General features: G+C 56.9%; 58 protein-coding genes (1 of these 58 cut by a window edge). 14 read left to right on the top strand and 44 right to left on the bottom strand.

Features of this window, described 5'->3' with window-relative positions; genetic code table 11:
• The 4 genes from H598_RS0119035 to H598_RS0119020 all read right to left on the bottom strand — a co-directional run.
• A protein-coding gene (locus tag H598_RS0119035; RefSeq protein WP_028114419.1) for a 1-acylglycerol-3-phosphate O-acyltransferase crosses the window boundary here: on the bottom strand, positions 1–124 show its 5' end (the start). It extends 614 nt beyond the left edge of the window; 124 of the gene's 738 nt are visible here — the first part of the coding sequence; it begins with the start codon at positions 122–124; the stop codon falls past the left edge of the window.
• A 91-nt stretch (positions 125–215) separates the two neighbouring features.
• Positions 216–857 carry a CatA-like O-acetyltransferase gene (locus H598_RS0119030; RefSeq protein WP_084144538.1) on the bottom strand — a complete coding sequence of 214 codons (642 nt, stop codon included), beginning with the start codon at positions 855–857 and terminating at the stop codon, positions 216–218.
• A gap of 127 nt (positions 858–984) precedes the next feature.
• The gene (gene parC, locus H598_RS0119025) at positions 985–3,240 is read right to left on the bottom strand and encodes a DNA topoisomerase IV subunit A (RefSeq protein ID WP_028114417.1); all 2,256 of its coding nucleotides are present in this window, start codon (positions 3,238–3,240) and stop codon (positions 985–987) included.
• Positions 3,241–3,245: 5 nt separating this feature from the next.
• Positions 3,246–4,337 carry a PQQ-dependent sugar dehydrogenase gene (locus H598_RS0119020; RefSeq protein WP_028114416.1) on the bottom strand — a complete coding sequence of 364 codons (1,092 nt, stop codon included), beginning with the start codon at positions 4,335–4,337 and terminating at the stop codon, positions 3,246–3,248.
• Between the two features lie 460 nt (positions 4,338–4,797).
• Between H598_RS0119020 and H598_RS0119015 the strand changes: the two genes are divergently transcribed.
• Entirely contained in the window at positions 4,798–5,136 is a 339-nt protein-coding gene (locus H598_RS0119015; RefSeq protein ID WP_028114415.1) for a hypothetical protein, read from the top strand.
• Between the two features lie 63 nt (positions 5,137–5,199).
• On the opposite strand, the gene parE is transcribed toward H598_RS0119015, so the two are convergent.
• From parE to nudF, 5 genes are read right to left on the bottom strand one after another with little or no spacing between them, the layout of a single operon-like run.
• Positions 5,200–7,092 carry a DNA topoisomerase IV subunit B gene (gene parE / locus H598_RS0119010; protein ID WP_028114414.1) on the bottom strand — a complete coding sequence of 631 codons (1,893 nt, stop codon included), beginning with the start codon at positions 7,090–7,092 and terminating at the stop codon, positions 5,200–5,202.
• Positions 7,093–7,149: 57 nt separating this feature from the next.
• Positions 7,150–7,725, bottom strand: a complete 576-nt coding sequence (locus H598_RS0119005) for a YqiA/YcfP family alpha/beta fold hydrolase (RefSeq protein WP_028114413.1) — start codon at positions 7,723–7,725, stop codon at positions 7,150–7,152.
• Between the two features lie 11 nt (positions 7,726–7,736).
• Complete coding sequence (cpdA, locus tag H598_RS0119000; protein WP_028114412.1) at positions 7,737–8,561, bottom strand: 3',5'-cyclic-AMP phosphodiesterase; 825 nt, start codon at positions 8,559–8,561, stop codon at positions 7,737–7,739.
• A gap of 8 nt (positions 8,562–8,569) precedes the next feature.
• Positions 8,570–9,004 (bottom strand): DUF1249 domain-containing protein, encoded by a 435-nt coding sequence (locus H598_RS25015; protein WP_051252880.1) that lies wholly within the window; start codon positions 9,002–9,004, stop codon positions 8,570–8,572.
• The gene (gene nudF / locus H598_RS0118990; protein ID WP_035416280.1) at positions 8,997–9,626 is read right to left on the bottom strand and encodes an ADP-ribose diphosphatase; all 630 of its coding nucleotides are present in this window, start codon (positions 9,624–9,626) and stop codon (positions 8,997–8,999) included. The genes H598_RS25015 and nudF overlap by 8 nt, the downstream gene beginning before the upstream one ends.
• 213 nt (positions 9,627–9,839) lie before the next feature.
• Between nudF and tolC the strand changes: the two genes are divergently transcribed.
• Positions 9,840–11,153: an outer membrane channel protein TolC gene (gene tolC / locus H598_RS0118985; RefSeq protein ID WP_028114410.1), complete on the top strand. Its 1,314-nt coding sequence runs from the start codon at positions 9,840–9,842 to the stop codon at positions 11,151–11,153.
• A 63-nt stretch (positions 11,154–11,216) separates the two neighbouring features.
• On the opposite strand, the gene H598_RS0118980 is transcribed toward tolC, so the two are convergent.
• From H598_RS0118980 to H598_RS0118970, 3 genes are read right to left on the bottom strand one after another with little or no spacing between them, the layout of a single operon-like run.
• The gene (locus H598_RS0118980) at positions 11,217–11,882 is read right to left on the bottom strand and encodes a TIGR04219 family outer membrane beta-barrel protein (protein WP_028114409.1); all 666 of its coding nucleotides are present in this window, start codon (positions 11,880–11,882) and stop codon (positions 11,217–11,219) included.
• Between the two features lie 7 nt (positions 11,883–11,889).
• The gene (locus tag H598_RS0118975; protein WP_028114408.1) at positions 11,890–12,861 is read right to left on the bottom strand and encodes a DUF2333 family protein; all 972 of its coding nucleotides are present in this window, start codon (positions 12,859–12,861) and stop codon (positions 11,890–11,892) included.
• A gap of 11 nt (positions 12,862–12,872) precedes the next feature.
• Positions 12,873–13,319, bottom strand: coding sequence for a copper chaperone PCu(A)C (locus tag H598_RS0118970; RefSeq protein ID WP_028114407.1), 447 nt, complete (start codon positions 13,317–13,319; stop codon positions 12,873–12,875).
• Between the two features lie 60 nt (positions 13,320–13,379).
• Between H598_RS0118970 and H598_RS0118965 the strand changes: the two genes are divergently transcribed.
• Complete coding sequence (locus tag H598_RS0118965) at positions 13,380–14,120, top strand: enoyl-CoA hydratase-related protein (protein WP_028114406.1); 741 nt, start codon at positions 13,380–13,382, stop codon at positions 14,118–14,120.
• A gap of 65 nt (positions 14,121–14,185) precedes the next feature.
• On the opposite strand, the gene H598_RS26645 is transcribed toward H598_RS0118965, so the two are convergent.
• The 4 genes from H598_RS26645 to deoD form a co-directional block, all read right to left on the bottom strand.
• The gene (locus tag H598_RS26645) at positions 14,186–14,347 is read right to left on the bottom strand and encodes a hypothetical protein (protein ID WP_156897110.1); all 162 of its coding nucleotides are present in this window, start codon (positions 14,345–14,347) and stop codon (positions 14,186–14,188) included.
• Positions 14,332–14,532: a PspC domain-containing protein gene (locus H598_RS0118955; protein WP_028114405.1), complete on the bottom strand. Its 201-nt coding sequence runs from the start codon at positions 14,530–14,532 to the stop codon at positions 14,332–14,334. The genes H598_RS26645 and H598_RS0118955 overlap by 16 nt, the downstream gene beginning before the upstream one ends.
• A gap of 105 nt (positions 14,533–14,637) precedes the next feature.
• Entirely contained in the window at positions 14,638–14,925 is a 288-nt protein-coding gene (locus H598_RS0118950; RefSeq protein ID WP_028114404.1) for a hypothetical protein, read from the bottom strand.
• Positions 14,926–15,134: 209 nt separating this feature from the next.
• A complete protein-coding gene (deoD, locus tag H598_RS0118945) occupies positions 15,135–15,845 on the bottom strand; it encodes a purine-nucleoside phosphorylase (RefSeq protein ID WP_028114403.1) in 711 nt (236 codons plus the stop codon).
• Between the two features lie 89 nt (positions 15,846–15,934).
• Between deoD and H598_RS25010 the strand changes: the two genes are divergently transcribed.
• Positions 15,935–16,594 carry a Crp/Fnr family transcriptional regulator gene (locus tag H598_RS25010; protein ID WP_051252879.1) on the top strand — a complete coding sequence of 220 codons (660 nt, stop codon included), beginning with the start codon at positions 15,935–15,937 and terminating at the stop codon, positions 16,592–16,594.
• A 60-nt stretch (positions 16,595–16,654) separates the two neighbouring features.
• On the opposite strand, the gene dusA is transcribed toward H598_RS25010, so the two are convergent.
• Complete coding sequence (gene dusA, locus H598_RS0118935; RefSeq protein WP_281171327.1) at positions 16,655–17,650, bottom strand: tRNA dihydrouridine(20/20a) synthase DusA; 996 nt, start codon at positions 17,648–17,650, stop codon at positions 16,655–16,657.
• Between the two features lie 219 nt (positions 17,651–17,869).
• Positions 17,870–18,280 carry a secondary thiamine-phosphate synthase enzyme YjbQ gene (locus tag H598_RS0118930; protein WP_028114401.1) on the bottom strand — a complete coding sequence of 137 codons (411 nt, stop codon included), beginning with the start codon at positions 18,278–18,280 and terminating at the stop codon, positions 17,870–17,872.
• A gap of 226 nt (positions 18,281–18,506) precedes the next feature.
• On the opposite strand from H598_RS0118930, the gene H598_RS0118925 reads away from it, so the two are divergent.
• From H598_RS0118925 to H598_RS0118905, 5 genes are all read left to right on the top strand, one after another.
• Positions 18,507–18,893 (top strand): curli production assembly/transport protein CsgE, encoded by a 387-nt coding sequence (locus tag H598_RS0118925; RefSeq protein ID WP_028114400.1) that lies wholly within the window; start codon positions 18,507–18,509, stop codon positions 18,891–18,893.
• Positions 18,894–18,909: 16 nt separating this feature from the next.
• Entirely contained in the window at positions 18,910–19,299 is a 390-nt protein-coding gene (locus H598_RS0118920; protein WP_028114399.1) for a curli assembly protein CsgF, read from the top strand.
• A gap of 2 nt (positions 19,300–19,301) precedes the next feature.
• Positions 19,302–20,057, top strand: a complete 756-nt coding sequence (locus H598_RS0118915) for a CsgG/HfaB family protein (protein ID WP_028114398.1) — start codon at positions 19,302–19,304, stop codon at positions 20,055–20,057.
• 267 nt (positions 20,058–20,324) lie between these two features.
• Positions 20,325–20,816: a hypothetical protein gene (locus H598_RS25785; RefSeq protein WP_051252878.1), complete on the top strand. Its 492-nt coding sequence runs from the start codon at positions 20,325–20,327 to the stop codon at positions 20,814–20,816.
• Positions 20,817–20,831: 15 nt separating this feature from the next.
• On the top strand, positions 20,832–22,640 hold the full coding sequence (locus H598_RS0118905) for a beta strand repeat-containing protein (RefSeq protein ID WP_084144536.1): 1,809 nt from the start codon (positions 20,832–20,834) through the stop codon (positions 22,638–22,640).
• Between the two features lie 62 nt (positions 22,641–22,702).
• On the opposite strand, the gene H598_RS25000 is transcribed toward H598_RS0118905, so the two are convergent.
• Positions 22,703–23,338 carry a helix-turn-helix transcriptional regulator gene (locus tag H598_RS25000; RefSeq protein WP_028114396.1) on the bottom strand — a complete coding sequence of 212 codons (636 nt, stop codon included), beginning with the start codon at positions 23,336–23,338 and terminating at the stop codon, positions 22,703–22,705.
• A 251-nt stretch (positions 23,339–23,589) separates the two neighbouring features.
• Between H598_RS25000 and H598_RS24995 the strand changes: the two genes are divergently transcribed.
• Positions 23,590–24,576: a cytochrome-c peroxidase gene (locus H598_RS24995; protein ID WP_051252877.1), complete on the top strand. Its 987-nt coding sequence runs from the start codon at positions 23,590–23,592 to the stop codon at positions 24,574–24,576.
• Positions 24,573–26,984: a hybrid sensor histidine kinase/response regulator gene (locus tag H598_RS0118890; RefSeq protein WP_028114395.1), complete on the top strand. Its 2,412-nt coding sequence runs from the start codon at positions 24,573–24,575 to the stop codon at positions 26,982–26,984. Before H598_RS24995 ends, H598_RS0118890 begins: the two co-directional genes overlap by 4 nt.
• Here H598_RS0118890 and H598_RS0118885 read toward each other — a convergent pair.
• The 4 genes from H598_RS0118885 to H598_RS24990 form a co-directional block, all read right to left on the bottom strand.
• Entirely contained in the window at positions 26,911–27,828 is a 918-nt protein-coding gene (locus tag H598_RS0118885) for a DUF5692 family protein (RefSeq protein ID WP_028114394.1), read from the bottom strand. The genes H598_RS0118890 and H598_RS0118885 overlap by 74 nt on opposite strands.
• Before the next feature lie 182 nt (positions 27,829–28,010).
• Entirely contained in the window at positions 28,011–28,862 is an 852-nt protein-coding gene (locus H598_RS0118880; protein WP_028114393.1) for a hypothetical protein, read from the bottom strand.
• Between the two features lie 46 nt (positions 28,863–28,908).
• Positions 28,909–30,081 carry a DUF5692 family protein gene (locus tag H598_RS0118875; RefSeq protein WP_028114392.1) on the bottom strand — a complete coding sequence of 391 codons (1,173 nt, stop codon included), beginning with the start codon at positions 30,079–30,081 and terminating at the stop codon, positions 28,909–28,911.
• 49 nt (positions 30,082–30,130) lie between these two features.
• Positions 30,131–30,793 carry a hypothetical protein gene (locus H598_RS24990; RefSeq protein WP_245595623.1) on the bottom strand — a complete coding sequence of 221 codons (663 nt, stop codon included), beginning with the start codon at positions 30,791–30,793 and terminating at the stop codon, positions 30,131–30,133.
• Between the two features lie 639 nt (positions 30,794–31,432).
• Between H598_RS24990 and H598_RS0118865 the strand changes: the two genes are divergently transcribed.
• The gene (locus H598_RS0118865; protein ID WP_028114391.1) at positions 31,433–31,993 is read left to right on the top strand and encodes a chalcone isomerase family protein; all 561 of its coding nucleotides are present in this window, start codon (positions 31,433–31,435) and stop codon (positions 31,991–31,993) included.
• Between the two features lie 42 nt (positions 31,994–32,035).
• Here H598_RS0118865 and alr read toward each other — a convergent pair whose 3' ends face one another.
• Positions 32,036–33,118, bottom strand: coding sequence for an alanine racemase (gene alr, locus H598_RS0118860; RefSeq protein WP_028114390.1), 1,083 nt, complete (start codon positions 33,116–33,118; stop codon positions 32,036–32,038).
• A 10-nt stretch (positions 33,119–33,128) separates the two neighbouring features.
• Positions 33,129–34,529: a replicative DNA helicase gene (dnaB, locus tag H598_RS0118855; protein ID WP_028114389.1), complete on the bottom strand. Its 1,401-nt coding sequence runs from the start codon at positions 34,527–34,529 to the stop codon at positions 33,129–33,131.
• A gap of 95 nt (positions 34,530–34,624) precedes the next feature.
• Here dnaB and H598_RS0118850 point away from each other — a divergent pair, with 95 nt between their 5' ends.
• Complete coding sequence (locus tag H598_RS0118850; RefSeq protein ID WP_028114388.1) at positions 34,625–36,829, top strand: S46 family peptidase; 2,205 nt, start codon at positions 34,625–34,627, stop codon at positions 36,827–36,829.
• A gap of 139 nt (positions 36,830–36,968) precedes the next feature.
• Here H598_RS0118850 and rplI read toward each other — a convergent pair whose 3' ends face one another.
• From rplI to rpsF, 4 genes are read right to left on the bottom strand one after another with little or no spacing between them, the layout of a single operon-like run.
• Positions 36,969–37,421, bottom strand: coding sequence for a 50S ribosomal protein L9 (gene rplI / locus H598_RS0118845; RefSeq protein ID WP_028114387.1), 453 nt, complete (start codon positions 37,419–37,421; stop codon positions 36,969–36,971).
• A gap of 42 nt (positions 37,422–37,463) precedes the next feature.
• Positions 37,464–37,691: a 30S ribosomal protein S18 gene (gene rpsR / locus H598_RS0118840; RefSeq protein ID WP_028109942.1), complete on the bottom strand. Its 228-nt coding sequence runs from the start codon at positions 37,689–37,691 to the stop codon at positions 37,464–37,466.
• A gap of 11 nt (positions 37,692–37,702) precedes the next feature.
• Positions 37,703–38,011 carry a primosomal replication protein N gene (priB, locus tag H598_RS26170; protein WP_084144535.1) on the bottom strand — a complete coding sequence of 103 codons (309 nt, stop codon included), beginning with the start codon at positions 38,009–38,011 and terminating at the stop codon, positions 37,703–37,705.
• A gap of 5 nt (positions 38,012–38,016) precedes the next feature.
• Positions 38,017–38,427: a 30S ribosomal protein S6 gene (gene rpsF / locus H598_RS0118830; RefSeq protein WP_028114386.1), complete on the bottom strand. Its 411-nt coding sequence runs from the start codon at positions 38,425–38,427 to the stop codon at positions 38,017–38,019.
• 298 nt (positions 38,428–38,725) lie between these two features.
• Here rpsF and H598_RS0118825 point away from each other — a divergent pair, with 298 nt between their 5' ends.
• Positions 38,726–39,469, top strand: coding sequence for a DUF481 domain-containing protein (locus H598_RS0118825; RefSeq protein ID WP_035416276.1), 744 nt, complete (start codon positions 38,726–38,728; stop codon positions 39,467–39,469).
• A gap of 56 nt (positions 39,470–39,525) precedes the next feature.
• Here H598_RS0118825 and rlmB read toward each other — a convergent pair whose 3' ends face one another.
• The 15 genes from rlmB to H598_RS0118750 all read right to left on the bottom strand — a co-directional run bounded on the left by rlmB (position 39,526) and on the right by H598_RS0118750 (position 55,540).
• Positions 39,526–40,263, bottom strand: a complete 738-nt coding sequence (gene rlmB / locus H598_RS0118820) for a 23S rRNA (guanosine(2251)-2'-O)-methyltransferase RlmB (protein ID WP_028114384.1) — start codon at positions 40,261–40,263, stop codon at positions 39,526–39,528.
• Positions 40,263–42,728 carry a ribonuclease R gene (gene rnr, locus H598_RS0118815; RefSeq protein WP_028114383.1) on the bottom strand — a complete coding sequence of 822 codons (2,466 nt, stop codon included), beginning with the start codon at positions 42,726–42,728 and terminating at the stop codon, positions 40,263–40,265. Before rnr ends, rlmB begins: the two co-directional genes overlap by 1 nt.
• Positions 42,729–42,781: 53 nt before the next feature.
• Positions 42,782–43,411, bottom strand: coding sequence for a tetratricopeptide repeat protein (locus tag H598_RS24985; RefSeq protein WP_051252874.1), 630 nt, complete (start codon positions 43,409–43,411; stop codon positions 42,782–42,784).
• 84 nt (positions 43,412–43,495) lie between these two features.
• The gene (locus H598_RS0118805; protein ID WP_028114382.1) at positions 43,496–44,791 is read right to left on the bottom strand and encodes an adenylosuccinate synthase; all 1,296 of its coding nucleotides are present in this window, start codon (positions 44,789–44,791) and stop codon (positions 43,496–43,498) included.
• A 63-nt stretch (positions 44,792–44,854) separates the two neighbouring features.
• Entirely contained in the window at positions 44,855–45,046 is a 192-nt protein-coding gene (locus H598_RS0118800) for a DUF2065 domain-containing protein (RefSeq protein ID WP_028114381.1), read from the bottom strand.
• A gap of 59 nt (positions 45,047–45,105) precedes the next feature.
• The gene (hflC, locus tag H598_RS0118795; protein ID WP_028114380.1) at positions 45,106–45,990 is read right to left on the bottom strand and encodes a protease modulator HflC; all 885 of its coding nucleotides are present in this window, start codon (positions 45,988–45,990) and stop codon (positions 45,106–45,108) included.
• A gap of 3 nt (positions 45,991–45,993) precedes the next feature.
• Positions 45,994–47,115, bottom strand: a complete 1,122-nt coding sequence (gene hflK, locus H598_RS0118790) for an FtsH protease activity modulator HflK (protein WP_028114379.1) — start codon at positions 47,113–47,115, stop codon at positions 45,994–45,996.
• Positions 47,116–47,221: 106 nt separating this feature from the next.
• A complete protein-coding gene (hflX, locus tag H598_RS0118785; RefSeq protein WP_028114378.1) occupies positions 47,222–48,508 on the bottom strand; it encodes a ribosome rescue GTPase HflX in 1,287 nt (428 codons plus the stop codon).
• Positions 48,509–48,525: 17 nt separating this feature from the next.
• The gene (hfq, locus tag H598_RS0118780; RefSeq protein WP_028114377.1) at positions 48,526–48,801 is read right to left on the bottom strand and encodes an RNA chaperone Hfq; all 276 of its coding nucleotides are present in this window, start codon (positions 48,799–48,801) and stop codon (positions 48,526–48,528) included.
• A 95-nt stretch (positions 48,802–48,896) separates the two neighbouring features.
• On the bottom strand, positions 48,897–49,823 hold the full coding sequence (gene miaA / locus H598_RS0118775) for a tRNA (adenosine(37)-N6)-dimethylallyltransferase MiaA (RefSeq protein ID WP_028114376.1): 927 nt from the start codon (positions 49,821–49,823) through the stop codon (positions 48,897–48,899).
• A 1-nt stretch (position 49,824) separates the two neighbouring features.
• Entirely contained in the window at positions 49,825–51,621 is a 1,797-nt protein-coding gene (mutL, locus tag H598_RS0118770) for a DNA mismatch repair endonuclease MutL (RefSeq protein ID WP_028114375.1), read from the bottom strand.
• A gap of 8 nt (positions 51,622–51,629) precedes the next feature.
• Positions 51,630–52,958, bottom strand: a complete 1,329-nt coding sequence (locus tag H598_RS0118765; RefSeq protein ID WP_028114374.1) for an N-acetylmuramoyl-L-alanine amidase — start codon at positions 52,956–52,958, stop codon at positions 51,630–51,632.
• Positions 52,959–52,962: 4 nt separating this feature from the next.
• Positions 52,963–53,418 (bottom strand): tRNA (adenosine(37)-N6)-threonylcarbamoyltransferase complex ATPase subunit type 1 TsaE, encoded by a 456-nt coding sequence (gene tsaE, locus H598_RS0118760; protein ID WP_028114373.1) that lies wholly within the window; start codon positions 53,416–53,418, stop codon positions 52,963–52,965.
• A gap of 6 nt (positions 53,419–53,424) precedes the next feature.
• Positions 53,425–54,921: a bifunctional ADP-dependent NAD(P)H-hydrate dehydratase/NAD(P)H-hydrate epimerase gene (locus H598_RS0118755; protein WP_028114372.1), complete on the bottom strand. Its 1,497-nt coding sequence runs from the start codon at positions 54,919–54,921 to the stop codon at positions 53,425–53,427.
• A 163-nt stretch (positions 54,922–55,084) separates the two neighbouring features.
• Complete coding sequence (locus H598_RS0118750) at positions 55,085–55,540, bottom strand: hypothetical protein (protein WP_028114371.1); 456 nt, start codon at positions 55,538–55,540, stop codon at positions 55,085–55,087.
• Positions 55,541–55,993 lie beyond the last annotated feature (453 nt).

Below are 55,993 nucleotides of genomic sequence, written 5' to 3'. Positions count from 1 at the left end.
ACACCTTGGCGGTATAGTGGACATTATTCCGGTGAAACGGGCGCAACAGGCACAACAGCATTCCCATCAGGGACACCACCACCAGTAGCACCGATAAAATCAAAGAACGCAACAGCAGCAACATCGGCGAATCTTTCTCCTCAAATCAGGGGCGCCCAGTATAGGCAACTCCCCTCATCGAAACAACGAATTCGTTACAACTGTGCGCTCAAATTTTATACCCAGTTGTGGCAGTCATCGAGACGTTGCTGTAATTGCTGATAAAACTGACCGGCATGCAAACCATCGGCAATGGCATGATGAATCTGAAATGCCAGCGGCAACACCACCTTATCGGGCTGTATGTCGTATCGGCCCCAGGTGATCCTCGGTACCGAATCGGCCGGACTCAAAGGCATCGGGTTGGTCATCTGGGTAAAGCGAACCCAGGGCAGACAGGACATGAAAATGGCGTCATCGTCGCTGTCATCCTGGTCGGAGAACAACTCTGAGCGCCGTACCGAGGCCAGTGACTGTTCGGTCATCGCCTGGGAAAACGCCTGAAAATCCTCACTGAATGCCACCCGGGTAAACCGCACCTGCTGATCCTCGCCCAGGGACGTCAGACCGGCATTGAGCCTGGGGTGCTCCAATACCCGTTGGCCCCGTATGCGCCAACGCATCCAGGGCAGTTCATTGGCCACGGTCATGATGGCATGGCTGATGGCGTGGTACACCGAGATTCGACCGGACTGCCCCAACTGATGCAAGGCGGTGATCTCAACGTCGGCGCAGAGGCTAAAATAGGGTTGGTCCAATTGATTGAAAAAATGAAACTGCTGAGCACGAGGCCAGGTTTCCATGTCGAGGTACTTCATATATCCCTGTCTGAATCGGGCTGACCAAAGCCAGCAATAACGGCGCACCTATGCTACCACCATCGTGGCCACGAGTAGCCACTGCGCCATAAAAAAACGGAACCGTTGCGGTTCCGTTTGTGTGTTATCAGCCCTGAACCAGCTCCAGGTTATCCACCCGCTGCAGCCCCCTGGGCAACTTGTTGCCGCGACGGCCACGCTCGCCCTGATAGTGGGCCAGGTCGTCCGGCTTCAGGGTCAGTTTGCGCTTGCCCGCCCACAAGGTCACTGCGGCCGTTTCCGGCACCACCATCAGGTGTTTGACGAACTCTTCGCGGTTTTTCACTCGCTCGGTGGGGATGCCGATGATCTTGTTGCCCTTGCCCTTGCTCAGCACCGGCAGTTGAGCGATAGGGAACAACAACATCCGCCCTTCGGTGGTGATCGCCAGCAAGCGATCACTGGCCTGATCCGCCACCAGCGTCGGCGCCACAACCCGGGCACCCAACGGCACCGTCAGCAACGCCTTACCGGCCTTATTGCGGCTGATCATGTCCTTCAGGGCACAGACAAACCCGTAGCCGGCATCGGTTGCCAGCAGATACAAGGCCTCCGGGTCACCCATCATAGTGTGTTCCAGCACCTCGCCCGCCACCAGGTTAAAGCGGCCGGACAACGGCTCGCCCTGGCTGCGCGCCGACGGCAGGGTGTGGCTGTCGGTGGTGTAGCTGCGACCGGAACTTTCCAGGAAAATTACCGGCTGATTACTGCGGCCTCGAGCATGAGACAGGTAGCTGTCGCCGGATTTGTAGTTGAGCGTCTCAGGGTCCACCTCATGGCCTTTGGCCTGACGGGCCCAGGCTTTCTGAGACATCACCACGGTGATCGCTTCGGTGGGCATCAGCTCGGTTTCGCTCAGGGCCTTGGCTTCTCCCCGCTCCTGCAACGGGCTGCGACGTTCGTCACCGTAGGTCTCGGCATCCGCCAGCAGCTCTTTTTTGACCAGTGTCTTCATCCGTCGCTCGGAAGACAAAATCAGCTGCAACTTATCGCGCTCGGTCGCCAGCTCATCCTGCTCGGCGCGAATCTTCATCTCTTCCAGCTTGGCCAGGTGGCGCAGCTTCAGATCCAGAATCGCTTCGGCCTGTTTCTCGCTGAGACCAAAGTGGGCCATCAGCACCGGTTTGGGCTCATCCTCGTTGCGAATGATGGCGATCACTTCGTCGATGTTCAGAAACGCAATCAGCAAACCATCGAGGATGTGCAACCGAGCCAGAATCTTATCCAGACGGAATTGCAACCGCCGCCGCACCGTTTCCAGCCGGTACTCCAGCCATTCGGACAGGATGGTTTTCAGTCCCTTCACCGCCGGGCGCTGATCCAGCCCCAGCATGTTAAGGTTCACCCGGTAGCTTTTCTCCAGGTCCGTGGTCGCAAACAGGTGGGCCATGACCTGGTCCAGATCGACCCGGTTAGAACGAGGCACCACCACCAGGCGAGTGGGGTTTTCATGGTCGGACTCATCGCGAAGATCGGTGACCATCGGCAGTTTTTTGGCCTGCATCTGGGCGGCGATCTGCTCCAGAATCTTGGCGCCGGACACCTGGTGCGGCAACTCGGTAATCACCACCTCTCCCTGCTCGATGCGGTAGACCGCCCGCATCTTGATGGAGCCCTTACCGGTGGCGTACAACTTGGCAATGTCGGCCTGGGGGGTAATGATCTCCGCCCGGGTCGGGTAATCCGGCCCCTTAACGAAGGTCATCAGTTGCTCCAGCTCGGCCCTGGGGTTGTCCAGCAGGTGCGCACAAGCGTTGGCGACTTCGCGGGCGTTATGGGGTGGAATGTCGGTGGCCATGCCGACCGCAATGCCGGTGATGCCATTAAGCAGGATGTGAGGCAATCGAGCCGGCAGGGTTTTCGGCTCCTTCATGGTGCCATCAAAGTTGACGCCCCAGTCGACGGTGCCTTGCCCCAGCTCTCCCAGCAACACCTCAGAGAACTTAGACAGGCGGGACTCGGTATACCGCATGGCGGCAAACGACTTAGGATCGTCGGCGGCGCCCCAGTTGCCCTGGCCATCCACCAGCGGGTAGCGATAGCTGAAAGGCTGGGCCATCAAGACCATGGCTTCGTAGCAGGCGCTGTCACCGTGGGGATGGTACTTACCCAGCACATCCCCCACGGTCCGGGCGGACTTCTTGTATTTGGCGGTGGCCGACAGTCCCAGCTCACTCATGGCATAGATGATTCGCCGCTGTACCGGCTTGAGGCCATCACCAATGTGGGGCAGAGCACGATCCATGATCACGTACATGGAGTAGTTCAGGTAGGCCTCTTCGGTGAAAGCGTGCAGCGGCCGCTGCTCAATCCCTTCCAGGCTCATTTCAGTTGCATCACTCATTGTCATTATCTATCCGCGTGGGCCGGCGAGTCGGTGTACGTCAATTTGTAAACGGCACCATTATAATCGTCAGAAATCAAAAGCGAACCGTCTGGGTGCTCAAGAAAAGCGACCGGACGGGCCAAAGGTTGTTCTCCATCAAGCCAACCGTCAATAACCACCTGATATTGAGGCGCTCCCTGCTCATCCTCTCGCAACATGGTCACCCGGTAACCCACCTTGCTGCTGCGATTCCAACTGCCGTGTTCGGCGATGAACAACGCCTGCCGATACGGAGCAGGAAACTGTGTTCCTCGATAGAAATGCACCCCCAGGGGGGCAACGTGAGCCTGCAGTTCAAACCACGGCGGCTGAACTGCCCGCAGCCGATCCTCGGAAGTACGAAACTGCGGATCCAACACCGAGTTACCATGGACAAAGGGAAAACCAAAATCGGCTCCGGCCGTGCTCAGGCGATTGATCTCATCCGGTGGTGAATCGTCCCCCAGGTGATCGCGGCCGTTGTCGGAAAAAAACAGCTCACCGGTACGGGGATGGAAGTCAAAACCGACGCTGTTCCTCACCCCGGTGGCCAACACCTCATAGTGCCCCTTCTGCAGATGCAGGGCCAGCAGACTGGCGTAAGGCCGCCCCCGATTGCAGACGTTGCAGGGCGCCCCCACGGGGACAATCAACCGACCGCTCGAATCGAAACGGATGAACTTCCAACCATGATGGGAATCGCTGGGTAAGCCATCAAATGCCACCTCATAGGTGGGGTCCATCAAGTTGGCTTCGATGTCATCGAAGCGCAGAATGCGGTTCACCGCCGCCACGTACAAGGCGCCGTCACGAAACGCGATGCCGGATGGCATAAACAGCCCTTTGGCAATGATGTCGCGGGTTTCATAGTGGCCATCGCCATCGAGATCGCGCAAGGCATACACCTTGCCCTGTTTGCGGCTACCGACAAACAGGGTCCCCTGTGCTCCCCAGGCCATCTGCCGGGCGTCGGGCACCCGATCCGACACTGTCTGCAGAGAAAATCCCGGCGGCAACTGCACCGCCCACACCCAGGCAGGCAACAACCACAGACTCACCATCGCCACTATCCGCATCCAACAATCTCCTTTTGTCACTGTCACCAACCTAGTGCAACCAGCCAGCCAAAGAAAGCCATCTACACTGTGAGCTCAGAAAAACAGTGCATTAATCGGCGCATTGGCTGAATATGCACTCACAGACAGACTGAACCCTCTGGTGGCTGTTGTTTGCCCGAATGTTAAGAAAAAACCACCGGCAGATAACCAGCTTTGCGTTTCCCGACCAGCAGATCTTCAATATTTATTATAATCGGATGGTTAACATCAATAATTTGTGATTATTTCGCAAATTCCGGAGATCACAAAACCAAACAGAAACGCGACAACCATCACCACACCAGCACCTCATTAGTGACCGCAAGCACAGAAAGAGAGGTTAAAAAAACCGCAGATCCATTAGTGTGAACTGGTCACAGAATCCACCAATCACGGTTTGCTATTAATACGCCAGCACTCAACAAGGTGGGTAAAAACCATGCAAAGCGTAATCAATACATTGGATAAAAACAGCCCTTCAACGCCGCGCCGCCCAAAACTGGAAGATTTGGTCAAAGACAGCGGCTGGATCAATGAAACCACCGCCGTTACCCAGGAACCCGATGGCAGCCTGGTGCATTGGCGCATGCCTCTCCACCAGGTGGTGGCTGCCCGTCTGTCCTACCCGGCAAAATCTCTGCGCAGCGAACTGGGCGGCAGCTTTTCCAAATGCGTGGTGCAGGTCGCCCATGAAAAACGTGAACTGGCAGAAGACTGGTCCAGCGGCGTTGTCAGTGCCCTTAACTTTATGGACTGCAAAAAGCGCACCGCCTGGTAAGCTCCGCCCGATCGAAAAGGGCCACCTGATGGCGACCCTTTTTCTGAGGGTGGCGTGGTGCACTCAGTTTTCCAGTGCCGCCAGGTCGCCCTTACTTTCCAACCAGCTTTTGCGATCACTGGCCCGCTTTTTCGCCAGCAACATGTCCATCAAGGCCTCGGTGGCCTGCTGATCGTCCACGGTTAACTGCACCAGGCGACGGGTATTGGGGTCCATGGTGGTTTCCCGCAGTTGCCCCGGATTCATTTCACCCAGGCCCTTGAATCGGGTGACCTGGACTTTTCCGCGTTTCTTCTCGGCGGCGATGCGATCCAGAATGCCTTGGCGCTCACTGTCATCCAGGGCGTAGTGCACCTCTTTACCCACATCGATGCGGAACAGCGGTGGCATGGCAACGTACACGTGTCCGTGCTCCACCAGGGTGCGAAAGTGCTTCACAAACAGGGCACACAGCAAGGTGGCGATGTGGAGGCCGTCGGAGTCGGCATCGGCCAGGATGCACACCTTGCCATAACGCAACCCGGACAGATCCTCGGAATCCGGATCCATGCCCAGGGCGATGGAGATGTTGTGCACCTCCTGAGACGCCAGCACTTGAGAGGCGTCCACCTCCCAGGTATTCAGAATTTTTCCTCGCAGCGGCATGATCGCCTGGAAATCCCGATCCCGGGCTTGCTTGGCACTGCCACCGGCGGAGTCGCCCTCCACCAGGAACAGTTCACCGCGCATCGGCTCGGTGGTGGTGCAGTCGGTCAGTTTACCGGGTAGGGCCGGCCCCGAGGTGATTTTCTTGCGGGCCACTTTTTTGGCTTTGCGCAGACGCGTTTGAGCGCTGGAGATACAGAACTCGGCGATCGCCTCGGCCTGCTCGGTATGCTCATTGAGCCACAGGCTGAACGCGTCCCGAACCACGCCGGAGATGAACGCGGCAGATTGCCGGGACGACAGCCGCTCCTTGGTCTGGCCGGCGAACTGGGGATCCTGCATCTTGGTGGAGAGGATGTAGCTGACCTTGTCCCAGATGTCTTCTGGTGCCAGCTTGATGCCCCTGGGCATCAGGTTGCGGAACTCGCAAAACTCCCGCAACGCTTCCAGCAGCCCCTGGCGCAGACCGTTGACGTGAGTTCCCCCTTGCGCGGTGGGGATCAGGTTGACGTAACTCTCGGTGATCGATTCGCCGCCCTCCGGCTGCCATACCAGGGCCCAGTCAACCGCTTCATTGTTTGCGGAAAACGCACCGGTAAACGGAACCTCAGGCAGCATCGGCCACGACTTGACCGAGTCATACAGATAGTCTTTGAGGCCATCCTCGAAATACCATTCGGTGACTTCACCGGCGACCTTGTTGTCAAACTTGATCCTCAGTCCCGGGCACAGCACCGCCTTGGCCCGCAGCAGGTGGGTCATTCTCGCCACCGAAAAATTGGCGGAATCGAAGTAGCTGGGATCGGGCCAGAAATGAACCCGGGTGCCGCTGTTGCGGCGGCCACAGGTGCCGGTCACCTGCAAATCCTGAACCTTATCCCCGTGTTCAAACGCGATCTCGTGCACCTGGCCGTCGCGGCGAACACTGACTTCCACCCGGGAGGACAAGGCGTTCACCACCGAGATGCCCACCCCGTGCAGACCACCTGAAAACTGGTAGTTCTGGTTGGAGAATTTACCGCCGGCGTGCAGCTTGCACATGATCAATTCGATTCCCGGGACCCCCTCTTCCGGGTGAATGTCCACCGGCATCCCCCGGCCATCGTCGATCACTTCCAAAGACTGGTCTTTATGAAGGATGATCTGAATGGAGCTGGCATGACCCGCCAGGGCCTCATCGACGCTGTTGTCGATCACTTCCTGCCCGAGGTGATTGGGGCGGGTGGTGTCGGTGTACATTCCCGGGCGCCGTTTAACCGGCTCCAGTCCATTCAGAACCTCAATGGCATCAGAGGTATATTGAGTTGTCATCTAGGGGTCCAATTCGATTTTACTAAGGGTCATAGTACCGAGTGTGATCACCGGCAATCAAGCCAGTTCCAGGAACCGGCAGGCGTCAGGCAACTGCCGCTCGAAATTGACAAAACTGTGGTCACCGCCCGCCTCCACCACCATCTGGCAGTGGTGGTACTTGTCGACAGCCTGACGATAATCCAGCACTTCATCGCCGCTTTGCAACAGCACCAAGAACTGTTGCGGTTCGCTGATCACCGGCGTATCCAGCGCCTTTAGCTGAGTCATGTGCTCAGGCAGCACCTCAAAGTGCTCCTGAGTATAGGGATTCTGTTGCGGCCCCAGATAATCCCGCAGCAACTCATAGGGCCGCACCGCCGGATTGATCAACACCGCCTTACCGCCGTACTTCTGAGCCAGGTAACTGGCAAAGTATCCCCCCAGGGAACTGCCCAGCATTCTCAGGGGCTCTCCGGCCGCGACCGCCGGGGCCACCAGCGCCTGCAACTGGGCCATGGCCTCCGTCGGGGTGGTCGCCAATCTGGGCACCGCCAGCGGTTCGTGCGGATGGTGGTGCGCCAGATAGCGCCGTACCTGCATCGCCTTTTCAGATTGGGGGGAACTGTTGAAACCGTGGATATAGAGCAGCATAGGTCCCTTGCCTAATAGCCCGATGCAGTCCTGTCCGGTTGGAACTGGTCACCAGGCAATCGTTTCACTTGGGTGTCGATGCTACCATCGGCACCCAGGGTCAGCAAACGGTAGCCCGGTTGCAGATGATCCAGGGTAAAGTCATGGCAGTGGGGACGAAACTGAATCGAGGTCGAAGGCGCCGCCATCATTCGAATCCCCCCAATGCGCTGATCCATCTGCTGATGCACGTGTCCCCAGATCACCCCTTTAACGGTGTCGAACCGCTGAATCAATGCATTGAATTCAGGTCCATTGTCGAGACGATGCTGGTCCAGCCAGGTACAGCCGGTATCCAGTGGGTGGTGATGCAGGGCGATCAAGGTGTGGTAAGCCGCAGAGTGGGTCAGCACCGCTTCCAACCACTCCAGCCGATGATGGTTGAGGTGACCACCCGGCAGCCCCAGCACGGTGCTGTCGAGCTGCAACAACTGCCAACGTCCGAGGATGATGCGCCGGTCAAGCATGATGCCACTGCCCGCCAGACCTTGCTCCATGCGGTCAAAGGCATCGTGGTTGCCTGGCAGGGCGGTGGCCGGCAGGCCCAGTTGACCCACGGCATCGGCAAAATTGCGGTAGGCACCGATGCTGTGATCCTGGCTGATGTCTCCGGAGGCGATCACCATGTCGATCGGCTCCTGCGCCACCTGCTTCAACACCGTCTCAAAGCTGTCCCAGGGATTCAGGCCCAGAAACTCCGCCCCTTTATCGGCAAACAGGTGGGGATCAGAAATTTGTGCGATGCAAACATCCTGCCTGTGGGCAGGGAACGTCAATGCCTTGGCTCGAACACTCAAGGGCCGGTTTACTCCCTAACTACAGCCGCCATCGATTTCAGCCGGTGGGGCGCTAAACATTCCAATATCTCAGCCAGAAACAAGTTCGTCTGAAACCTGTCCCGAGCAAGTAACAATTTGGCAGTCTTCCAATCATATACCGGCCACAGTCCAGAGATCTGTTGACCACTTAACACTTCTGCAAGCTGAGCATCGTGGTACATCCTAACCGACATTGTCGGCAGAGTCAGCCAGGCACTGGAAGGCAACCAGCGTTGAATCTGTAACACCTGGGTGTAGCGAGTTTGTTCCAGCAGACAGAACCCCAGCTCCACATTGGGTGCCAGATTCAGGTGCCAGTGTTGGCCCTGAGAGACGGTCTCCGGCACCAGGGGCAGCAGCCGCAAATAGTTGCGGCCATAAAGTGCGTGCAGCTTTGCCAGCGAGTGGCGGCCTTTAGCCATGATCGACCCGACGCTCCAGTTTATGATGATTCAGCTCAAGCCATTGTAGCCCAATCACACTGCTGGCATTGTCGATTCTTCCCTGCTCCACCCACTGATAGGCGTCGGCGCGGGGCAACACCAGCACTCGAATGTCTTCATGTTCGTGGTCCAACCCGTGCACGCCGGATGCCCGCTCGCTGTCCACTTCCGCCAATACCAGGAACAGCCGCTCCGAACTGCCACCGGGCGAAGACAAGTGACTGCCCACCTGAGTCAGACGGCGGGCGCTAAGGCCGGTTTCCTCCATCAACTCCCTGGCCGCGACTTCGAGCACCGACTGCTCATCGTCCATCATTCCGGCCACCAACTCATACAGCCAGGGCGAATCGGCATTACCGATGGCCGGCACCCGCAGTTGCTCAATCAGCACCACCCGATCCCGAACCGGGTCATAGGGCAGCACCACCACCGCATTGCCGCGCTCAAACACCTCTCGGGTCACCGTGCCACTCTGGCCGCCCTCGAACAACGGATGGCGCAAAGTCAGCTCCACCACCTTGAAAAAGCCCTGGTAGACGACTTTTCTATTTAAAATATCAATGTTTTCAACAGATAACTGAGTTGGAACGTCGTTATTCATCGCAGTCCCCTGTGTTTGATGAATTGTTGCAAGCTGTCTGATTCCATAACCTGTTACACTTATCGAAGTAAAATGATTGACTTACCTAGGCTCAATTCAGTTTACTAAGCCTGTCAAAGTCAAGGTCGTCTTGGGAATAACGGGTTTTCCCAGCCCGGAAATATAGCTTGCCATAGGTGCAGGCTAGCTTTGTATTTACTTTAAGGATTTGAAATGCGATTCAAATTTCGTGCAATGACCATTGCGCTTGGCCTGGCCAGTGCGACCCTGCCAGCCCAAGCGGACGATCTGTACCAGATCTACCAGCAAGCACTTACCAAGGACCCGGTACTGCTGCAAGCCAAAGCCACCCGGGATGCGGCGTTCGAAGCCATCGATCAGAGTCGAGCCTCTCTGCTGCCACAAATCAGTGGTTCATTGGGCTACGGCGTTAACTGGTTCGATGATTTGGGCGAACAGACCGACGACGGCGGCGCCGGCAGCGCTGGCTTGTCGTTGAACCAAAGCATCTACGACCACGCCAACTACGTCAATCTGGCGTTGTCAGAGAAGAGTGCCTCTCAATCCGATGCCAACTACGCTCTGGCGGTGCAGAACCTGGTGGTTCGCGTGTCTCAGGCCTATTTCGACGTACTGTCGGCTCAGGATGCCCTGGAGTTCGTGCAGGCCAACAAACGCGCCATTGAGCGACAGTTGGAGCAGACTAAGCAGCGGTTCGCCGTCGGCCTGACCGCCATCACCGATGTGCATGAAGCACAGGCGCAATACGATCTGGCGGTCGCCGAAGAGATCAACGCTCAGAATACGCTGGAAAACAGCTACGAAGGCCTGCGTGAAATCACCGGCATTCCGCACACCGACCTGGCGGTGCTGGACACTCAACGATTCAGCCCTTCCACGCCGACGCCGTCCACTCACGAAGCCTGGCTTGCCCTGGGTGAAGAGAGCAGCCTGGAGCTGTTGAGCCGTCGCCTGGGTGTGGATATCGCCAAAGAGCGGATCAATCTGGCCAAAACCGGACATCTGCCAAGCCTGGGCCTGAGTGCCGGCGTGACCAAGTCGTTCAGCGAGGACGATCGGGTCGGCAGCATCAGCAATGACACCACGGGTAATGTGGCGTTGCAGTTGAGCGTGCCGATTTTCCAGGGTTTCTCCGTCAGCAGCCAGGTTGAACAAGCGAAGTACAACTTCGTGGCTTCCTCCCAGGCACTGGAAGAGTCTCACCGCTCGGTGGTACGCAGCCTGCGCAACAGCCTCAACAACGTCAACGCCTCCATGAGCACCATCCGAGCCTATGAGCAATCCGTGGTCTCGGCGGAAAGCGCCCTGAAAGCCACCGAAGCCGGCTTTGAGGTGGGCACCCGTACCATTGTTGAAGTACTGACCTCCACCCGTCAGTTGTACAGCGCCAAGCAGCAACTTGCCGACGCCCGTTACAACTACATTCTGGCGGTGCTGTCGCTGAAACAAGCGGCCGGTACCCTGAGTGAAGAAGACGTGCAGATGATCAACAAGGGTCTGAAATAACCCGCGTTCATCGGCCACAAAAAAACCGCCCTCGGGCGGTTTTTTTATGCTTTGTATCTGGACTCAGAAGCTGAGTTCGACACCGGCAAACACACCGGAGAACTCCAGATCGGCGTTGGTGCCCCAACGGCTGACATCAAAGCTGTGCTGACGATAGCCGCCTTTGACCGCCAGATTCAGGGGCAGCATGTCCAGCTCCCAGCCCAAACCCAGTTGATAATCACTGATGTCCTTGTCGTCGTATTTGCCCACAGACACGTCGGTATAGATAAACAGACCGGTGCCAACCAGGTTCACCTGGCCTTTGGCGTACGCCAGCAAAATGCCGTCATCGAGATCATCGCTGTTAAAGCCACCGTCATTGAGTTTACCGCTGTAGATGCGGTAGTTGGCACCCAGATCCAGCTCGACGGCGCCGTTGTCCAGCAGCTCATAATAGGCAATGAAATCGGTGTTGGTCAGATCCGCACTCAATGAACCGTTGCCGTCGGCTTCCTGCTGGTTATGACGCACCATCAGGTTTGGTAGCAACGGAATGAAGTGCTCAAACGCCACATAGCCGCTGAAGCGGTAGCTATCGTCCCAGCCGGCACCACTGCCACGCACATTGCCATCAACGCTGTTCTGCTGAAGATCCAGGCCCAGTTTCACTCCCAGCACATCGGCATGAGCGCCCACGGAGATCAACGAAGCAATTGCGGCGGCAGCCAGGCTTAGTTTTACACGCATTGTCTATTTACCCTTGAGTTAACAACTGTTTTAAGTCAATCAGTGCGGCATTAGCCCGACTGATGTAGTTGGCCATTACCAACGAATGGTTGGCCACAATTCCAAAGCCACTGCCATTGAGCACCATCGGACTCCAGACGGTTTCCTGGGTGGCCTCCAGTTCACGAATGATCTGCTGCAGGCTGACGGTGGCATTTTTCTTTTCCAGTACCTGTTCGAAATCCAGCTCCACTGCCCGCATGATCCCCAGCAGGGCCCAGCAACTGCCGCGAGACTCGTAGAACACGTCATCGATCTTCCACCAGCTGGTTTTGACGATCTGATCGCTGACGGTGAGGGTGGAACTGCTGGCGGAGCTGTCTCCGGCCAGATCGGTATTCAAACGACTCTGGCCGACACTGGCTGACAATCGCTGTGACAGGCTGCCCAGACGCTTATCCACCTGGTCCAGCAGTGCCACCAGGTTATCGGCTCGGGCGTAAAATTGGGCCGTTGGCTGAGTCGGATCGCTGATTCGGTCCCGATAGGCACGCAGCGATGCAGCTCCTTCCCGGTACTGGGACTCGGCGCTGGGAATCACCCAGCTGCGATGATCGATGTTGAATTTAGGCTGCGCCTTCTGCAGATCCGGATCGGCGGTAGATTGCGACTGAGACCGGGACAGGTCCTTGCGCATCACCAAGGTCAGATCCCGCACCTGCTCCAGGGCACCAAACTCAAAGGCCGGCATGTTATCCATCAACACCGACGGTGGCAGTTTGTCGTTGGACAGAAAACCTCCGGGTTTATCCAGCAGGGTTTCGGTGATCAAAATGGCGGCGGTGGTCGTCGCATACCCGGTGACCTGTGGTTCACTGCGCAGCTGCGCGTACTCGATGGCATCCGGCTCAATGCTCCACCATACGGCGATCAGCCAGCCCAAAACGACCAGGCCCAATGTGGACCCGATAACCCACTTGCGATTCAGTGCAACCATCATTAACTCCCTACTCAGTGATTGTGGTGGTGGGCCCCATGTGCCTTCATAGCGACCACCGGCAGCTGCAGCTGTTGGCTGCTGCCATTGTCAAAGGACAGCTGACAGGTCACCTGCTGGCCTGCCTTGGGCGTGTGGTGTATGGCCAGCAACATCAAATGATCGCCACCTTGCTGAAGCTTAACTTCTTTCTCTTTCGGCAACGCCACCTTTTCAATGCGCCGCATCTTCATCATGCCATTTTCGGTCAGCATGGTGTGGATCTCGGTCTTAGCGGCCAGGTCACAGCTCGCCCCCACCAGGGCGGTGTCTTCACCGTGATTGATCAGTGTCATATAGGCGGCGGTATTGGGCACACCCGGTGGCATCTCTCTGACCATTCCCTGGACAATCTCAACCTGAGCAAACAGCGGTGTCGCCAGCAGCAATGCCGACCAAGCAAACAGTTGTTTGAATTTCATATGGCTTACCTTACACTTCCTTGGTATAAAAAATACTCACCTCCACGGAAAGGAACTGAAATGGCATCCAGCATAGAATTGTCCCGTGACGGTCATGTCATGGTACTGACCATCAATCGCCCGGACAAGCGTAACGCACTGACTCAAGAGATGTATTGCAGTCTGACAACACACCTGCAACAGGCTGATGACGATCCCGAGGTGCGTGCCTACCTGATCCGCGGCCAGGAAGACTGCTTTACCGCCGGCAACGATCTGTCTTCTTTTCTCGATACCGGCTTTGGCGAAGACAATGAAGCGGTGCGCTTCATCAAGACGCTGCCAACCCTGAAAAAACCGCTGATCGCCGCGGTCGCCGGCAGCGCCGTGGGCGTCGGCAGCACCCTGCTCCCCCACTGTGACATGGTCATCGCCGCCGACAACGCCAAATTTGTCCTGCCCTTCGTCAATATCGGCATTGTTCCGGAAGCCGCCTCCAGCACCTTAATTCCGCAGATGTGTGGCGGCCCTCTGGCCTCGGAGTTGCTGCTGCTGGGCGAACCCTTCGGTGTCGAAAAAGCCAAGGCCGTGGGATTAGTGAATCACAGTTGTCCGGCTGACCAGCTGATGAAGCTGGCCATGGAGTACGCCCAGAAGTTTGCCGCCCGACCGCCCGAAGCGATGCAGCAAGCCAAGGCGCTGCTGAAGTTGTCTCAACCTCAGTTGGGTCAGGTGATGCAGGCGGAGTTTGCGGCGCTGGCCGAGCGGCTGAGCAGTAATGAGACTCGTCAGGTGATCGGCGCGCTGATCAACAACAAATAGCGCCAACGCTGCAGTAAGGTGGCGGAGCCCCTGAGAGGGCGATAGGGACTCCGCCGAAACTGACATTACCGGCTTCTCTGCCACACCCAGCAAGCCAGCAGCAAAACCGCCACCAACAGCAGTGACGGCGTGCCATAGTCCTGCCACCACCACACCATGGCGGTGGCGTCTGCGATGGTGACCATAATCAGGCACACCACCAACAGGATAATCAGTAATACCGGCATCGCCGCTTTGGCATCAGCAAAGAGGCCACAATGTAGATCAGGGTTGCGGAAACAGGCTCTATCATCAGATAGACCGCGAACACCACCCGGCACCAAAACAGATTCAGGCCCCAGTGCTCACACAGGCCGGCAAATAATCCAGCCACCCACCCCTTTGCGGGGTCCCGCATTAATCGACTGCTCATGTCGCTCTCCTTAGTGTCGAGATTGATACCACCATACGCCCAGGGCGCTGACGCCCCACCCGGCTACCGGTAACATGCACAGCAGCACGGGGGTCCAGCCGGCGATCATTCATCGTCTCCGAATTGGCCGTTGGAAGCGGTCAAGTTGCTGTCATCGGTGATCAGCACCAGCTCGGTACGCATCTCGGCAATGCCGCGGGATGCATCGGACTTCAGTTCACCATCGAGTTGAGCGGCGATGTCCAGCCGCAGGGATGAGATCTTGGAAGACACGAACTGCTCGACTCCCTGTTCAATCTCATCTTGTGGGTTTGCAACCGCAGCGCCAGACACCATCATCAGGGTGACCAGGGATACCGCCAGCAGGGACTTCACTTTGATTGAACCTTCCATGAGTTGCTCCATTTAGGATGTTGGTTAATGACACTGATGGTTATTCAATCAGCGTGCCAACTTTTATTTCATTGATACTAAAGGGAGTTGTTAAAAACCGAGGAGGGTGTGGTGTGCCGATTTAAGGAGATTGCCGGGGAAATGGTGATTTTCACCACCCCTTGGCGAAATTGGTCAAAAAAGGGACAGCAGCTGCCCCTTGGTCTAAATCAAACCGGCTGCACCGCTGTGGCCAGAGCCAGCTCGACCATGTCGCCGAAGCTTTTCTGGCGCTCTTCAGCGGTGGTCTCCTCGCTCTTCAACAGGTGGTCGGAGACGGTGAGAATGGTCAGGGCACGCACCCCATGTTCTGCGGCGATGGCATAGAGGGCCGATGCCTCCATCTCCACCGCCAGCACCTTCATTTTCTGCAGCGCGGGCAACAAAGCCGGATCGCTGCCGTAGAAAAGGTCATTGGTAAACACAGTGCCAAAACGGGCGGCCATTCCCAGCCGCTGCGCCTGCTGCTGACAGGCCATCGCCAGGTCGAAATCCGCGACCGCCGGGTAGTCATAGCCTGCAAAACGAGTACGATTGGTCAGTGAGGCGGTGCCCGCTCCGGTGGCCACCACCACATCCCTGAGCGAGAGGTCCTCGGCCACCCCGCCACAACTGCCGACGCGGATCAGGGTTTTGACCCCATAGTCGCGAATCAACTCTTCGGCGTAGATCGAGATCGACGGGACGCCCATGCCGTGTCCCATCACCGACACCCTATGGCCATTCCAGGTGCCGGTAAAGCCCAACATGTTGCGCACATTGGTCACTTCCACCGCATCCTCGAGAAAGGTATCGGCAATGTACTTGGCCCGCAGGGGGTCACCGGGAAACAACAGCAATTCGGCAAAATCACCAGGCTTAGCGTTGATATGGGGAGTCATTTTGATTTCCTCTTTTTTCAGTGTCGGGGACAGTGTAAAAAGAGGTTTGAGATCAGCATGAGGACAATTGTCCGCCAGGGGAGTCAGAAATGCCTGCGTCAGCGTCCCGCCCTTTAAGCAGTGCCATTAGCGAGGGCCATCAACAGTTGATGGACGCCATCCACGCCCTGCCTTTGAAGCAATGGCAGTTGGAGGAGGGACAGCCCTTGTTGCACCAGGGAGAGCATGTCAACGCCCTCTACTGGGTGGAGAAAGGCGAGTTCACCCTGCACTACGCCGCCGCCAACGGCAAAGAGTTTGGTCTGGGGATCTGGCAGGGGAATCGGCGGCTATTCGGCGAAGTGGAACTGCTAACCGGCCTTCCCTGCCAGTTTGACGTGGTGCCGCTGGCGCCCGTCATTGTCCGGCAACTGCCCAGAGCCAAACTGGAATCCTTGCTCATCGAACACCCCAAAATCGGCCTGTGGCTCAGCCAACAGTTGGCGGGTTATTACCAGCAACAGATGCAACGTTCCATGACGCTGAGCCTCTATCCTCTGGCGCACAACATCGCCCTGGATCTGATGCAGCGCAGAGCCCGGGGCGAGCCGGACCTCAAGCTCTATCAGGAAGCGGCCCGCTTCGGCTGCTCCGAACGGGTCTACCGGCGCGTGGTGGCCCAGTTAACCGAATTGGGGCTGTTGGAAAAGCGTGGGGGGCGGCTGGAGATCGTCAGCCAAGACAAGTTAACGGCCTTTCTGGACCTGTAAACAACAACGCCGCCCCGATAGGGCGGCGTTGGCTTATTCGCTATCCCGGGTGACCAGTGATCAACCCGCCGCGTCCTCGAGGGGCTCGCCCACGTGGGCCATCGCCTCCAGCAGCAATGCCGGTGTGGCATCCGCGTGATGGGCTCGCTCGGACAGGGTGCGGCGCCAGGTGCGGGCGCCGGGCAGCCCGTTAAACAGACCCAGCATATGGCGAGTCACGTGGTTTACCCGGCCGCCACCGGCAAGATGGCGCTCCACGTAGGGCACCATCATCTCCACCACTGCGCGGCGATCCACTGCCGGGGTATCACAGCCGTAGATCTCTCTGTCCACCGCCGCCAGCAGGTAAGGGTTCTGATAGGCCTCGCGACCGACCATCACCCCATCCAGGTGCTGCAGGTGGGTCTGACACTCCTGCAGGGTTTTTATGCCGCCGTTGAGGGCCAGGGTCAGCGCCGGGTAATCCCGCTTCAGTTGATAGGCCCGCTCATAATCCAGCGGTGGAATCTCACGGTTCTCTTTCGGACTGAGCCCCGACAACCAGGCTTTTCGAGCATGGATGGTAAAGCTATCGCACCCCGCCGCCGACACGGTATCGATAAACTGAGTCAAAAACTCGTAGCTGTCCTGATCGTCGATGCCGATGCGGGTCTTCACCGTCACCGGCAGATCCACCGCCTGTCTCATGGCGTCCACGCAGCGGGCCACCAACGTCGGCTCTGCCATCAGGCAGGCGCCAAAACGGCCATTTTGCACTCGATCCGACGGGCAGCCGACGTTGAGGTTGATCTCGTCATAACCCAACTCCTGGGCCCGCTTGGCACACAGGGCCAGATCCGCGGGATCGCTGCCACCCAGCTGCAGTGCCAACGGATGTTCCTGCTCGTTGTAGCCAAGATAATCGCCCTTACCGTGAATGATGGCACCGGTGGTAACCATCTCGGTATACAGCAGGGTGTGACGGGACATCAGCCGTGCAAAATAGCGATAATGGCGGTCGGTCCAATCCAGCATGGGGGCAACGGAAAACCGGCAGTTGTGTTCAACCTGACTCAAGAGCATGACACCTTTTACAAATTCACTCAGACCATTCGGTCGCGGATGGTCAACCCGGCCGCCCAGCTTGGGCAACCTAAGGCCCTAACGGGCCAGGGGCGGCAGTATAGCAGAGCCAGGCGGCACTGAAAAAAGCCAATCGCCCCTCGGTCGAGGGTGCCTCGACACCACCCGGCCTAACTCCCTGCCGGTACTGGCTTTACCCTGAACAACGCCTCGTTAGCCCATCAGGGTAGTCAGCAGCCGTCGTGCTCCGCCGTGATCCCGGTGTTCACCGAGATAGATCCCTTGCCACTGCCCCAGCCCCAGTCGCCCTTGTCGAACCGGCAGCAACAAACTGGTGCCCAGCAGACTGCTCTTAATGTGGGCCGGTATGTCGTCATCGCCTTCATAATCATGGCGAAAATAGGCGCTGCCATCGGGCACCAGACGATCAAAGAAGGCGCTGAAGTCACCACGCACGGTAGGATCACAGTTCTCATTCAGGGTCAGGCTGGCAGAGGTGTGTTGCAGTTGCAGATGCAGCAGGCCACTGGGCAACTGCGCCAGCGGCAACGCCGCCTCAATCTCATCGGTGATCAGGTGAAACCCCCGCGGGCGCGGGGACAGGGTCAGCATGCGCTGGTTCATGGTGGCGCTCCATCGTAATTCTCATTTCCGGCATGATGGCCACAAGCGCCGGTCAGGGCAAGTCCCTCCGACGGCACCACAGGCATGAATGGGCTAGCCCATTGGCACCAAAACAGCTCAGAAACTAAACTTTTGGGTGATGGGAAGCCCGAGTGATTATCCCTAAGTTACGTCCATGGGTTTGACCGACAACTCACCTTTTTTCAGATACCTAAGGCCGTAGACCATGATGTGGCGAGCGCTGTTGCTGTCCCTACCGCTGCTCCTGTCAGCCCCCGCCTGGGCTCAGGAAGACGACATCGAACTGGATGGCCTGCTGGTGGATCGGACCCTGACCCGGTTTGGCAAAGATTTTCTCTACTACTATTCCGGCTACTGGCGGGATCTGCCTGGCACTCAAGGGTTCATCGTCACCGTCAGTGAAACCGTCTACCCGCAAGCCGGGACTCGACTGTGGATAGAGGTCAATCAAACAAAAATATATGAGACCTATTTTGGCCGCCGCCACAACAACATGAAGGAGCGCGCGGATCAGGCCATGTTGGTCACCATCGACCACGTAACACAGGTGAAAGCCAACATCATGCTGGGCCAGCACGATGACCACTGGTGATCACATGGAGGTGAACATGCGCATCCGATTTCTCTGGCTACTGACCCCGCTGCTGAGCTTTACCGTCGGCGCCACTCAGCTCAGCTACCAACCCATCAACCCCAGCTTTGGCGGCAATCCGCTTAACGGCAGCTTCCTGCTTGGCAAGGCTCAGTCTCAGAATGACCATACCGCCGATCGCACCGAAGCCAGCTTCGTAGAGCGGTTCCAGGAGTCGCTGGAGCGCAACCTGTTGTACAGCCTGACCCGCAGCATCTCCAACGGCGAGTTTACCGCCGGCACTTACAACACCGGCGACTACATCGTCGAGGTGCTTGACAGCGATCCCAATAACATCATCGTCCGCATTACCGACATCACCACCGGTGAGATCACCGAGATCGTCATGCCTCGAGTGGAGTTGTAGCCATGAGACTGCCACTGATTCTGCTGATGCTCATGCTGCTGTCCGGCTGCGCGGCCATGCCCAAACCTGACCTGTTTACCGAGCAGGCACAGATCGATCCGGTCAGCGAGCTGATGTTGTCGATGCAGCAGGCACCGACGCCACAATACCCGATACCGGTGGCGGTGTACGCCTTTCGAGACCAGACCGGACAATATAAGCCTCAGGCCAATGTCAGCTCCTTCTCCACCGCGGTGACTCAGGGCGCCACCTCGATGCTGATACAGACACTGCTGGAGACCGGCTGGTTTGATCCGGTGGAACGTGAAGGGCTGCAGAACCTGTTGACCGAACGCAAGATCATTCGCCAGCGACAAAGCAAAGAGGAATCTCTGCCGTCACTGGCGGATGCCAGGTTGCTGTTTGAGGGCGGCATCATCTCCTACGATACCGACACCTCTACCGGCGGCATCGGTCTGGAGTATTACGGCATCGGCATCTCCGAACTGTTCCGCAAGGATCAGGTCACCCTGTACCTGCGGGCGGTCGACGTCCACAGCGGCAAGGTGCTGCTGTCGGTTTCTGCCACCAAGAACATCTTCTCACAGGAACTGCGAGCCGGCTTTTTCCGCTACATCAGCCTCAACCGGTTGGCGGAAGCAGAAACCGGCTACACCACCAACGAGCCGGTGCAACTCTGCGTTCGCCAGGCCCTGGAAACCGCGGTGGCGGAGATCATCGAACAGGGCAAACAGAAGGGCTTCTGGAGCAGCAGTTAACCCTCCAGCACCGTTCCTGTTTCAACGCTTGCCTCGGGCAGCCTACGGGCTGCCTTTTTTTTGCCTGAAAACAGAGCTAACCCCCCGAAAAACAGCCTAACCCCGATGAACTAGCCCACACCAGCAAGGACCGAACAATACCTAGACAATAAGCTATTAATCAGCAACTTAAGCATAAAATTGTCAGAACCAGAAAACCCCCCATAACGGCTATAGAGGCCCTCAAATGGGATAGGTAGCATGGAGCTACTTTCTGATGAGGTTGTTATGAAATCGCTGCTTCTGAGTTTTCTATTACTCTGCACGCCACTGCTGGCGAATGAGTTGTCTTTGCCTCTGCAGGCCTTGATGGACTCTCGCTCGGTAGCGGATTTGCTGGCGCAGGAAAACCCGAACAGGATCTCGCTGCAACAAACCGGCGCCTTTAACCGCGCCGCTCTGTATCAGTCGGGCAACGACAACCTCATCGCCCTTTTACAAAATGGCGAACACCAAGACAGCATTATCCAACAGCAGGGAGAGGGCAACCGGGTTGCGGCGCTGCAGTATGGCACTAACAACGAGCTAACGCTCAGCCAGTACGGCAACGATAACCAGGCCCACATCTTTCAGGGGGGTAATGGCAGCAAACTTGAGATTCACCAGGAGGGGGACGCCAACCTCCTCGATGTCGGGATCTATTCAGTGACGCCGATGGAATCGCCGCTCACCATCCAGCAGACCGGATACGGCCGTGATCTCCTGATAGGCTTTTACTAATCCGAAAAGGAACTGATGATGAAACACGGAATTAAGTTATCACTGGTGGCCGTTGCTCTGGCCAGTGTGGGTTTTGCCGCGACGGCAGAAGACACCGTCTCCATTACCCAAACCGGCAATGACAACGCCGCCAACTACCACTCCAATGGTGGCAACAGCGCGACCATGACTCAGAGCGGCGACAATAACGACATCGCCACCGGCCTGTTTGCCGATGGCGGCAACACCGCCATCCTGAGCCAGAGTGGCGACAGCAACGCCATCAGTCTGAATGAAACCAGCACCACCACAGGTGCCGGCAGCGACTACAACCTGACTCAGAACGGCAGCACCGGCCTACTTGACAAGGCACAGGGCCAGCAGATTGCCATCGACATGTTTGGCGGTAACAACGACGTGACGGCCACTCAAACCTATGGCGATGGCCAGGATGTCGAAGGCGCCGCCGTCGGCAACCAGATCATGATGAGCGCCGCCGGCGTCGACAACACCTTGATGTTGGATCAGAGCGGCGACAGCAACGTCATCAGCTTCCACTCCGAAAACGCCTCCGGCAATACCGTGACTGCCGGTCAAAGCGGCGACAACAACAACCTGGACATGTCCGACGTCAACAACCTGCAGGGCGTCGGCGTGACCACCCTGCAGAACGGCGATAGCAACATCATCGACATGAGCGACGTCGAAAATGTCGAAGGCGGCAGCATCGACGCCTTCCAAAATGGCCAGGGCAACAGTGTTAACTTGCTCAGCGTCACCAACCTGAGCGGTGCCACCATCTCCAGCGACCAGAACGGCAGCGCCAACAGCTTCAACCTGTCCGGTGTCAACGACGTCAGCGCCTCCACCATTAAGGGCGTACAGGCCGGCAGTGGCAACAGCATCGACTTCTCCGATGCCGATGGCATCAACGGCTCGACCATCACGGCCGACCAGGCGGGCAATGGCAACATCGTTACCGGTACCGTCAGCAACATCAGCAACTCCACTCTGTCGGCCACTCAGGGCGACCTGGCCGAAGGCAACGGCAACGACGTTGACTTCATCGCCGTGGACCTGACCGACAGTGAACTGGTCACCAACCAGACCGGCCAGAGCAACGAGATCGACGTGGACGTGCGCTGGTCAGAGAACGTGGATTACACCCTGACTCAGACAGGCGAGAGCAACCAGATCGATTACGCCAGCTCCTGGGGCTCGACCAACTCGACTCTGACCATCGACCAGTTGGGCGATCGTAACTACGCCAATGTCATAGCCGACGGCGACGGCAACACCCTGACTCTGGGCCAAACCGGCAGCGATCATCGCGCCGACGTCGACGTCTATGCCGACAGCAATACTCTGACTCTGACTCAAAGCGGCAGCCTGCAGGAGTTCGATGTGGACGTGACCGGCGACGGCCACGGCATCACCATGAGCCAGAGCGGCAACGATAACTACGCCAAGGTCAATGCCAAAGGCAGTGGCGGCACCATCTCTACCACCCAGGATGGTGAGATGAACAGCCTGTCTCTGCTGACGTCTGGCGCCGGCCTGACCGCCACCCTGCTGCAGGAAGGCAATGGCAACGTCATCGCCGCCAACGAGTCCGGCGGTGCTTATGAGTCCAACGGTAACGGCAACACCCTGCTGGTCAGCCAAACTGGCGGAAACAACAACGCCCTGTACGGCAGCCAGATTGGCGATGGCAACACCATCGACCTGACTCAAACCGGTTCATTCAACACCGCCACCATTGATCAGAGTGGCATGGGGAACACCGCCACTGTGATGCAGGGTGGCATGTACAACAGCGCCACTGTGGTACAGATGAATCCATAACCGGCGCCCTGAACAACAAAGGGAGACCCTGAGGTCTCCCTTTTTACGTCCGTTTACGCCGCTCAGGCCAGGCCGAGCTTACTCACCAGCTCAACCCGGTTGCGGGTTTCGGTTTTACGAAAGATGGAGGCCAGGTGAGCCTTAACCGTGTACTCGCTGATGAACAACTTGCGGGCTATCTCTTTGTTTCTGGCTCCAAGGGCCACCAGTCGTACCACGCTCTGCTCACGATTGGTCAGTTTGTCTTGCTCCTGGCGACTGCTCTGTTGCGCCTGGGCACCGATCATCTGGCACACCGCCTGCTCCAGAGTCGCCCGTGAAAACCACAGCTCCCCCTGAATCAGCGCCCGCAGCGCCGACAGGCTCATGTCGACCCGATCGTTGTGGTACAGCACCCCCTTCACTCCCTGAGTCAGCAGGTGCACCGGATCGACACTGTCTTCGGTGACGCCGAACAACGCCACCGATTGCTCTGGCAGCAACCGCTGCACCCACACCGGCACGCCATTGCGGTTTAAACCACAGGAGTCCTGTGACACCAGCAGCAACAGATCCGGCCGGTTCAGTTCCGATGCACGCACGTCCCCGGGCTGGTTGCGGACCTCGATCTCCACCTCCAGGGTCTTGCACAGCATTGGCAGGGAGTTGGCGCTGTCATCTCCCTGTATAAACAACACTTTGGAAAATTTTGTAGTCATCTCGCAATCCTTCGCTCCCACTGAATCAATCACTTGATCTCCGGGGTTCACTACAGCAGCTTTTAAGCTATCGGCTAATGCCGGCCAGCTCAAGCAGAACCTGAACCAGGGTCAACCAGTTACACTTGTCACTTTACCCTATTTCTTGCCAACAATGACCCTGCAACAGGCCATTTTTTGGTGTTTTTTTGGACAATGGCTATCTTGGCACCTATAGGTTACAAGGAGATAAACACACTCAAGGATTGAGTATGAGACCGCTCTGGGGTGCCTGGATCGCCCTGTTGCTGCATGGATGCAGCCTCGAACAACCGCACCTGCATCCCAACATCGTGGCGGATTTGCAGCCACTGAAGACTCACCAGAATCGGCCCGTCGTCCCCATTCCCGTCGCTGTTGATGACAACCCGGCACTGACCCGCATCGGCCTGGCGCTGTTTATGGATCCGCGCCTGTCCAGCAATGGCAAGGTCAGTTGTGCCACCTGCCATCCGCTGAATCAATACGGTGCTCAGCCCAGCGCCCTGTCCCCGGGAGTTGCTGGCAGCGGCCCCCGCAACAGCCCGACGGTCTTCAATACCAGCCTGAATCCGAGCCAGTTCTGGGATGGCCGCGCTCACTCCCTGGAAACTCAAATCGACGGCCCGCTGCACAACCCACTGGAGATGGACAGCGACTGGCCCGCGGTGGTGGCCAGGTTATCGAACGATGCCGCCTTTCACGACGCCTTTGTCGATGCCAGCGGCCAGCCCCTGAGCGAACACAGCATCAAGGCGGCCATCAGTCATTTTGAACGGCAACTGCTGACGCCGGGCTCACGCTTTGATCGCTACCTTCAGGGAGAGTTAACCCTGACCGCATCAGAGTCCGCCGGCTGGTCGCAGTTTCAGTCCCTGGGCTGCATCCTGTGTCATCAGGGGGTCAACCTGGGCGGCAACCTGCAACAGACCTTCGGCCTGACCCAAAGGCCCGCCAGCGCCAGCGCCGATCGGGGCCTTGGCGACAACAGCGGCGACAAACGGGACGCCCATGTATTCCGGGTTCCAGGCCTGCGCAATGTGGCGCAAACAGCCCCCTATTTCCATGACGGTTCGGTGACCCACCTCGACCAGGCCATTGAGATCATGGCGATGTCGCAACTGGGCATCACCCTGACGGCTAACCAGACCCACGACATCGGTGCATTTCTTCACAGCCTTACCGCGCCGCCGCCAGCCATTTTGCGGGAGGCACCATGACATTCGCCACCCGCCTGAAGCCGTTGGCTGCCGTTGCACTGATCGTCAGCGCGGCCATGATCGCCATCATCGTCTACGGCCGCCTGCAACTGAAGCAACTGACTCATCAACAAACCAGCCTGACCGAGGCAGAATACCTGATCACCGCCGCCCTCAATGATCTGATGACTCAGGGGCAGGAGAATCGGCGCAACCAGGACTACTCGGGCTGGTTGCATCACTACCTCATCAATAACAGCCGTGACGAGGTGTACAGTGCCCCACAGCATCAACAGCTAACACTGAAACTGAAACTGACCCAGTTTGCTCGCCACTACCACGCCCTGCAACAACACCAAGTCGCCATGGCCGTCAGTGCTCGAGCACTGCGGGCCCAGTTTCTCCAGATAGAGCACCGCGGCTCCCCGACGCAGAAGCTCAATGCCGCTTGGCTGGAACGCCACTACCTCAGTAGACACCGGGACTCTGCCGCAATTGCGAAACCCTCACCACGATGGCTCGCGTCACTTCCGCCAGGAAACCAGAGTCAGATTAACGTTCACGGCCAAGCGCTAGCGCGCTCCCAAGCCGCACATCAATACCACCTGACGGCGCTGCAGCAAACGCGCACGCCGGAGGCTCTGGCTCAAGCGATACAAACCAACCACCGCACCGCCAAGCACTACGATAATCAACAGGCATTGGCTTTCGTGATGCTGGTACTCACCTTGATCGCCCTGTCTGCCATCGAACTGATACGAAAACTGCGCTCCATCAGTAAACTCAACAACGAACTGGCCCGAATCTCTGAGCTAAAAACTTTTTTCCTGGCCACCATGAGTCACGAGATGCGCACCCCGCTGAACGCCATCAGCGGTTTTACCGACCTATTGAGTCAAAGCTCCTTGAGTCCTCAGCAGCGAGAGCAGGTCAGCCACATCGGTCAGGCCTCCAGCACCCTGCTGACCCTGGTCAATGACATCATGGACCACAGCAAGCTCAAAGCCGGAAAACTGGTGTTGGACAAACGCCACTTTGCCGTCGACGAGCTGTTGGAGGAACTGCACCACTTGTTCGCCAAGCATTGCCGCGATAAATCCCTGGCCCTGTGGGTGCATTGCGATCCCAGTGCGCCGGAAGTAATACACAGCGATCGCTTCCGCTTGCATCAGATACTGTGCAACCTGCTCAGCAACGCCTGCAAATTCACCACACAGGGTCATGTCGAACTGCGACTGAGTCGCACCAACGCCGACTCCCTGCTGATCACGGTGACCGACACCGGCATCGGCATCTCACCTGAGGCCCAGAAGCACCTGTTCGATGCTTTCACCCAAGCCGACTCCTCCATCTCCCGCCGCTTCGGAGGCACCGGCCTGGGACTGGCCATCAGCCACAGTCTGGCAACCTTGCTGGGGGGAGAACTGACGGTCACCAGTACGCCGGGCGCCGGGACCACGTTTCGATTTTCACTGCCCATTGACGACACCGTTCCTCAATCCCGCCCCAGCCTGGGACAGGTGCTGGTGCTCGGGCAGGACCGGGTGGCCGTTCCCGCCCTGCTGGACATTCTTCGCCGCCAGCATTTCGATGCCAGCGACAATCCCGCCATGCTGAGCCACACCGACGAGCCGGGACTGCTTCACGTTATCCTGGCCGACGCACAAGGGCGACAACAGTGGCGGCAACTGAAACCAACCCTGTCACCGCGACGGAGGAAGTGGAAACTCTACAGCATCGACTCCGAAGGGAGCACACCGACACCGGAGTTCACCGCCATTAGCCTTCCGGTCTCCGCCAAAGACCTGCAGCAACTGCTGCACCAACAGGCACCGGCCGAATCGCAACCTGTCCTTCGGGACAATGGTCACCCGTTGCGCGACAGGCGGATTTTGGTGGTCGATGACGTCATGACCAATCGGCTGGTGGCTAAGCAGATACTGACCAAAATGGGGGCCACCGCCACGGTGGCAGACGGGGGGAAACAGGCAATTGAGTTATTGCAGACCCAGGGGTTTGATCTGATTCTGCTGGATATCCAAATGCCGGGCATGGACGGCTACCAAACCTGCCAGGCCCTTCGCCGTCAACTGCCTCAGCACCACGGCACCCCGGTGATTGCCCTGACCGCCAATGTACTGTCGCAGCGGGACCCAAACCTACTGGCGTCCGGCTTTGAAGGCTGCATCACCAAACCCATCACCCGGGAACACCTGTTGTCCGGCTTATCCAGGATCGTGCCTGGGTTGCTGGATACTCAGGATCGGCACCGCATCGACGGGGAGGGAGCGGCCGGCCCGATGGGACCAATGCAAGGAGAGCCGGCCGCAGTACAGCGAAAAGGGAAGCGAACCGCTAACGGGACGCCGCCACCTTTTGATAGGCAGGAAGATGCTGATACAACTCATCTTTCAGAGGATGAAGCTTAGCCTGAGCGATGCGACGGAACTGGTACACCACCAGGGCCACATTGGACGCCAGCGCAATGGCGGAGACCCACCACAGGGCTTGCGGGTTGTTGGAGGCCTTGACCGCAAACATCGAGGTATCCACAAAACTCGGGAAGCACATGACGAACATCATCCAGAATCCCAGCGTGTGGGCCCGGTGCTGCAACCACGCGCCTTTACGCATGAAGAAAGCCGGAATGGTGCAAGACAGGAGCAAGGCTCCTCCGGCATAAAATGCATGATCGCCGACGCAGTTGTAGACGTAAGCGAAATTCCACAGATCGTAAGCGACGATCCAGAACCACAGCATGTCTGGCCACAGCATGTCTTTGAATTTGTCGTTACTGATGAAGATGCCGGCCCAGCCACAGATGGCGATGATATTGAGAATGCCGGCCACGCCGTTCATGATGTTCCAGACACCGCCGGTGATCATGATGCCATCGACCATGCCGTTAAAACTGAAGCACTGAAAGTCACGGACCACCGCCTCGGCGATGTTGATCGCCAGGATCGCAGGTGGAAACATCAGCACCCACTTCTTGTCCGCCGCCCCCTTGATGTACCGAATGGCCATAAAGCCGACGCAGCCCGCCAGCGAGGAATACACCTTGGCCCAATGGAACCAGGTGCCGACACTGGAACCTTCTGCCGAGGTGGTTTTCGGCCACACGGTAAAGGTCAGAATCAATGGCAGGACAATGAAACAGGCAATGCCGGCCCACATGCTGCGGCGGGAGATCTCATTCAGAATAATCAACGCCACCAGCACGCCCAGAAAGGCCGCCCAGGAGTACCAGGGAATGGGTTCAAACAGAAACATAATGCTACCTCGTCAAGGTAGGGGGTGACCGCCGGGACGCTAATAACGACGGTCACCCATTTCAGTACTCGTCGGGTGAGGATGAACCCGACATTGACCGAAAAGGAGCGTGGGTCTCTTTGCCAGCCCAGGCACTCAGGAGACGGTGACTCCCGAGCCGGCAAAGATCCCACAGGGGTGGATTAGAAGGCGTAGTTGTACTCAACCCAGAAGCTGTCGTTCTTGGCAGTCGAGTAGTAAGTACGCACATTTTGCTTCTTGGTCAGCTGGTAAGCGACGGACACTTCAAACTCGGTGGCATCCATCTGCAGGCCGCCATCCGCCACGTCGTCATCCCAGGACTTACCGTTCAGCTCCATGGTGTAGCGGTAGCTGGCCAGCATCCACCACTTGTCGGTGAACTTCCAGTTGACGTACACCATGGCGGTACCGATAGTCGAGGCGATGTCGACGCCGCTGCTGCTGCTGTCGGGCCACTCAGGGTTCAGATCCTGAATGTTGTCGTCCATGATCACGCCACCCACATACAGGATGGGCCAGATCAGAATCTTATCGCCCACCGGAATGGTGGCCACCGGACCGGCCTGAATCACCGAGGTGGAACCGAAGAAGGGGTGATCCGCAAACACCGCGTCGACCGAGAAACCCAGGCCGTTCTTGGTGTTGATGGTGCCGTAACGCAGACGATAGGAGCGGTTGCTGGCCTTGCCCTTGGTCTTGGTACCAACCGGGCCGACACTGCCATCCGGGTACAGGCCGTACTCGATGCCGCCAAACTTGTCATTTTTATCGCCTTCGTTAAAGATGTTTTTCACCTCAAACAGGATGCCGGACTTCTGCGCGTACTCCCCCTTGTCTTCCGACAGCGCCATCATCCCTTTCAGGTTGGCCCCTTCGGTACCGTAAGAGGCACCCAGGTAGGTATACACTTCGGTGGGGCTACCCATATTAGGAGCATCTTCCACGGCGTCGTCCGCAGCCAGTGCACAGAAACTCATTGCGGCTAAGGTGAGAGCAATTGTCTTTTTCATCATAAACTCCATCGAGATTTTGTATTTATATAATCAGTGCCTAATAAAACTAACTAACCATTTCTTGTTGTAGTCTGTAATTACGCCATTTCGCTCCATATACCTGGATGAACAAAATAGTGTTCAGCAGGAAACTCAAGAAACCAATTGCCAGCATCAGTTCATCATTACGTGGCAACATCACAACATTACTTTCGTACATCGCGGGGTTGGTGAAGTAATACATAAATGACAGGGCGAGAGTAAACGCCCGGGCCTGCAACCAAGTTCCCTTAGTAATAAGCAGAGAAGGAATGGTCGCTGCGGTTAACACCATGAACTGAGCGGTAGCGGAACCTGGGAAGTTCAAATATACAAACGCAAAGTTCCAAACGTCGTAGGCGATGATCCAGAAGGTGGTCATGGCCGGCCAAACCATATCTTTGTCTTTGGTTTTCGCGGCTTGAATTTGTGCCCACCCGGTCAGTGTGATAATGGAGAAAATACCACCAATGGCGTTCAATACGTTGGCGGTATAACCCATGCTGAAATCCTGAAGTACCGCTTCAGAAATATTCAAGGCCAGGAAACCTGCCGCACAGAATTTCGCCCACTTCATCTCTCCGACCTTGGTGTACCGAATCAATGTAAACAGCACACAGGCACCCACGACCGAATACAGCTTCACCCACTTGAACCAGTAGCTGACGCCATAGCTGGCCCACAGGGGAATCAGCACAATCGGCAGAACAAAGAAGATCACCACAGTTGGCCATTTATAGCGGCGACAGATTTCGTTCATCACCATCAGGCCAATCAGAACGAACAACACATGAGCGTAGGCTCGCACCTGTACCCATTTATGGCCGGTAAACTTCTTGTTGCCCTTCTCATACAGGAAGCGGTCAACCGCAACCATTGGCATCGACACATCATCGAAATCATCAATGATCTGGCCGCTGCTGCTGGTAATGGTCAATTGCTGATCCTGGACCTGCCAGCGCTTCTGTTCGACGACGTTATGACCACCGTACTGCTTGGTCACAGTAACCTGGTTGTCAGCGGCAAACTCCATGCGGAAAAAAAGACTTCCTTGTCCAGGATCTCCATCCATGGTTCCTTGCCAAATCTGACCAACCAACTGGTCTTGAAAATCAACTCCTTCCAGATCGGTTGCCATGGCCGCCGGGGTCAGCAGCAACATCAGCATCATCGCCTGAAATGCTTTCACTAATCTGTTCATGCTATCGATTCCCTGACGGGGTGGTGGTAACCACCCCGCTCCTTACCGGTTACGCCGTTACGGGTTTCTGACCAGAGGCCATCGAAGGCTTTTGGGTCTCCAGCAGCGGACTGCTCTCCTCGGTTCTGGCATCCACCACCAGCGGCGGTGTTCGATTGCCATAGGGCGGTTCCTTACCCCCTTCAGCATTGGGCTGACGGAATTTCTTGAAGTAGTAAATCAGGTAGGCGATGTGCAGTACGGCGTTGGCCACACCCCAGAACATCAACACGTTGTCGTTGGCCCAGTGGGTGGAGTCCATCACCTCGGCAAACGGGTCGCCCATGGCGCGCACCAGGATGTGGAACGCCAGGGTGTAGACTCGAGCAATGATGTACAGCTCTGGTCGGCCTTTGATCAGCGGATACAGCTCGGCGGCCATCAGAATACAGAAGGAGCTGGCGAAGTAACCGGGGTTTTCGCCATACACAAATGCCATGTTCCAGGTGGTGTAGAGGAAGTTCCAGGCAGCGGTAGAGAAAAACAGCAGATCGTTGGGTGCATCTTTACCAATCAGCCAGTACTGACGCTTGCCGTTTTTGTATTTTGGCAGCGGCATGGTGGCCAGCAGCACACAACCGGCAATAAAGTTAAAGTAGTTCTGAGTAACCAGATCCTTAACTGTCGCCTCGGCAATATTCAGGAACAGGACGCCGTACAGACACCACAGCACCCAGTCTTTTCGGAAAAACTTGAGAATTCTGTTTGGATTATCGTAATAAAGATAAGCCAATCTCGCACTACCAACAATAATGGCAGTTGGAATCAAAACACTGACGGTTTTAGCCCAGCGGAACCAGCCGTCTAAGTTATCAGCCCATAATGGAGCTGTAAGTAAAGAGAGCATCCAAAATGCGAAAGTGAATCTTGGTGTTCTTCTCATCATCTCTACTAATACAAGTAGAAATACTATGTAGCCAACCATCGAAACGATGTAGGTGGAAATTGGTATGCCCATAACCAACCCGTCCTCTTTTTATTATCCCAAACAAAATTAGTGTATTTACTCTAATTCGAGGTCTGACCAGATAACGTGACTAAGATCATGCTATGGATTTATTCATTAAAAAGGTAAACGCAATGTGAATCGAACCACATTCTTTAACACAGGGCCAATCAAAAAGGCTAAATGGAGTCTCTCAAACAGAAGCAATCACCACGATAGATTGCCAACACAGCCAAAGCGTGCTTTTTGATAACAATTCAAACACAAGCGATACCAACACCGGACATAAAATTGATCCAGGTCAGAAAAAAAACAAATTAGAGCATATACTCTAATCGAATCTCCCCCAATCAATCGGTGGCTTACATGCGTAAATTGTTAACTGCGATTCTTCCTTTATCTTTGTGCCTGAGTGCGCCCAGCTGGGCATTGACCGTGGCCGACGTTAATATTGATGACTCCCTGAATGTTCAGGGCATTGAAATGCCACACCGTGGTGCCGGTATTCGTAAAAAGTTCTTTATGAAGCTGTATGTCAGTAGCCTGTATAACCAGGACAACCTGCCGGCAGAGGAGTTGATGAAAGGCAAATCCGCCGCCGCCATTCAGCTGGACATCATCTCTTCGATGATCACCTCAGAAAAGATGACCGCCAGCATGGAGGAGGGCTTTGAGCAGTCCGCCGGTGACCGCCTACCGCAGATTCAGGATAAGGTCGATCAGTTCACCGCCGCCTTTAGCGAACCGGTTCAAGAAGGGGATCGATTCCGCATCGTCTCTCTGCCAGAAAGTGGTGTTGAACTGCGAAAAAATGGCAAATCACTGGTGACCATCGAAGGTGAAACCTTCCGCGAAGTGCTGCTGGGGATCTGGCTCGGTGATGACCCGCTTGATGATGACCTGAAAGAAGCGATGCTGGGAGAGTAAGGTCTCAGCCTCTGCAAAAAAGCGGCCCGCAGGCCGCTTTTTTTATTCCACATACTGATACTGTACCCGGGCGGTGGTACTGCACAACAGCTCATAGGGGATGGTGGTGGCGCACTCGGCAATCTCCTCCACCGGCAGGCCCCTTCCCCACAGCACCACCGGATCGCCGACGCTTACCTCGGCGTCACCGATGTCTACCGTCATCATGTCCATCGATACCCTACCCGCCAATGGAAAGCGTCGACCATTGATCAGCACCGGGGTGCCGCTGACCGCGTGCCTGGGGTAGCCATCACCATAGCCCATGGCGATGACCGCTAGGCGGGTATCCCGACCGCTGCGCCAACTCTGACCGTAACCCACAGGCTCTCCGGCCTTAAGCTCCCGAACCGCCAGTACCGCGGTTTTCATGGTCATTACCGGCTGCAGCTGAAAATCCTGAGGTCGCCCGGCGATCATCGGTGATCCACCGTACAGCGCCAGCCCGGTTCGCACCCAGTTGCCGTGCGCCGCCGGCCACACCAGGGCGCCGGCCGAGTTAGACAAAGTGCGTTCGCCAGGCAGGTCTCGGGTCAGTTGATTAAACAGGGCGATCTGGCGTGCTGTTTCCGGGTTTTCGGCTTCGTCGGCCACCGCGAAATGGGTCATAAAGTTAATGTCCCCCTGCAGGTGCGTCAGGGCCCTGAGCCGTTGGTAGATGGCCGCAAACTGCTCAGGCTGAATCCCGAGGCGATGCATGCCGGTATCCAGTTTCAACCAGATTCGAATCGGACGACTGAGCACCGCCCGCTCCAGCATCGCCACCTGCTCGACATCATGAATCGCCACTTCCAGATTATTGGCGGCGGCCAGCTCCAGATCCTCTTCCGAAAACACGCCCTCAAGCAGCAACATTCGGGCGCAGATGCCCTCATTGCGAAGGCACAGGGCCTCCTCCAACCGGGCCATACCAAAGCCATTGACTCCGGCCTGATCCAGCCAGCGGGCCAGGGTGGTTAATCCATGGCCATAGGCGTTGGCTTTCACCACCGCCATGATTTTCGAGTGCGGAGCCAGCTTGCGCAGCCGCTCCAGATTATGCAGCAAGGCATGACGGCTGATCTCAGCCACAGGGGAGAATCGCACAGCAGATTCCTTATTCGTCGTATTCGAAACCGCCGCCGGCGTAGTTGTCAAAGCGGGAGAACATGCCCTGGAAAGTCAGAGGAACCTTACCAATGGGGCCGTTACGCTGTTTACCGATGATGATTTCAGCGGTGCCCTTTTCGGCGGTGTCGGGATGATAGACCTCATCCCGATAGATAAACATGATCAAGTCGGCATCCTGCTCAATGGAGCCGGACTCACGCAGATCCGAGTTCACCGGCCGCTTGTCGGCCCGTTGCTCCAGCGAGCGGTTCAGCTGCGACAGGGCGATCACCGGCACGTTCAGTTCTTTCGCCAGCGCCTTCAGCGAGCGGGAGATCTCGGCGATCTCCAGTGTCCGGTTGTCCGACAACGCAGGCACCTGCATCAACTGCAGGTAATCCACCATGATCATCGACAGGCCGCCATACTCCCGGGCAACCCGGCGGGCGCGGGAACGCACATCGGTGGGGGTCAGGCCGGAGCCATCGTCGATGTACATCTTACCCTGCTCCATCATCAGCCCCATGGTGCCGGACACTCGAGCCCAGTCTTCATCATTGAGCTGGCCAGTACGGATTTTGGTCTGGTCTACCCGGCCCAGCGACGCCAACATACGCATCATGATCTGTTCCGAGGGCATCTCCAGAGAGAAGATCAGCACCGGCTTGTCTTCATTCATGGCCGCCTGCTCACACAGGTTCATGGCAAAGGTGGTTTTCCCCATGGAAGGTCGGGCGGCCACGATGATCAAATCCGAAGGCTGGAAGCCGGCGGTCATCTTATCCAGATCCGAGAAGCCGCTGGAAACCCCGGTCACACCGTTATGAGGGTTACTGTACAGCTCCTCAATCTTATCCACGGTTTTTTCCAGGATACTCTTGATGTTTTCCGGGCCTTCATTGGCACTGGTGCGGCTTTCGGCGATCTTAAACACCTTGGTTTCCGCCAGATCCAGCAGGGCCCCGGAGTCGCGCCCGTCGGGATTGAAGCCGGCGTCGGCGATCTCATTGGCCACCTTGATCATCTCGCGCACCACCGCGCGCTCGCGGACGATCTCGGCGTAGGCGACGATGTTGGCCACACTGGGGGTGTTGCGGGAGATGTCGGACAGATAGGCGATGCCGCCGACGTTATCCAGCTCGCCGAGACGATTGAGCTCTTCGGAAACGGTCACCAGATCCAACGGGTGGCCGTTTTCCAGCAATTGTGACATGGCGGCGTAGATAAACTGATGACTGCGGCTGTAGAAGTCCTCTTTGACAACCCGTTCCGCCACCTGATCGAAGACGTCATTATTCAGCATCAAGCCACCGAGGACCGACTGTTCCGCCTCCAGAGAGTGAGGAGGAATCTTCAGCTGATCCACTGTCTTTTGCCGTTTGTCGTCGCGCTGGCGCGTTTCTGCCATGTTAAACCCGTTACACTCAATGCGTTAAATTGGTAAGATTTCCCCTTTCTGGGCGCATTGCCCAAACAGGAATGATAATAATAAAGGGACCTCCCATGCCAACCAAAGTTTCTTCTTCGGTCTCCGTCCTGGCGTTAAGCCTGGCCGTGGCCCTGCCCGCTGTCGCCAATGAAGGCCAGTGGCTCCCCATGCAGATGCCGCAACTGAGCGATGAGCTTCAGCAAGCCGGCATCCGTCTGCCAGCCGAACAGCTGGCGGACCTGAATCAATATCCAATGAATGCGGTGGTAGGACTGGGGTATTGTACTGCCTCCTTCGTTTCTCCCAAAGGATTGGTTGTCACAAACCACCATTGTGCCTACCGGGGCATTCAGTTCAACAGCAATGAAGAACACAACTACCTGGATGATGGCTTCCTGGCCACCAGCCTGGATAAAGAGCCTTCTGCTGGCCCTCAGGAACGCCTGTACGTCACCGACAAGATCGAAGACGTTACCGAGCAGGTGTACGCCGGTGTCAGCGACGACATGGACGGCTATCAGCGCTACCATACCATCCAGGGCAACCGTAAGGCGCTGCTGAAGCAGTGCGAGTCCAACGACAACTACCGTTGCCATGTGCGCAGCTTTCATGGCGGCAAAAAGTACTACCTGTTGCGTCAGTTGATGATTCGCGACGTGCGTCTGGTGTACGCGCCGCCTCAAAGTGTCGGCTCCTTCGGCGGTGACATCGATAACTTCGAGTACCCCCGCCATAGCGGTGACTTCACCTTCCTGCGGGCCTACGTTGCTCCGGATGGATCGCCGGCCGCCTACAGCGAAGACAACGTCCCCTACCAGCCCAAGAGCTTCCTTAAGGTCAACGCCAGTGGCGTGAAGCAGGGAGACGGGGTATTGGTGGCAGGCTACCCGGGCCGAACCAGCAGACACAAGCTACTGAGCGAATTGGAATTTGCCAGTAACTGGCAGTATCCGGTCGGTGCCAGCCGCTATCAGCAGCGCATCGATCTCATCGACCAGTACGGCCTCGAAGACGGCGTCATCAAGATCGCCTACGCCGGCACCAAAGCCAGCCTTGCCAACCGCATGAAGAAGATGAACGGCCTGCTGGATGGCTTTCGTAAAACCGACATTCCCGCCATCAAGGGCAGCAATGAACACGCCTTCAAAGACTGGCTGAAAGCCGATCCGAGCCGTGCCGACGCCCTGGCCAAGGTTGAACAGCTGGAGAAAAAGCTGGCCGAGCAACGAAACTACAAGCAGCGGGCGTTCTACTTCGAAAATGCCCAGTCCAGTGCCCTGCTTAACACCGCCAACCGACTGTATAAACTGGCCAATGAGCGCCAAAAACCCGATGCCGAGCGCGAGGAAGGCTATCAGGAGCGGGACATGAAGATGCTCGAGGGCCGTCTCAACCGCCTGACCCGCAGCTTCCATACTCGTATGGATCGGGGCCTGTGGCAGATGGACATCGACGCCTACCTGGCTCAGTCGCACCGGACTGCGGCCCTGGACAAGGTACTGGAAACCCTGGACCTGGATCAGGCCTATGCCAACACCGGCCTCAATGACAGCGGCCAGCGCCTCAAGTGGATGACCCAGCCGGTGTCGGCGTTCAAAGCCAGCGATGATCCCTTCATTAAGATGGCGGTGGCCCTGTACGACGCCAACGAAGCCAATCGCAAGCAACGTCAGACCCTGGCCGGTGACATCACCGCCGTGCGTCCCGCTATGATGGCGGCCTTGCTGGACTGGTACGACAGCCGTAACCAGCCGGTGTACCCGGATGCCAACGGCACCCTGCGCATCAGTTACGGTGTGGTCGATGGCTACCAGGCCGCCGATGCCCTGTACAAACAGCCGTTTACCCGACTGGAGGGCATTGTCGAGAAGCACACCGGCGTCGAACCGTTCAATGCACCGCAAAAGATCCTCGAGGCCATCAAGGCCAAACGCTATGGCAGCTACTCGGTGGACAGCATCAAGGCGCAGACCCAATCCTGGTACTGCGGCATTTTGCCTTGTGCCGAGGCCAATGACGGCCACTTTGGCTCGGTGCCAGTGAACTTCCTCTCCAGCGTCGACACCACAGGGGGCAACTCCGGTTCGCCGATCCTCAACGGCGACGGCGATCTGGTCGGTCTGAATTTCGACTCCACCTATGAGTCGATCACCAAGGACTGGTACTTCAACCCCAGCATCACCCGGGCCGTACACGTCGACTTCCGCTACGTGTTGTGGATGATGGAAAATGTCGACAGCGCCGACAACCTGTTGACCGAGCTGACCCTGATCAAGTAAACGCTTACTAACGACAAAAGCCGCCATATGGCGGCTTTTTTGGTTGCCACTGCCGAGACTGGCATAAAAAAACACCGCCCTGAGGCGGTGTTTTTCTGCTCCGGTTTCCCGGATTAAGCGACCGGTGTCAGCTTAGTGATTACTCACCAGCAACAATGGTCAGCTTAACAGTAGCAGTCACTTCGTTGTGTACAGCAACAACGATGTCGTACTCGCCGGTGTTGCGCAGAGCGCCTTCGGACAGACGTACTTCAGACTTGGCTACTTCAACGCCGGCAGCGGTGATCGCGTCAGCAATGTCGCGAGTACCGATGGAACCGAACAGCTTGCCTTCGTCACCCGCTTTGGAAGCGATGGAAACGCCTTCCAGAGCAGCCAGCTTCTCAGCGCGAGCTTGAGCAGCAGCCAGCTTGTCAGCGATGTTCTTTTCCAGATCAGCGCGACGAGCTTCGAATTCAGCTACGTTAGCAGCGTTAGCGAATACTGCTTTGCCTTGTGGCAGCAGGTAGTTACGAGCGTAACCAGACTTAACGCTAACTTTGTCACCCAGACCGCCAAGCTTGGCAATCTTATCCAACAGAATAACTTCCATTACCTTTTCCTCTACTTAAAAGGGTTAACCTAATGCCTAAACTTAACCTTGCAGGTCAGTGTAAGGCAGCAGAGCCAGGTAACGAGCACGCTTGATAGCGCGAGCCAGCTGACGCTGGTACTTAGCGCTGGTGCCAGTGATACGGCTCGGTACGATTTTACCGCTTTCGGTAACGTAGTTTTTCAGAGTTGCTACGTCTTTGTAGTCAATCTCAGTAACACCATCTGCAGTGAAACGGCAGAATTTACGACGACGAAAATAACGTGCCATGTGGGCATCTCCTATGAAATAGGTTCAATTGAGTCAGCATGCAAAATCAGGCGGCTTTGGCCATTTCGGCTTTGTTGCCAGGCGAGAAACCCCGCGACCCTGATTGCATGGCCGGAATCCAGATTGTCCAGTAAAGGTTGTGATTGCTGACCGCTGACAACCACTTGAATCCGACAGTAAACGGGACGATTCAGTCCGGCTTCCTGCTGCATGGAGCGATGCTCCAGAATGAAATACCCGTGGGGAATTCCATTGATTCCAGTTGCCTTTTTCGGTGGCCGAAGGACAGTGCCCGTCAGCTCGAGGCGGTTAGTGTTCACAGCTCTTACTCGGCGCTGGCTTCCTCAGCAGCTGGAGCTGGAGCTGGCTGTGCTTCACGACGATCGTCACGACGATCATCACGCTCACGGCGCTCTTCCTTAGCTTTAGCCATTGGAGATGGCTCGGTAACAGCACCCTTGGTACGGATTACCATGCTACGGATAACGGCATCGTTGAAGCGGAAGTTGGTTTCCAGTTCAGCAACGGCTTCAGCAGTCGCTTCAGCGTTAACCAGCACGTAGTGTGCTTTGTGCAGCTTCTCAATTGGGTATGCCAGTTGACGGCGGCCCCAGTCTTCCAAGCGGTTTACAGAACCACCATCTTTAGTGATGGTAGCAGTGTAACGCTCGATCATGCCTGGAACCTGTTCACTCTGATCAGGGTGAACCATAAATACGATTTCGTAATGACGCATTATTGATCCTTACGGTTATTCAGCCTCTTTCAGGCTCAGCCATACCTGGAGGCAAGGAACAAAAGGGTTTCGGCTGATTAGCCGGCGCATATTACAGGATTCCCGCAGGGTGAGCAAGCGATTCTCACCGCCACTCTGGCTCCAGCCGGCTTGGCGCAGCGGCGGCAGAGAAATTCCCTCAGTTGATCGCCGTTTTGAATCGCTTTGAGGTAAGATAACGCCCTGCACCCTAAGCCCGCCACCTTGCCGGGACTGAGAAGAAATCAAACAAAAATACGCAGTGATAGCAGTAGGTATTATGAAACGATTGATGATGGTCGCCGCGCTGTTGTCTCCGTCGGTGTGGGCCTTGGTGCCACCGGAGTACAAAGAGCCTGAAGACAGATTGGACGCCGAAGTGGAGTTGGGGTTGCAGTACACCTCAGGCAACACCGAATCCAGCAACTTCAACAGCCGCGGTAAAATTGTTTACGATGCGGAAGCAGCCCGCCACGAAACCAATCTGCACGCCTACTTTGCCTCTGACAACCAGAGTACCACCGCCGAACAATACACGGTGCAGTACCAGCTGGATTACAAGCTCAAAGGAACCCAGTACGTCTATGGCCGGAGTGAATTGATCTGGGATCGATTCGGCTCCTTTACCCAGCAGCAGATCTACTCCTTCGGTTACGGTTACTCCCCCATTGATCATCGCCACACCAAGCTGTCGCTGGAAGCCGGTGCCGGTTACCGTTACAACAAACCCAATCTCAGCGACAGCGATACCGACAGCGACGGTTCTTCCACCGACGAAGGCATTGCCCGTTTCGCCGGCAAACTGGAACAGCGGTTGCACGAATACACCACCTTCAATGCCGAAGGTGCGGTGGAAACCGGTAACCGCAATACCATCGCCACCCTGAAACTGTCGATTCGGAATCAGTTATGGGCCGATCTGGCTCTAAAGATAGGCACCGACGTCAAATACACCGAAAAGGTGCCGGAAAACAGCGAGAAGACCGACATCATCTCCACCGTCAACCTGCTGTACAGCTTCTAATCCCCTCCAGGAACAAAAAAAGGCGCCAACGGCGCCTTTTTGCTGTGTCTTGAGAATCAACTCCGCCGCTGGCGCACCGCTTCGAACAAGCACACGCCGGTCGCCACCGACACATTGAGGCTGGTGACCACCCCGGCCATTGGAATCGAAATCAGCTCATCGCAATGTTCGCGGGTCAGGCGGCGCATCCCTTTGCCTTCGGCCCCCATGGTCAGCGCCAGCGGGCCGGTAAGCTTGGCCTGATACAGGTCGTGATCGGCTTCGCCGGCGGTGCCAACGATCCACACCCCCCGCTCCTGCAGTTCCCGCATGGTGCGCGCCAGGTTGGTCACCTGAAACAGCGGCACGCTCTCGGCGGCACCCACTGCCACTTTGCGTACCACAGGGCCCAGACTGGCAGACCGATCCCGGGGCACAATCACACCGTGAACACCGGTAGCATCGGCACTGCGCAGGCAGGCGCCGAGGTTATGAGGGTCAGTCACGCCGTCCAGAATCAGCAGCAGCGGCGTCTCCACGCCGTTGAGCAAGGCATCCAGCTCCGCTTCACCTTTTACCGGCGCCGCCTTGGCGGCGGCCACCACCCCTTGGTGCTGCGGCGACTTGGCCTTGTCATCCAGGGCCTTTCTGGCGGCAGGCTGGCAGCTGATGCCATGCTGCATCGCCAGTTGATGAATCCGTTGCAGACGATCGTCGTCACGCCCCTTCAGCATCCAAATGGACTTTACCCGTTCAGGCTCCGACGCCAGCAACGCCTCAACGGCGTGCAGGCCAAATACCATCTCTTGTTTCATTAACGATTTTTCCGCTTAGAACTGCTCTTGCCCGCACCGCCGCGGGTATCTGTTTTTTTGCCGTCCGGCTTGGCACTGCCGCTGCCTTTGGCTGCCCCGGACTTGGCCTGTGAACCACCACTGCGCTTGCCGCCACCACTTCGACCCGAGGACTTGGGTTTGCCCTGTTTGGCTTTGTAGGGGGCATTGCTGTCCGCCGGTTTGCGGCCGGACTTGGGCTTCCCTTTACGCCCTTTGGACGGCTCCTGAACCAGGCCCAGATCGATCTGACGATCGTCCAGCTTCACCGACATCACTTTCACCTCAACCGCATCGCCGAGGCGATAACGCTTGCCGCTATGCTCGCCGTACAGTCCCTGACGCACCGCATCAAAATGGAAATAATCGTTTTCCAAACTGGAGATGTGCACCAGGCCGTCGATGTGGTACTGGTTCAGACGCACAAACAGACCAAAGCTGGTAACACCACTGATCACCGCCTCAAAGGTGTCGCCGACGTGATCCTGCATGAACTCACACTTGAGCCAATCCGACACATCCCGAGTGGCATCATCGGCACGGCGCTCGGTCATCGAGCAGTGCTCACCCAGCTCCACCAGTTCCTGAGTGGTGTACAACACCCCGGCATCGTCGGCCTTGGCAGCCTCGCGATTCAGCAGGCTGCCGATGGCCCGCTTGAGCATGCCACCTTCACTGTCTTTGGCCAGCAAGCCTCGAATCACCCGATGCAAAATCAGATCGGGGTAACGTCGAATGGGTGAGGTAAAGTGGCTGTAACCCTGCAGCGCCAGACCAAAGTGGCCCTCATCGTCTGGGCTGTAGACCGCCTGCTTCATGGATCTCAGTACCATGGTGGTCACCAGTTCGGCATCGGCGCGGCCACTCAGCGAAGCCAGCAGCTTGGCGATGTCGGTCGGCGACGGCTCATCGCCACCACCGAGTTGCAGCCCTTGCTGACCAAGGAAGTCGCGCAAGGACTTCAACTTGGCGTCGCCCGGACCCTCGTGGACCCGATACAACACTTCGCCTTTCTGCTTCTTCACAAATCGAGCCGACGCAACGTTAGCCAGGATCATGCATTCTTCGATCATCTTGTGCGCCACGTTACGCTCCCGAGGCACAATCTGCTCGATGCGTCGCTGGCTATTAAAGATAAACTGAGTCTCGGTAGTCTCCAGCACCAGGGCGCCGCGTTTGAGGCGGGCACCGTCCAAAGCAGCGTACAACTTGTGCAGCTGTTGCAGGTGCGGGAACACCGACTGGTATCGCTCGATCAGTCGCTTATCCCCATCCAGCATCGCCGCCACTTTGGTGTAGGTCAGCCGGGCGTGGGAGTGCATCACTGCCGGGTAAAATTTATAACCAGACAAATTTCCGGAGGCCGATACCGTCATTTCGCACACCATGCACAGACGGTCGACACCCGGGTTCAATGAACAGAGGCCGTTGGAGAGCTTCTCCGGCAGCATCGGAATCACCTGCGCCGGGAAATACACTGAGTTACCCCGTTTCAGGGCCTCGTCGTTCAATGGCGTGCCGGGGCGCACATAATGGCTCACGTCGGCAATGGCTACCCACAGGCGCCAACCGCCGCTCTTCTTCTTCTCGCAGTAGACGGCGTCATCGAAGTCTCGGGCGTCTTCACCGTCGATGGTCACCAGCGGCAACTGTCGCAAGTCCACCCGGCCCTGCTTATCGGCCTCGGTCACCTCGTCGTCGATTCGAGCCACCTGGTCCAGCACCGCTTGAGGGAATTGGTGAGGCAGATCGTGATTGCGCAGGGCGATCTCGATCTCCATGCCCGGATCCATTTCGTCTCCCAGCACCTCGGTCACCTTGCCCTTGGCGTGGGTATGACGACCCGGTCTCTGGGTCAGCTCAACATTCACCACCTGCCCCAGGCGGGCGCCCAGTCGGTGTTCCGCCGGTATCAGGATGTCCTGGCTGATGCGGCGATCGTCCGGTACCACGAAGCCAATGCCATCTTCGGTGAAGTAGCGGCCAATGATGTTGGCGCTGCGGGGCTCAAGGACCCGAACGATCCGGGCTTCCTGACGGCCACGGCGATCGTGTCGATCCCCCTGGGCCATCACCCGATCGCCATGCAGTACGCTCTGCATGGTGCGTTCGGTCAGGAACATGTCTTTACCGGCACCATCGTCAGGACGGAAGAAGCCAAAGCCATCGCGATGCCCCAGTACGGTGCCGGTGAGCAGATCCATCTTCTCCGGAATGCCATAGCGCCCTTTGCGGGTGTACACCAGCTGGCCATCGCGCTCCATGGCGCGCAAGCGGCGCATCAGGGCCACGTACTGGTCCCCTTCCAGGCCCAACTGTTCAGCCAGCTCATCGCGACCAATCAGGCCGCGGCCGTCGGCGATCAACTGCAGCAGAAACTCCCGGCTGGGAATCGGATTTTCGTACTTTTCAGCCTCCCGCTGAAAATGGGGATCTTGATTACTCAATAGTGATTTACTCGATAGATAAAAATGGGGTTACCGGAAAAGTATACTGACTGTCAGCGATACTTATCCTGAAATTTCTGGCTGGCTTCGATGGCTTCCACCTCCCTATTGGGAATAAGGCGGGCCAGTTGGCTCAGCAGCTCATCGGCCGTAGCCTGATCTTCGCCGTGCTCGTACACCTCTTCGAACAGCCATCGATACGCCTGCGGGTAGTCCCGCGGCGCGCCGTAGCCTCGAACGTACATTCGCACGAGATCAAAGCGGGCACGCAAATGCCCTTGTTCAGATGCTAATTTGTAGTAGTGTATCGCCAATTCTTCGTTCACCAGGGTGAACTTGCCGATACGGTAGTAGCGTCCCAACTGCTCCAGGGCGTCGGGCAATCCGGACTCCGAAGCAGTCTCGAGGTAATAGAACCCCTCTTTGACGTTTTTGTCGACGCACACGCCATACATCAGCATGTCGGCCCACAGCATCTGGTAGGCGGGCTCTTTCAATATTTTAGCGTGAGCCTGCACGTCTTCCACTAACTGGCAGTCATCACGACGCATCTGCATCAGATGGGTGTTGTCGCGAATCATCTGCAACAGCGCGTCCTGTGAATACAGCTCCACCACCTGCAGTTCCGACTGGGCAGGGGCAATCATCAGCAATGTTGTCAACAGCAGATAAAAGCGATTCATACTCTAACGTATCGACCCAGCCTGAAAAAACTAAAGTCCACCATAGCATAACGGGGCCAGAAGGCCCCGTTTTACACTCAATGATTATGCGAAAGGATTTCGCAGAATCATGGTCTCAACCCGGTCGGGGCCGGTTGAGATGATGTCCACCGGTACGTCGAGCAAAGCCTCGATGCGAGCGATGTAATCCAGTGCTGCCTGAGGCAGTTTGTCGTGCTCGACCACACCAAAGGTGTTGTCGCTCCAGCCTGGCATACTTTCGTATACCGGAACCGCGTGTTCGTAGTCTTCCGCTGCCAGAGGTGGCACATCGACGATGCGACCGTCGGCCATCTTGTAGCCGGTGCACAGCTTCAGTTCTTCCAGACCATCCAGTACGTCCAACTTGGTCAGACACAGGCCGGTGATGCCGTTGATCTGAACCGCACGACGCATGGCCACGATGTCCAACCAGCCGGTACGACGCTGGCGACCGGTAGTGGCACCGAACTCATGCCCTTTCTCACCCAGATGGGTGCCAACGGCATCGTCCAGTTCGGTCGGGAACGGACCGCCACCGACGCGGGTCGCGTAGGCTTTCACAATACCCAGAACGTAATCGATGCGGTTCGGGCCAAAGCCGGAACCGGTAGACACGCCACCGGCGGTGGTGTTGGAGGAGGTCACGTACGGGTAAGTACCATGGTCGATGTCCAGCAAGGTGCCCTGGGCGCCTTCGAACAGAATCGGCTCACCGGCTTTACGGGCCTTGTCCAGCAGATCGGTGACATCCACCACCATGCTCTTCAGCAGCTCGGCAACGGACATCGCCTGTTCATACACGGTATCGAAGTCCACCGGCTCAGCCTTGTGGTACTCCACCAGCATGAAGTTGTGGTACGCCAGTACCTCTTTCAGCTTCTCAGCAAAACGCTCAGCATCGAACAGATCACCAACGCGCAATGCACGACGGGCAACCTTGTCTTCGTATGCCGGGCCAATACCACGACCGGTGGTACCAATGGCCTTGTTGCCGCGAGCCGCCTCTCGGGCCTGGTCCACGGCGATGTGGTACGGCAAAATCAGCGGGCACGCTTCGGAGATCAGCAGTCGCTCTTCCACCGGAACGCCACGCTCTTTGAGCATGGTCAGCTCAGTCATCAGTGCTTCTGGGGACAGCACCACACCGTTACCGATGATGCACTTTACATTGTCACGAAGAATGCCTGATGGAATAAGGTGGAGTACGGTCTTGTCGCCGTTGATCACCAGAGTGTGACCAGCGTTATGGCCGCCTTGATAACGCACCACATAGGAAGATTTATCGGTAAGCAGGTCTACGACCTTGCCCTTGCCTTCGTCACCCCACTGGGTGCCAAGAACAACAACATTTTTACTCATTATGAATACAGAGGTAGGTGGTTAAAGCAGGATTCTACCAGAACAAAATGCTCAAAACAGCAGCTATCTGGAAAAAATATACAGAATTACCCCACCAATTGTGACCAGTACCCCCCCTAACCGACGCAACAACTGATCCGGTTGCCGGCTCATCTCGGTGACCATTTTACGCCATTGTTCCGGCAACAGCATGGGCCCAATACCCTCTAAAACCAATACCATACCAAGGGCAATCAGCCAGCTCTGGGTGCTCATTTTCGTCCGCTCCATACAAAAAGCCCGGCGGTTGCCGGGCTTTAATTTAAGCAATACTATTATTGCGGTTTAGTGGTGCTCTTCATGTACTGGAAGAACTCCGAGTCTGGCGACACCACCAACACGTCCTGCTTGCTGTTAAAGGACTTCGAGTAAGCATCCAGGCTGCGCAGGAAGGAGAAAAACTCCGGCGCCTTGGTATAAGCGTCGGCGTAGATCTTGGCTGCCTGTGCGTCCCCCTGGCCTCGAATGGTCCGCGCATTTTTCTCTGCCTCAGCCACCATCACGGTCACCTTAGCGTCGATATTCGCCCGCAGTACTTCGGCCTTTTCCTTACCCTGGGAGCGGTGCTCCTTGGCAACGGCGATACGCTCGGCGCGCATACGATCGTAGATGGAAGAGCTGACCTCACGAGGCAGGTTTATCTGCTTCACCCGCACGTCTACCACCTTGATGCCCAGCTCCAGCGCACTTTCGGCCGCGCCTTTCAGGGCTTCCTGCTGCAACTCATCGCGGCTGCCGGAAACGATTTCGGAGATGGTTCGAGTACCAAATTCACTGCGAAGGCCGTTGTTGATCTTACTTTGCAGCAGGGCTTCCGCCTGCAACTGGTTACCGCCTGAGGTAGACAGGAAGTAGCGCTCAAAGTCGGTAATTCGCCACTTAACGTAGGAATCCACCATCAGATCTTTCTTCTCCGAGGTCACAAAACGATCCGCCGGGGCATCCAGCGTCAGGATACGAGCATTGAGGCGAATCACGGTGTCGATACCCGGTACCTTGAAGTGGATACCAGGCTCATACACCAGAGTCACACCGTCGGCGTCTTTGGCAATCTTACCAAAGCGTTTAACGATGCCACGCTCGCCTTCGCTGACCACAAACAGTGAGGACAGGCCCAGGAACAGAATGACGACAATGACGCCAATAGAAATGGGTTTCATGACTTAATTCCTCCCCTGGCGCACGCTGTCGCTGCGAACATTACGGCGGTTGTTAAAATTGTTGCTCGGCAGCGAACTGCTGTCGTTCATCTGCGGTGCCGCGGCTCGATTCGGAGCCTGACCTGCGCTTTGACCAACAATTTTATCCAGCGGCAGGTAGAACATGGAGCCATTGCCTTCGGTATCCACCATCACTTTAGAGGTGCTGCCGTAGACTTTTTCCATGGTCTCCAGGTAGAGACGATCACGGGTGACGTCTGGGGCCGCCTGATACTGAGGCAGCAACTGAACGAAGCGGGCGACTTCACCTTCCGCTTCCAGGGTGACCCGGTCGCGATAGGCGTTGGCTTCCTGTTCCATCCGTTGCACCTGACCGCGGGCACGAGGCTCGATTTCACGGGCATAGGCTTCCGCCTCACGAACGAAACGCTCTTCATCCTCCTGGGCCGAGATGGCATCATCAAAGGCGTCTTTCACCTCTTCCGGCGGACGCGCCGGCAACAGGTTGACGTCCACCACCTGGATGCCCAGACCATAAGGTTCGATGATCCCCTCCAGCTCTGCACGAGTATCCTGACGGACCTGCTCACGACCGGTAGTCAGAATGTCATCCATCACGGTGTGGCCGATGACGTAGCGCAGGGCGCTGTCCATCGCCTCATTCAGAGACTCATCGGGATTGGTGACGTTAAACAGATAGGCGCGAGGATCCACGACCCGGTACTGCACCTTCATCTCGACGGCGACCACGTTTTCATCCATGGTCAGCATCATGCCGGACGCAGGCAGTTCACGAATGTTGTTGATGTTCACCGGGTACACCTGATCCACAAAGGTGGCTTTCCAGTGCAGGCCGGGCTCTCTCAACTCGTAAAACTCACCGAACCGAAGCACGACGCCGCGCTCCGCTTCCTCAATCTTGTAGATGCCCGACAGGAACCAGGTGATGGCCGCCAACACCAGCACACCCAATATCATGCCGGCGCTGACACCACCGCCTTTGCCGCCGCCAAAGCGGCCGGACAGCTTGCGGAACACCTGATCCAGGTCCGGTGGCCCCTGATCGTTGCCACCCCGGTTCCCCCATGGGTCTTTACCCTTATTTCCAGGCTCATTCCAGGCCATGTAGTACTCCGTTTTAACGTATCGGATGAGTTAATGGGGCCCCTGAACAGTCCCGCCAGGGCATCCCCTCCGATGATAAGAGGTTTAACGCTAATTTATCAGGCAATTAGTGGATGATAAAGTCGCTTAACCTTCCCTGAGACGCTTTTAATTGCCGAAGCCACTCCGGCTCGGGCAGAACAATCTTCATCAGGCAGTTGCCTTCGTCATCATATTGACTGCTTTTCACCGCGCTGAGTTCAAAAAACACGTTTACCCAACGTTGTTGCGACGGCGGCAGTTTTAATGATAGTTCAACTATTTGCCGACCGAGTAAGTCCGACAAGGCGCGGAACAACTGCGGTTGGCCGCGGTTCTCCTGGGCCGACACCCACACTCGAATCGGTCTACCGCTATCGTCCCGGTCGATTCTGGGTTCGGCATCGTCCAGCAGATCCACTTTGTTGTAAACCAGCAGCTGTGGTATCTCATCGGCATCGATCTCCTTGAGAACCTTCTGCACCTCTTCGATGTTCTCTCCGGCCCGTTCATCGCTGGCGTCGACCACATGCAGCAGCAAATCCGCCTGACGGGTTTCCTGCAGTGTGGCCTTAAAGGCCGCCACCAGATCATGGGGAAGATGCCGAATGAACCCCACGGTGTCAGCCAGGATCGTCGGACCAACCTCATCGATTTCAATCCGCCGTAAGGTCGGATCCAGAGTGGCAAACAGCTGATCCGCAGCATACACCCCGGAATCTGTCACCAAGTTGAACAGAGTCGACTTACCGGCGTTGGTGTAACCCACCAGAGACACCGTCGGTATCTCTCGACGCTGGCGGGAACGACGCCCCTGCTCTCGCTGCTTCTCGACCTTCTCCAGACGACGAAGGATGGTTTTTATACGTTCACGCAGCAAACGCCGATCGGTTTCCAGCTGAGTTTCACCCGGCCCGCGCAGGCCGATGCCGCCCTTTTGACGTTCCAGGTGGGTCCAGCCACGGATCAGCCGGGTCGAGAGGTGCCGCAACTGCGCCAGCTCAACCTGCAATTTACCTTCGTGAGTTCGTGCCCGCTGGGCAAAAATATCCAGGATCAGACCGGTACGGTCTAATACCCGGCATTGGAAAATGGCTTCAAGGTTACGTTCCTGGGCCGGGGACAAGGCATGGTTGAAGATGACCACGTCCGCCTGCTCCGCCTGGACCAGTGCCGCAATCTCTTCCGCCTTGCCGGCGCCACAGAAGTATTTGGGGTGTGGGGAGGAACGAGCGCCAGTAACGACTCCGCAGGCACTCACGCCTGCGGATGACACCAGTAGGTGCAGCTCTTCCAGATCTTCGCGTTCCCCTTCTCGGGAAAAGTTCAGATGTACCAGTACAGCCCTTTCGCCTGCCTCATACCGCTCAAACAAGCAGACTCTCCTAGCTGTTAGTCTTGATTTCCGTGATCCTGCTGGTTGTATCCACCCTGCTGACTGCCTTGTTGTGCATTATTCATGTTGAATGGACGACCAGGAACCACGGTTGAAATGGCGTGCTTATAAACCATCTGACTGACGGTGTTCTTCAGCAAAATAACAAACTGATCAAAACTTTCGATCTGTCCCTGAAGCTTAATGCCATTCACCAGATAGATGGATACTGGTACCCGTTCACGACGCAATGCATTCAGGAACGGGTCTTGTAAGGATTGCCCCTTAGCCATAATGATTCCTTAACTAAAATATTCTAATTGCTTTTAAAAACCAGCCTGCAAGCAACATCTAACTGAGCTTGTTGGTAGTTATAGCCTATGTAAAGTTAGATGGCGAGCCTTTGTAACATATTATCTACATTACCTGTATTTTCAGAGAGTAACCACTGCAAATCGGGCCAACTCCGCAACCAGGTAATCTGTCTTTTCGCTAGCTGTCTGGTAGCAGCAATGCCCTTTGCGGTCATTCCTTCATAGTCATCTTCACCAGCCAGAAAAGACCACATCTGGCGATATCCAACGCATCGGATTGACGGCAAATTGGGGTGTAAATCCCCTCTTCGGAACAAACGGAGCACTTCCTGCTCAAAACCCGCATCTAACATCATTGCAAATCGGCGTTCGATACGCTGATGCAATTGCTGTCGCTGTTCCGGTGCAATGGCAAACTGACTGACCAGATAAGGTAAAGGCTCACTCTTTCTTTTTGTCAGCTCTGTCAGAGTTTCACCACTGATTCTATAGACTTCCAGAGCCCGCGACAATCGTTGTGGATCGTTAGGGTGGATTCTCTCAGCCGATATCGGGTCAATTTCTGACAATTGCCGGTGCAAATCACCCCAGCCCAGTTCCAACGCCTCGGATTCTATCTGTTTGCGCACCTTCGGATCCGCCGATGGCAAGGGCGACAACCCCTCCAGCAAGGCTTTGTAATACAGCATGGTGCCCCCAACCAGCAGGGGAATGCGACCGGCGGCGGTGATCGCCGCCATCTCCCGCAACGCATCGAGGCGGAAATCCGCCGCCGAGTAAGCGTCGGCCGGATCCAGAATGTCAATCAACCGATGGGGCGCGCGAGCCAACTCCTCGGCGGTGGGCTTGGCGGTACCAATGTCCATACCGGTATAGATCATCGCCGAATCAACACTGATGATGTCGCAAGGCAGGCGCTGACACAGCTCCATGGCCAAATCGGTCTTCCCCGATGCCGTCGGCCCCATCAGGAAGATCGCCGGTGGCAAGACGTTACTCATATTACTGCTCCAGGGCCGTACGCCAATTCAGCGTCACGGCCTGTGTCTGTATCAATAGGGTGATTCGCTCCGGCGCGCTGCGCTGCAGCTGCTGCCAGACATCGGCGGCGGCGGCAGAGAAATCACCGTGGTCGGCCAGCCAGGCCGTCATCGCTTCCGGCTCCGGTGCCCCGCCCTGTGGGCAGGACAACAGCCACTGCAACAATTCTGGCACGATTTGAGCCAGATTGGCTTGCCGCAACACCGAGGGAACTTTACGGATAATCAGCCGCTGCTTCTGTTCCGCCAGCTCAAACCCCAGTCGCTTCAACAGCCCTTGCTGCTGCCGAAGCACCGGCTCCCAGTCGGGCAGGCGCGCCACACTGACCGGCAGCAACAAAGGTTGACTGACCAACCCTTGAGGCAGCCGATCCAGCAACTGCTGTTGGCCCCCACAGCGCAACAAGGCGACGAGGGGCAGCAATCTTAGTTGATCACCTTTGCCGATCAAAGCGTGAGTTTCATCCAACTGCGTCAGCCAATGCCAGTCTGCCTCGACAGAATCACGCCCTGACGGAGTCACCTCGGCGGCCTGCATTAGATCGCCGTAATTAGTGACCGCCTCGACTCTCGGCCGTGGCTGCAGAGGCGGCGGCGTATAGGCGGCCGCCGGTTCTCGAGACTGTCCCGGCTGTGAGTGCACCGCACTGCGGGCCACAGCGGTCGACCCGGCGACGGGCGCCGGAGTCGAATGGGACGAGACGGTCAGCGGGGCCGGTTGGAATGGCGCCGGTTCGCCATCGACGCCGGTCGCCTTGGCGCCCGCCAACTGGCTGACGGCATCGCTGAGACCCTGCAGAATGAAGTCGTGCACATAGCGGGCCTGATGAAAGCGAACCTCGTGCTTGGCCGGATGAACATTGACGTCCACCTCCTGGGGCGGAAGGTCCAAGTGCAGCACATAGCCGGCGTCACTGTTCTGGCCATGCATCTCCAGCGCCTGGCGCAGGGCATGGTTGACCAACCGATCCCGAACCACTCGGCCATTAACATAGAAATACTGCACGTCACTGAAGCCCTGATGACCATCGCCGATGGCCAGGCATCCATGCAGCTGCAGCTGCTCATTGCCGGTGGACAGGGTCACCGCCGCTTCCGCAAACCGATGGCTGCAGATCGCGCCCAGTCGCTGCTGATGCTGCTTGTCGGTGCGGGCTGCACGGTACTGACGCACCAGCTTGCCGTTATGGCTGAGGGTAAAATGGATCGTCGGCTTAGCCAGGGCGATGCGCCGCAACTGCTCATCGATGTGGTTAAACTCGGTTTTATCCGCCCGCAGGAAACGTCGTCTGGCCGGGGTATTGAAAAACAGGTCCTCCACCAACACCGTGGTGCCGACCGGGTGGGCGGCGGGTTGCACCTTGACCGCCATCTCCTGACCTTCGGCATAGGCCTGCCAGGCTTCAGACTGCGCCTGAGTTTTGGAGGTCAGGGTCAGCCGCGAAACCGAACTGATGGACGCCAGGGCTTCACCCCGAAAGCCGAAGCTCAGAATCGACTCCAGATCCTCCAGGCTGGCCACCTTGGACGTGGCATGGCGAGACAGCGCCAGTGCCAACTCCTGCTTATCGATGCCCAGGCCGTTGTCGCGAACCAGAATCCGCTTGCTGCCGCCCCGCTCTATCTCCACGTCGACTCGACTGGCGCCGGCATCCAGGCAATTCTCAACCAACTCCTTGACCACCGAGGCGGGGCGTTCCACCACCTCGCCGGCGGCAATCTGGTTAGCCAGCTGCGCCGGTAATATCTGAATCGTCATTGGCGGTCCTATAGGCGAGGAATGGTGAGTTTCTGTCCCACCTGCAGGGTGTCGGTCTTTAACCGGTTCGCCTGACGGATGGCACTGACACTGACCTGATAACGCTGGGCTATCCGCGACAGGGATTCACCTCGGCTGACGGTGTGCTGCCGGGTTTGGGCCAACAAGGCGTCTCGGGGGGGATTGTCAGAGAAGTAGGTCTTCACCGTCTGATAGATGGCGTCGGACATCTTGTTCTGATAACTGCTACTGCGAAGCTTTTTCTCCTCCCTGGGGTTAGAGATAAAGCCGGTCTCAATCAGCAGACTGGGAAAATCCGGTGATTTCAGAACCGCCAGGCTGGCGTGCTGAGGCGTTTTCTTGTGCAGCTTGGCAATTCGTCCTAAACGACGAAGCATCTTCTCGGCAATGGCCTGGCTTTCGACCATGGAGTTCTCCCTGGCCAGGTCCAAAAAGGTGCGTTGCAGATGAGGATCATCGCCACCGGAGGCGGAAATCACCTCACCGATCCCCCGTAACTCCGACAGCCTATCGTCTTTCTCCAGCCAACGACCCATCTCGGAATTGGCGCGGCGTTTGGACAGAATCCACACCGACGCCCCCTGAGGCTGAGGCGAGGTGAAGGCATCCGCGTGGATGGACAGCAACAGATCCGCTTTCTTTTCCCGGGCCAGTTCGGAACGCCGGTCCAGCGACACAAAGTAGTCGCCACTGCGCACCATAAACGCTTCGAAGCCGGGCGTCTTATTGATCTTATCCCGCAACTTGCGGGCGATGGGCAGCACCACGTTTTTCTCGTAAGTGCCGGAGGGGCCAATGGAGCCGGGATCCTTGCCGCCATGGCCAGCGTCAATGGCGATCACCACATTTCGTCCCGGGGTCGATAACGAGGCCGGCTTCGACTTGGCTTTGGCCGAGGGCGCGGCCCCCGCCAGCAGATCAATCACCAACCGGTGCCCATAGTTGCCCTTAGGCCCAAGTTTGAACACCTTGTAGGAGGACGCCTGCTTCAGATCCAATACCAGGCGCAAGGTGCCTTTTTCCGGCGGCGTACTGACCCGAATCCGCTTCAGCTGTTTCGAGTCGGCCTTGACCGAGGACAACTTGGTTTTCAGCGTGCTGCTGCGAAGATCCACCACCAGACGTTCAGGATCGCTGAGTCGAAAGGCACCGTAACTGGGGGCCGCCGACAGATCCAGCACCACTCGAGTGCGCTCCTTGTCGGGCCATACCCGGATCTTATCCACCGTGGTGGCCTGCGCCGCCATGGGCAGCATCAGTACTGACAGCAACAACCCCATCAGGGTGGTCGCCTTGAATCCCCAAAACTTTATCATCGATTTAAAGCTGTTCCAGTATGGCCTCGCCCTTGGTGGAATGGCTACTGAGAGTCACGCATCGCCCTTCACCCTGATAGCTTAGGGTAATGGTAAGATCCGCCGGGGGCAATACACCCTGCCCTTTACTCGGCCACTCTACCAGACACAGGGACTGGTCACTGAAATAATCCCGAATCCCCATAAATTCAAGCTCTTCTGGATCGGCCAACCGATACAGGTCGAAGTGGTAGACACTGATTTCATCCAGCTCATAGGGCTCAACCAGGGTATAGGTCGGGCTTTTTACATGGCCTTGGTGCCCCAGTCCCTGCACCAGCGCCCGAGACAAGGTGGTTTTTCCGGCCCCCAGTTCGCCTTCGAGGTGAATCACCAGGGGCGGCCGCACGATGGCCGCCAAAGCCGTCCCCAGCTCGAGAGTCTGGGTTTCGCTCTGCAGATTCAGAGTTTTGTCGCTCATAAATTGTCAGTCTTCAGGGTTTACCAATTGCCTAATATAAGGCATCAGATCCGATGCCAGCATGCCTCGCTGTCCCCCTTCGGCTGCCATGTCCGCCGCTTCGCCATGCAGGCATACGCCACATGCCGCCGCATCCAGAAGAGACAGGCCCTGGGCCAGCAAGGAGGCGATTATACCAGACAAAACGTCACCGCTGCCTCCTGTGGCCAACCCGGGGTTGCCCACCGGCGCCACCAGCATGGTTTCTCCATCAAAGATCAGGGTTCCCGGGCCTTTCAAGACCACCACACCGCCGTACTTTTTCTGCAGATCCCGCACCGCCTTGAACCGATCCCGCTGCACGTCGGCGTTGTCGACACCCAGCAACCGCGCCGCTTCTCCAGGATGCGGAGTCAGCACCCAGTCCTCGCGGCGGCAGGGGTTTTTCGCCAGGATATTCAGGGCATCGGCGTCCATGACCAGCGGACGCTCGGCGTTTTGAGCCACCCGCCACATATGGAATGCCCAGTCGCCGCTGCCCAGACCCGGGCCACACAGCACCACTTGGCCCCAACCCACACGCTGATACACCTCCATATCGGCGATGTCGCTGCCCCACAGCATCAACTCCGGACGACCGGCCTGAATCAAGGGCAGGTTTTCATAGCGACTGATGATGCTCACCAGCCCGGCACCGCTGCGCAGCGCCGCTTCCGATGCCAGGCGTACCGCACCGGGCATGCCATGGTTGCCACCGATCACCGCAATGCGACCATGGTGGCCCTTGTGAGAGTCTGCTTGCCGCGGCTTGAGGTGATGACGATAGTCCTGATAGCTGATCTTCATCGCATCCGGACGTACCTGGCTGGCCAGGGCGCTGCCAATCACCAGCGGCACCAACTGAATGTCGCCGCAACAACTGGCGGCCGCTCCGGTCAACAGACCCAATTTAACGCCGACGAAGGTCACGGTCAGATCGGCACTGACGACATCGTCACCGGCAAAGCCGTTGTCACCGTTGAGGCCGGAAGGCAGATCCAGACTCATGACCCGGGCCGGCGCCTCGTTGATGGCGGCAATCATCCGCGTAAAGTCGCTGCGAAGCTCCCCTTCAAAACCGGTTCCCAGCAAGCCATCGACAATGTGGCTGACTCCCGCCAGGCGGCCTGGCTCGGCATTCTCAATATGACCACCGGCGTCCAGATACTGCTGCTGAGCGATCTTGGCGTCCCCTTTCAGCGGCCGCTCCGGCTGCATCTGCAGCACCCGTACCTGCAACCCGTCTTTTAAGGCACTTCGGGCCAGCACATAAGCGTCACCGGCATTATTGCCACGACCACAGACCACCGCCAGCGATACCGCCTGGGGCCAGCGCTGATGAAATGCCTGCCATGCCTGTTGGCCCGCCTCCTCCATCAAGGACCACATCAACACCCCGTGTTGCTTGGCCAGCAAGGGTTCCCACCGGCGCACGGTGGCGCCGGAAAACAGCGTCGCAGGTAATTCGGCCGTCGCTTTTCGCATAGTGTTTTATCCCGTCTCCCTTCCACATACAGAAACGGCCAGGAAATCCCGGCCGTTTTCATTGCAGTCACACAGTGTGTGATCTAAATCAGCTCATCGTTATTGATAGGTAACCTATCCTCACACAAGCCGCTAGCCCTATCGGGCCTTGTTTTGATCGGTATCAAATATCATCCATGCGCAGGGTGCTGTGAACGAATCGTTGCTGACGAATGCGCTCTGCCTGAAGTACCGACTCCAAAGCCTGACGAGTCTCCTGATGCTCGGACTGCTCCAGGGCCAGGTGCAGCAGCGCCAGCACCTTGTTGTCCAACTCCAGCGCCAGATTCATGACATCATGCTCATCCACGCCGGCATTCAAGGTTACGGCGGTGCACTCTGCCACGATGTCATCATAGTCCAAACGCTTAAACCAGGTATCCAACACTCCCTGAGGGGCATCATCGATGTATTCGCTTACCTTGTCGGCCACCTCGATCTGATGGTTTTTCAGGTAATCCAAGAGCAGTTTTACCCGTGATGAATCCGCCTGATTATTCAGCCGTTCATACAGCTTGCTCATGGCCATACGGCATTCAACCACGTACTCGAGAAGCTCTCGCATCTGTTTGAAGCGCATAAAATCTCTCCGCAAATTCAAGCGTTTGATAGTAGGTATAGCGCCATTATGGTGACTTTGTAAAAAAGATATTTTGAAGAAAGTCACCCTTTAATGATCTTTGATCACATTCGCTATTGCGACCACCGTGAGCCGGCTCTCCTTCTGAATAAAATAATAAAAACAGATACCTGCATTCCCTCTTCGATGAGCTCTGTCGACGCCCTTCAGATCAACAACGTCACTGCAAATGCCCTGAGCAGACGAAGAACCCGCTTCAAAATCAAAAACATACCCATTCACTTCGATGGGACTGCCACGGGCGGAGCGGCGTTCACATTCGTCGACATTGATGACATCAACCCAACCCGACATAAACGGTGAATGTGCCGTGACCCAAGAGGTGCCGTCTCCACCATAGAGAGTGTGACCTCAACCCCCTGGCAAGGTGGCGCTCTGCCCGCTGAGCCACAA

This window comes from Ferrimonas kyonanensis DSM 18153 (assembly GCF_000425405.1).
Classification (GTDB): Bacteria; Pseudomonadota; Gammaproteobacteria; order Enterobacterales; family Shewanellaceae; genus Ferrimonas; species Ferrimonas kyonanensis.
Note: the sequence above shows the minus strand (reverse complement) of the source record. Positions and strands in the feature narration are given on the sequence as shown.

What these genes read in the sequence shown, in the direction of transcription:
- H598_RS0118890 (WP_028114395.1), top strand. Translation starts at nt 24,573, where the DNA reads ATGACATTCGCCACCCGCCTGAAGCCGTTGGCTGCCGTTGCACTGATC.
- H598_RS0118955 (WP_028114405.1), bottom strand. Translation starts at nt 14,532, where the DNA reads ATGAGCAGTCGATTAATGCGGGACCCCGCAAAGGGGTGGGTGGCTGGA.
- H598_RS0118975 (WP_028114408.1), bottom strand. Translation starts at nt 12,861, where the DNA reads ATGATGGTTGCACTGAATCGCAAGTGGGTTATCGGGTCCACATTGGGC.
- H598_RS0118750 (WP_028114371.1), bottom strand. Translation starts at nt 55,540, where the DNA reads ATGCGCTTCAAACAGATGCGAGAGCTTCTCGAGTACGTGGTTGAATGC.
- H598_RS0118765 (WP_028114374.1), bottom strand. Translation starts at nt 52,958, where the DNA reads ATGATAAAGTTTTGGGGATTCAAGGCGACCACCCTGATGGGGTTGTTG.
- nudF (WP_035416280.1), bottom strand. Translation starts at nt 9,626, where the DNA reads ATGAATAACGACGTTCCAACTCAGTTATCTGTTGAAAACATTGATATT.
- H598_RS0118875 (WP_028114392.1), bottom strand. Translation starts at nt 30,081, where the DNA reads ATGAACAGATTAGTGAAAGCATTTCAGGCGATGATGCTGATGTTGCTG.
- H598_RS0118825 (WP_035416276.1), top strand. Translation starts at nt 38,726, where the DNA reads ATGAAACGATTGATGATGGTCGCCGCGCTGTTGTCTCCGTCGGTGTGG.
- H598_RS25000 (WP_028114396.1), bottom strand. Translation starts at nt 23,338, where the DNA reads ATGACTACAAAATTTTCCAAAGTGTTGTTTATACAGGGAGATGACAGC.
- H598_RS24985 (WP_051252874.1), bottom strand. Translation starts at nt 43,411, where the DNA reads ATGAATCGCTTTTATCTGCTGTTGACAACATTGCTGATGATTGCCCCT.
- rplI (WP_028114387.1), bottom strand. Translation starts at nt 37,421, where the DNA reads ATGGAAGTTATTCTGTTGGATAAGATTGCCAAGCTTGGCGGTCTGGGT.
- H598_RS25015 (WP_051252880.1), bottom strand. Translation starts at nt 9,004, where the DNA reads ATGGCTAAAGGCCGCCACTCGCTGGCAAAGCTGCACGCACTTTATGGC.
- H598_RS0118905 (WP_084144536.1), top strand. Translation starts at nt 20,832, where the DNA reads ATGATGAAACACGGAATTAAGTTATCACTGGTGGCCGTTGCTCTGGCC.
- H598_RS0118920 (WP_028114399.1), top strand. Translation starts at nt 18,910, where the DNA reads ATGCGCATCCGATTTCTCTGGCTACTGACCCCGCTGCTGAGCTTTACC.
- H598_RS0118800 (WP_028114381.1), bottom strand. Translation starts at nt 45,046, where the DNA reads ATGAGCACCCAGAGCTGGCTGATTGCCCTTGGTATGGTATTGGTTTTA.
- H598_RS0118885 (WP_028114394.1), bottom strand. Translation starts at nt 27,828, where the DNA reads ATGTTTCTGTTTGAACCCATTCCCTGGTACTCCTGGGCGGCCTTTCTG.
- H598_RS0118865 (WP_028114391.1), top strand. Translation starts at nt 31,433, where the DNA reads ATGCGTAAATTGTTAACTGCGATTCTTCCTTTATCTTTGTGCCTGAGT.
- H598_RS25785 (WP_051252878.1), top strand. Translation starts at nt 20,325, where the DNA reads ATGAAATCGCTGCTTCTGAGTTTTCTATTACTCTGCACGCCACTGCTG.
- parE (WP_028114414.1), bottom strand. Translation starts at nt 7,092, where the DNA reads ATGACAACTCAATATACCTCTGATGCCATTGAGGTTCTGAATGGACTG.
- hflC (WP_028114380.1), bottom strand. Translation starts at nt 45,990, where the DNA reads ATGAAACCCATTTCTATTGGCGTCATTGTCGTCATTCTGTTCCTGGGC.
- H598_RS26645 (WP_156897110.1), bottom strand. Translation starts at nt 14,347, where the DNA reads ATGCCGGTATTACTGATTATCCTGTTGGTGGTGTGCCTGATTATGGTC.
- H598_RS24995 (WP_051252877.1), top strand. Translation starts at nt 23,590, where the DNA reads ATGAGACCGCTCTGGGGTGCCTGGATCGCCCTGTTGCTGCATGGATGC.
- H598_RS0118915 (WP_028114398.1), top strand. Translation starts at nt 19,302, where the DNA reads ATGAGACTGCCACTGATTCTGCTGATGCTCATGCTGCTGTCCGGCTGC.
- hfq (WP_028114377.1), bottom strand. Translation starts at nt 48,801, where the DNA reads ATGGCTAAGGGGCAATCCTTACAAGACCCGTTCCTGAATGCATTGCGT.
- tsaE (WP_028114373.1), bottom strand. Translation starts at nt 53,418, where the DNA reads ATGAGCGACAAAACTCTGAATCTGCAGAGCGAAACCCAGACTCTCGAG.
- H598_RS0119030 (WP_084144538.1), bottom strand. Translation starts at nt 857, where the DNA reads ATGAAGTACCTCGACATGGAAACCTGGCCTCGTGCTCAGCAGTTTCAT.
- H598_RS0118880 (WP_028114393.1), bottom strand. Translation starts at nt 28,862, where the DNA reads ATGATGAAAAAGACAATTGCTCTCACCTTAGCCGCAATGAGTTTCTGT.
- H598_RS0118950 (WP_028114404.1), bottom strand. Translation starts at nt 14,925, where the DNA reads ATGGAAGGTTCAATCAAAGTGAAGTCCCTGCTGGCGGTATCCCTGGTC.
- H598_RS0118980 (WP_028114409.1), bottom strand. Translation starts at nt 11,882, where the DNA reads ATGCGTGTAAAACTAAGCCTGGCTGCCGCCGCAATTGCTTCGTTGATC.
- miaA (WP_028114376.1), bottom strand. Translation starts at nt 49,823, where the DNA reads ATGAGTAACGTCTTGCCACCGGCGATCTTCCTGATGGGGCCGACGGCA.
- H598_RS0118930 (WP_028114401.1), bottom strand. Translation starts at nt 18,280, where the DNA reads ATGAACCAGCGCATGCTGACCCTGTCCCCGCGCCCGCGGGGGTTTCAC.
- H598_RS0118755 (WP_028114372.1), bottom strand. Translation starts at nt 54,921, where the DNA reads ATGCGAAAAGCGACGGCCGAATTACCTGCGACGCTGTTTTCCGGCGCC.
- H598_RS0119005 (WP_028114413.1), bottom strand. Translation starts at nt 7,725, where the DNA reads ATGCTGCTCTATATCCACGGTTTCAACAGTTCCCCCCAATCTGAAAAG.
- dnaB (WP_028114389.1), bottom strand. Translation starts at nt 34,529, where the DNA reads ATGGCAGAAACGCGCCAGCGCGACGACAAACGGCAAAAGACAGTGGAT.
- hflK (WP_028114379.1), bottom strand. Translation starts at nt 47,115, where the DNA reads ATGGCCTGGAATGAGCCTGGAAATAAGGGTAAAGACCCATGGGGGAAC.
- H598_RS0119020 (WP_028114416.1), bottom strand. Translation starts at nt 4,337, where the DNA reads ATGCGGATAGTGGCGATGGTGAGTCTGTGGTTGTTGCCTGCCTGGGTG.
- H598_RS0118805 (WP_028114382.1), bottom strand. Translation starts at nt 44,791, where the DNA reads ATGAGTAAAAATGTTGTTGTTCTTGGCACCCAGTGGGGTGACGAAGGC.
- mutL (WP_028114375.1), bottom strand. Translation starts at nt 51,621, where the DNA reads ATGACGATTCAGATATTACCGGCGCAGCTGGCTAACCAGATTGCCGCC.
- H598_RS0118970 (WP_028114407.1), bottom strand. Translation starts at nt 13,319, where the DNA reads ATGAAATTCAAACAACTGTTTGCTTGGTCGGCATTGCTGCTGGCGACA.
- H598_RS0118965 (WP_028114406.1), top strand. Translation starts at nt 13,380, where the DNA reads ATGGCATCCAGCATAGAATTGTCCCGTGACGGTCATGTCATGGTACTG.
- rpsF (WP_028114386.1), bottom strand. Translation starts at nt 38,427, where the DNA reads ATGCGTCATTACGAAATCGTATTTATGGTTCACCCTGATCAGAGTGAA.
- parC (WP_028114417.1), bottom strand. Translation starts at nt 3,240, where the DNA reads ATGAGTGATGCAACTGAAATGAGCCTGGAAGGGATTGAGCAGCGGCCG.
- H598_RS0118850 (WP_028114388.1), top strand. Translation starts at nt 34,625, where the DNA reads ATGCCAACCAAAGTTTCTTCTTCGGTCTCCGTCCTGGCGTTAAGCCTG.
- tolC (WP_028114410.1), top strand. Translation starts at nt 9,840, where the DNA reads ATGCGATTCAAATTTCGTGCAATGACCATTGCGCTTGGCCTGGCCAGT.
- H598_RS0118925 (WP_028114400.1), top strand. Translation starts at nt 18,507, where the DNA reads ATGATGTGGCGAGCGCTGTTGCTGTCCCTACCGCTGCTCCTGTCAGCC.
- deoD (WP_028114403.1), bottom strand. Translation starts at nt 15,845, where the DNA reads ATGACTCCCCATATCAACGCTAAGCCTGGTGATTTTGCCGAATTGCTG.
- rlmB (WP_028114384.1), bottom strand. Translation starts at nt 40,263, where the DNA reads ATGAAACAAGAGATGGTATTTGGCCTGCACGCCGTTGAGGCGTTGCTG.
- H598_RS0119015 (WP_028114415.1), top strand. Translation starts at nt 4,798, where the DNA reads ATGCAAAGCGTAATCAATACATTGGATAAAAACAGCCCTTCAACGCCG.
- H598_RS25010 (WP_051252879.1), top strand. Translation starts at nt 15,935, where the DNA reads ATGCCTGCGTCAGCGTCCCGCCCTTTAAGCAGTGCCATTAGCGAGGGC.
- rpsR (WP_028109942.1), bottom strand. Translation starts at nt 37,691, where the DNA reads ATGGCACGTTATTTTCGTCGTCGTAAATTCTGCCGTTTCACTGCAGAT.